The 57,671-nt window shown below is 59.6% G+C and carries 52 protein-coding genes and 1 pseudogene (1 of these 53 only partly in view); 5 read left to right on the plus strand and 48 right to left on the minus strand.

Annotated elements, in window-relative coordinates; translation table 11 throughout:
- Window positions 1-67: 67 nt before the first annotated feature.
- From AAA069_RS02345 to AAA069_RS02405, 13 genes are all read right to left on the minus strand, one after another.
- On the minus strand, window positions 68-652 hold the full coding sequence (locus AAA069_RS02345) for a DUF4230 domain-containing protein (RefSeq protein ID WP_349127449.1): 585 nt from the start codon (window positions 650-652) through the stop codon (window positions 68-70).
- Window positions 645-1,232, minus strand: coding sequence for a DUF4230 domain-containing protein (locus tag AAA069_RS02350; protein ID WP_349127490.1), 588 nt, complete (start codon window positions 1,230-1,232; stop codon window positions 645-647). Before AAA069_RS02350 ends, AAA069_RS02345 begins: the two co-directional genes overlap by 8 nt.
- On the minus strand, window positions 1,151-1,372 hold the full coding sequence (locus tag AAA069_RS02355; protein ID WP_349127450.1) for a hypothetical protein: 222 nt from the start codon (window positions 1,370-1,372) through the stop codon (window positions 1,151-1,153). The genes AAA069_RS02350 and AAA069_RS02355 overlap by 82 nt, the downstream gene beginning before the upstream one ends.
- A 678-nt stretch (window positions 1,373-2,050) precedes the next feature.
- The gene (locus AAA069_RS02360; RefSeq protein ID WP_349127451.1) at window positions 2,051-2,791 is read right to left on the minus strand and encodes a radical SAM protein; all 741 of its coding nucleotides are present in this window, start codon (window positions 2,789-2,791) and stop codon (window positions 2,051-2,053) included.
- 94 nt (window positions 2,792-2,885) lie between these two features.
- Window positions 2,886-4,112: a three-Cys-motif partner protein TcmP gene (tcmP, locus tag AAA069_RS02365; protein ID WP_349127452.1), complete on the minus strand. Its 1,227-nt coding sequence runs from the start codon at window positions 4,110-4,112 to the stop codon at window positions 2,886-2,888.
- A 32-nt stretch (window positions 4,113-4,144) separates the two neighbouring features.
- Window positions 4,145-7,237: a DEAD/DEAH box helicase family protein gene (locus AAA069_RS02370; RefSeq protein ID WP_349127453.1), complete on the minus strand. Its 3,093-nt coding sequence runs from the start codon at window positions 7,235-7,237 to the stop codon at window positions 4,145-4,147.
- Between the two features lies 1 nt (window position 7,238).
- Window positions 7,239-7,802, minus strand: coding sequence for a hypothetical protein (locus AAA069_RS02375; protein ID WP_349127454.1), 564 nt, complete (start codon window positions 7,800-7,802; stop codon window positions 7,239-7,241).
- 3 nt (window positions 7,803-7,805) lie between these two features.
- A complete protein-coding gene (locus AAA069_RS02380) occupies window positions 7,806-9,008 on the minus strand; it encodes a restriction endonuclease subunit S (protein ID WP_349127455.1) in 1,203 nt (400 codons plus the stop codon).
- A gap of 2 nt (window positions 9,009-9,010) precedes the next feature.
- Window positions 9,011-10,807, minus strand: a complete 1,797-nt coding sequence (locus tag AAA069_RS02385) for a class I SAM-dependent DNA methyltransferase (RefSeq protein WP_349127456.1) — start codon at window positions 10,805-10,807, stop codon at window positions 9,011-9,013.
- A 2-nt stretch (window positions 10,808-10,809) separates the two neighbouring features.
- The gene (locus AAA069_RS02390) at window positions 10,810-11,016 is read right to left on the minus strand and encodes a hypothetical protein (RefSeq protein WP_118259959.1); all 207 of its coding nucleotides are present in this window, start codon (window positions 11,014-11,016) and stop codon (window positions 10,810-10,812) included.
- A gap of 303 nt (window positions 11,017-11,319) precedes the next feature.
- Window positions 11,320-13,683 (minus strand): hypothetical protein, encoded by a 2,364-nt coding sequence (locus AAA069_RS02395; RefSeq protein WP_349127457.1) that lies wholly within the window; start codon window positions 13,681-13,683, stop codon window positions 11,320-11,322.
- A 448-nt stretch (window positions 13,684-14,131) separates the two neighbouring features.
- Window positions 14,132-14,791: a 3'-5' exonuclease gene (locus AAA069_RS02400; RefSeq protein ID WP_349127458.1), complete on the minus strand. Its 660-nt coding sequence runs from the start codon at window positions 14,789-14,791 to the stop codon at window positions 14,132-14,134.
- Window positions 14,792-15,779: 988 nt separating this feature from the next.
- Window positions 15,780-17,186, minus strand: a complete 1,407-nt coding sequence (locus AAA069_RS02405) for an ATP-binding protein (RefSeq protein ID WP_349127459.1) — start codon at window positions 17,184-17,186, stop codon at window positions 15,780-15,782.
- 714 nt (window positions 17,187-17,900) lie between these two features.
- On the opposite strand from AAA069_RS02405, the gene AAA069_RS02410 reads away from it, so the two are divergent.
- Window positions 17,901-18,899: a hypothetical protein gene (locus AAA069_RS02410; protein WP_349127460.1), complete on the plus strand. Its 999-nt coding sequence runs from the start codon at window positions 17,901-17,903 to the stop codon at window positions 18,897-18,899.
- A gap of 490 nt (window positions 18,900-19,389) precedes the next feature.
- Here the strand turns inward: AAA069_RS02410 and xdh are convergent, their stop codons facing one another.
- From xdh to AAA069_RS02435, 5 genes are all read right to left on the minus strand, one after another.
- On the minus strand, window positions 19,390-22,167 hold the full coding sequence (gene xdh, locus AAA069_RS02415; RefSeq protein WP_349127461.1) for a selenium-dependent xanthine dehydrogenase: 2,778 nt from the start codon (window positions 22,165-22,167) through the stop codon (window positions 19,390-19,392).
- Window positions 22,168-22,179: 12 nt separating this feature from the next.
- On the minus strand, window positions 22,180-22,659 hold the full coding sequence (locus AAA069_RS02420; RefSeq protein WP_006235055.1) for a 4Fe-4S binding protein: 480 nt from the start codon (window positions 22,657-22,659) through the stop codon (window positions 22,180-22,182).
- A gap of 11 nt (window positions 22,660-22,670) precedes the next feature.
- Window positions 22,671-25,670, minus strand: coding sequence for a putative selenate reductase subunit YgfK (gene ygfK / locus AAA069_RS02425; RefSeq protein ID WP_349127462.1), 3,000 nt, complete (start codon window positions 25,668-25,670; stop codon window positions 22,671-22,673).
- Window positions 25,671-25,819: 149 nt separating this feature from the next.
- Window positions 25,820-27,175, minus strand: a complete 1,356-nt coding sequence (gene ssnA / locus AAA069_RS02430; RefSeq protein WP_349127463.1) for a putative aminohydrolase SsnA — start codon at window positions 27,173-27,175, stop codon at window positions 25,820-25,822.
- A 195-nt stretch (window positions 27,176-27,370) separates the two neighbouring features.
- Entirely contained in the window at window positions 27,371-28,765 is a 1,395-nt protein-coding gene (locus tag AAA069_RS02435; protein WP_055285183.1) for a solute carrier family 23 protein, read from the minus strand.
- A gap of 352 nt (window positions 28,766-29,117) precedes the next feature.
- Here AAA069_RS02435 and AAA069_RS02440 point away from each other — a divergent pair, with 352 nt between their 5' ends.
- A complete protein-coding gene (locus AAA069_RS02440) occupies window positions 29,118-29,774 on the plus strand; it encodes a PAS domain-containing protein (RefSeq protein ID WP_233506175.1) in 657 nt (218 codons plus the stop codon).
- A 112-nt stretch (window positions 29,775-29,886) separates the two neighbouring features.
- Here the strand turns inward: AAA069_RS02440 and AAA069_RS02445 are convergent, their stop codons facing one another.
- Window positions 29,887-30,264, minus strand: coding sequence for a Rid family detoxifying hydrolase (locus tag AAA069_RS02445; protein ID WP_117769383.1), 378 nt, complete (start codon window positions 30,262-30,264; stop codon window positions 29,887-29,889).
- A 300-nt stretch (window positions 30,265-30,564) separates the two neighbouring features.
- On the opposite strand from AAA069_RS02445, the gene AAA069_RS02450 reads away from it, so the two are divergent.
- Window positions 30,565-33,057, plus strand: coding sequence for a U32 family peptidase (locus AAA069_RS02450; protein ID WP_349127464.1), 2,493 nt, complete (start codon window positions 30,565-30,567; stop codon window positions 33,055-33,057).
- Window positions 33,058-33,072: 15 nt separating this feature from the next.
- Window positions 33,073-33,732, plus strand: coding sequence for an RluA family pseudouridine synthase (locus AAA069_RS02455; protein ID WP_233508892.1), 660 nt, complete (start codon window positions 33,073-33,075; stop codon window positions 33,730-33,732).
- A 59-nt stretch (window positions 33,733-33,791) separates the two neighbouring features.
- Here AAA069_RS02455 and AAA069_RS02460 read toward each other — a convergent pair whose 3' ends face one another.
- The 27 genes and pseudogenes from AAA069_RS02460 to AAA069_RS02590 all read right to left on the minus strand — a co-directional run bounded on the left by AAA069_RS02460 (window position 33,792) and on the right by AAA069_RS02590 (window position 54,563).
- Window positions 33,792-34,538, minus strand: a complete 747-nt coding sequence (locus AAA069_RS02460) for a DeoR/GlpR family DNA-binding transcription regulator (RefSeq protein ID WP_349127465.1) — start codon at window positions 34,536-34,538, stop codon at window positions 33,792-33,794.
- Window positions 34,539-34,541: 3 nt separating this feature from the next.
- Window positions 34,542-35,621: a Gfo/Idh/MocA family oxidoreductase gene (locus tag AAA069_RS02465; protein WP_195544432.1), complete on the minus strand. Its 1,080-nt coding sequence runs from the start codon at window positions 35,619-35,621 to the stop codon at window positions 34,542-34,544.
- Between the two features lie 330 nt (window positions 35,622-35,951).
- Entirely contained in the window at window positions 35,952-36,257 is a 306-nt protein-coding gene (gene rplX / locus AAA069_RS02470) for a 50S ribosomal protein L24 (RefSeq protein WP_006235043.1), read from the minus strand.
- Window positions 36,258-36,270: 13 nt separating this feature from the next.
- The gene (gene rplN, locus AAA069_RS02475; protein WP_006235041.1) at window positions 36,271-36,639 is read right to left on the minus strand and encodes a 50S ribosomal protein L14; all 369 of its coding nucleotides are present in this window, start codon (window positions 36,637-36,639) and stop codon (window positions 36,271-36,273) included.
- Between the two features lie 118 nt (window positions 36,640-36,757).
- A complete protein-coding gene (gene rpsQ / locus AAA069_RS02480) occupies window positions 36,758-37,018 on the minus strand; it encodes a 30S ribosomal protein S17 (protein WP_349127466.1) in 261 nt (86 codons plus the stop codon).
- A gap of 16 nt (window positions 37,019-37,034) precedes the next feature.
- A complete protein-coding gene (rpmC, locus tag AAA069_RS02485) occupies window positions 37,035-37,250 on the minus strand; it encodes a 50S ribosomal protein L29 (protein WP_349127467.1) in 216 nt (71 codons plus the stop codon).
- Between the two features lie 107 nt (window positions 37,251-37,357).
- Window positions 37,358-37,753, minus strand: a pseudogene (rplP, locus tag AAA069_RS02490) (50S ribosomal protein L16); the annotation flags it as partial.
- Window positions 37,753-38,463: a 30S ribosomal protein S3 gene (rpsC, locus tag AAA069_RS02495; protein ID WP_006235037.1), complete on the minus strand. Its 711-nt coding sequence runs from the start codon at window positions 38,461-38,463 to the stop codon at window positions 37,753-37,755. The pseudogene rplP and the gene rpsC, both read right to left, overlap by 1 nt.
- Before the next feature lie 6 nt (window positions 38,464-38,469).
- Window positions 38,470-38,841, minus strand: coding sequence for a 50S ribosomal protein L22 (gene rplV / locus AAA069_RS02500; RefSeq protein WP_006235036.1), 372 nt, complete (start codon window positions 38,839-38,841; stop codon window positions 38,470-38,472).
- 14 nt (window positions 38,842-38,855) lie between these two features.
- The gene (gene rpsS, locus AAA069_RS02505; protein WP_006235035.1) at window positions 38,856-39,116 is read right to left on the minus strand and encodes a 30S ribosomal protein S19; all 261 of its coding nucleotides are present in this window, start codon (window positions 39,114-39,116) and stop codon (window positions 38,856-38,858) included.
- Between the two features lie 32 nt (window positions 39,117-39,148).
- Window positions 39,149-39,979, minus strand: coding sequence for a 50S ribosomal protein L2 (gene rplB / locus AAA069_RS02510; protein WP_022094198.1), 831 nt, complete (start codon window positions 39,977-39,979; stop codon window positions 39,149-39,151).
- A gap of 179 nt (window positions 39,980-40,158) precedes the next feature.
- Window positions 40,159-40,446: a 50S ribosomal protein L23 gene (gene rplW / locus AAA069_RS02515; RefSeq protein ID WP_022094197.1), complete on the minus strand. Its 288-nt coding sequence runs from the start codon at window positions 40,444-40,446 to the stop codon at window positions 40,159-40,161.
- On the minus strand, window positions 40,447-41,073 hold the full coding sequence (rplD, locus tag AAA069_RS02520) for a 50S ribosomal protein L4 (RefSeq protein WP_006235032.1): 627 nt from the start codon (window positions 41,071-41,073) through the stop codon (window positions 40,447-40,449).
- Between the two features lie 46 nt (window positions 41,074-41,119).
- Window positions 41,120-41,740 (minus strand): 50S ribosomal protein L3, encoded by a 621-nt coding sequence (rplC, locus tag AAA069_RS02525; RefSeq protein WP_035137484.1) that lies wholly within the window; start codon window positions 41,738-41,740, stop codon window positions 41,120-41,122.
- Between the two features lie 459 nt (window positions 41,741-42,199).
- Complete coding sequence (locus AAA069_RS02530; protein ID WP_055309390.1) at window positions 42,200-42,820, minus strand: histidine phosphatase family protein; 621 nt, start codon at window positions 42,818-42,820, stop codon at window positions 42,200-42,202.
- Window positions 42,821-42,859: 39 nt separating this feature from the next.
- The gene (locus AAA069_RS02535; protein WP_349127468.1) at window positions 42,860-44,014 is read right to left on the minus strand and encodes a cation diffusion facilitator family transporter; all 1,155 of its coding nucleotides are present in this window, start codon (window positions 44,012-44,014) and stop codon (window positions 42,860-42,862) included.
- Between the two features lie 150 nt (window positions 44,015-44,164).
- Window positions 44,165-45,379, minus strand: coding sequence for a hypothetical protein (locus tag AAA069_RS02540; RefSeq protein ID WP_349127469.1), 1,215 nt, complete (start codon window positions 45,377-45,379; stop codon window positions 44,165-44,167).
- A gap of 40 nt (window positions 45,380-45,419) precedes the next feature.
- Window positions 45,420-47,144, minus strand: coding sequence for an acetyl-CoA carboxylase, carboxyltransferase subunit beta (gene accD / locus AAA069_RS02545; protein WP_349127470.1), 1,725 nt, complete (start codon window positions 47,142-47,144; stop codon window positions 45,420-45,422).
- Window positions 47,131-48,474: an acetyl-CoA carboxylase biotin carboxylase subunit gene (locus AAA069_RS02550; RefSeq protein ID WP_349127471.1), complete on the minus strand. Its 1,344-nt coding sequence runs from the start codon at window positions 48,472-48,474 to the stop codon at window positions 47,131-47,133. Before AAA069_RS02550 ends, accD begins: the two co-directional genes overlap by 14 nt.
- A gap of 10 nt (window positions 48,475-48,484) precedes the next feature.
- Complete coding sequence (gene fabZ / locus AAA069_RS02555; RefSeq protein WP_349127472.1) at window positions 48,485-48,907, minus strand: 3-hydroxyacyl-ACP dehydratase FabZ; 423 nt, start codon at window positions 48,905-48,907, stop codon at window positions 48,485-48,487.
- 9 nt (window positions 48,908-48,916) lie between these two features.
- Window positions 48,917-49,360: an acetyl-CoA carboxylase biotin carboxyl carrier protein gene (gene accB / locus AAA069_RS02560; RefSeq protein WP_349127473.1), complete on the minus strand. Its 444-nt coding sequence runs from the start codon at window positions 49,358-49,360 to the stop codon at window positions 48,917-48,919.
- 3 nt (window positions 49,361-49,363) lie between these two features.
- Window positions 49,364-50,611: a beta-ketoacyl-ACP synthase II gene (gene fabF, locus AAA069_RS02565; protein ID WP_349127474.1), complete on the minus strand. Its 1,248-nt coding sequence runs from the start codon at window positions 50,609-50,611 to the stop codon at window positions 49,364-49,366.
- Window positions 50,612-50,650: 39 nt separating this feature from the next.
- A complete protein-coding gene (fabG, locus tag AAA069_RS02570) occupies window positions 50,651-51,424 on the minus strand; it encodes a 3-oxoacyl-[acyl-carrier-protein] reductase (RefSeq protein ID WP_349127475.1) in 774 nt (257 codons plus the stop codon).
- Between the two features lie 30 nt (window positions 51,425-51,454).
- A complete protein-coding gene (locus AAA069_RS02575; RefSeq protein ID WP_349127476.1) occupies window positions 51,455-52,381 on the minus strand; it encodes an ACP S-malonyltransferase in 927 nt (308 codons plus the stop codon).
- Complete coding sequence (fabK, locus tag AAA069_RS02580; protein ID WP_349127477.1) at window positions 52,369-53,313, minus strand: enoyl-[acyl-carrier-protein] reductase FabK; 945 nt, start codon at window positions 53,311-53,313, stop codon at window positions 52,369-52,371. Before fabK ends, AAA069_RS02575 begins: the two co-directional genes overlap by 13 nt.
- Before the next feature lie 2 nt (window positions 53,314-53,315).
- On the minus strand, window positions 53,316-53,552 hold the full coding sequence (locus AAA069_RS02585) for an acyl carrier protein (RefSeq protein ID WP_006235019.1): 237 nt from the start codon (window positions 53,550-53,552) through the stop codon (window positions 53,316-53,318).
- A gap of 51 nt (window positions 53,553-53,603) precedes the next feature.
- Window positions 53,604-54,563: a beta-ketoacyl-ACP synthase III gene (locus tag AAA069_RS02590; protein WP_349127478.1), complete on the minus strand. Its 960-nt coding sequence runs from the start codon at window positions 54,561-54,563 to the stop codon at window positions 53,604-53,606.
- A gap of 176 nt (window positions 54,564-54,739) precedes the next feature.
- Here AAA069_RS02590 and AAA069_RS02595 point away from each other — a divergent pair, with 176 nt between their 5' ends.
- Window positions 54,740-55,516 (plus strand): biotin--[acetyl-CoA-carboxylase] ligase, encoded by a 777-nt coding sequence (locus tag AAA069_RS02595; protein WP_117769351.1) that lies wholly within the window; start codon window positions 54,740-54,742, stop codon window positions 55,514-55,516.
- A gap of 115 nt (window positions 55,517-55,631) precedes the next feature.
- Here AAA069_RS02595 and rpsJ read toward each other — a convergent pair whose 3' ends face one another.
- Window positions 55,632-55,940: a 30S ribosomal protein S10 gene (rpsJ, locus tag AAA069_RS02600; protein WP_022094184.1), complete on the minus strand. Its 309-nt coding sequence runs from the start codon at window positions 55,938-55,940 to the stop codon at window positions 55,632-55,634.
- 60 nt (window positions 55,941-56,000) lie between these two features.
- Window positions 56,001-57,671, minus strand: partial view of an elongation factor G gene (gene fusA, locus AAA069_RS02605; RefSeq protein ID WP_022094183.1) — the 3' portion only. It continues 429 nt past the right edge of the window; the window shows 1,671 of its 2,100 coding nt (coding positions 430-2,100); its start codon lies off the right edge, out of view; its stop codon occupies window positions 56,001-56,003.

Below are 57,671 nucleotides of genomic sequence, written 5' to 3' on the forward strand. Positions count from 1 at the left end.
AAGACCCCCAAACAGAAGGGGGCTGCACATCTGCAGCCCCCTTTAATCCGACCGATTGCCAACCAGTCTATTCGGCATCCTTAAACTGAACTTCGTACTTCTCGCCCATCCGCTCACCAATTCCAGTGACGTACCGGCTCAAGAGAGTTTTAGCTCTTTCACGGGCGCTGCTCATCAATGCTGAATTGCCCTCGGCACTTTTTACCATTTCATTTTGGGCTTCTTCAAGCGCAGCAGACTGATCAACTGTCGTAATAGGAGTTAGCAGTCCGGTATCGCTATAGATATCAGAAAAGGTGCTCTCGTCGGCTTGGGGCTGACCAAGGACCTGCGCATTAGGGAGCGTGATAGTTACGACATTGTTCTCATCCGGCTTACTGACATCTACCTTGGAGACGTCAACGCCCAGTTGCACCGTTCCGTCATACTCGAACCACGCTTTCTTGTATCCCACGTTTATCCCAAACAACATATTGGTGCCGTCGTTATAGATTTCCGCGACGTTATGGAATCTGCACTCGACGGTAGCAAGCTCGGCAATCTTCGTATAACCCGAAAAATCAGGCTCTTCGTCTTTTTTGGCGCAACCCGAAAGCCCAGTAAGTGACAGCGCCGCCACGAGGGCAAAGCATACCAACCATGGTTTACGCATTGGAGTCAGCCTCCCCCTTGTAATCGGCCAACGGTTTGAAATCAAGCTTGTACTCATCCTCGATAAGCGGCAGCGTCAGCGCCTTTACGGTATCCCGCAAGCTCGCGTCCGCCTGTTTTTTGATCTCCTTTTTATCGACTTCATCTGCGGCATCTTTGCGACAAAGTGGCAGAACATCTTTCATATCTGCAGTTGCGTTTTCGGGAAGATAGCCAAACTTACTATTGTCGAGCTGTGGCTCGCTCACCTGCGCTTTGGGGAGATAGGCGGTAACGGTCTTATTCTCTTCGTCAATGTCAAACTGGATGTCGCTCATCGTATACGATGCACGAATGTGAGCCTCGTATTTAACGCGATAGTCCACGCGATCCATCCAGAGGAACCTGCCGTGCTTCTCGACGATGCCGTGGTAGGTGTAATCAACCGTAGAAAGACTGTCGATATCTACAGCAGACTTAAGATCCGATGTCGTGAGGTACTGAGTTTCGTGGTTATCGGTTATCCAAGGAAGGACACCGCCAAAAAACTGGCAAGGGCCACCACTATGACCACGACCAAAACAATCTTTACTTTGGTCGATAGCTTTCCAAAATGCTTGGCAACCTTCTTACCCCACTTGTCATTCGCCTCGACCGCTTCTTTTCGAGGCGCTTCCACACGCTCATCATGCCCGGAGGTACATTCGGACTGAATGCCCCTCTCATGTTTGCTATGTTCCAAAACAAGCCTCACTCATACCGTTGAGTAGTAATCTGCTGGTAGAATTCTATCAGCAGTTATTGAACTCATTTCTTCCAGTTCGGCAGGAGGCAAAATGAAGCGGTTGTATGCGGTTTTGGCAGTTGTAATCGCGTTGGTGGTCTTTATTCTTCTCGCCAGCAGCATCGGCATTATCAGCATCAGGCTTTAGCTCGCCATCAAATACCTCGCACCCATCCCTCGGCAGATTCAGTCTCAGCCTTCAAACTAGGCAACCACAACGGCATGCACAACGTCTGCGGGCTCACCGATCCCGATGAGCCCGCTTTCCGCAATCTGGTTGCCAAAAGCTCCACATTAATGATTGCCCGCATCGACATTGCAATCGATGTACGGTCAGGGAGTGTTGATAAAAAGTGACTAAACGCTTGACGTGTGAGGATGTAAAAGCCTGCATCCCAAATAAGGTGGGATCAAGCGTGTGCGTCGGCTTCTTGGCAAGCAGAGCAATGGGCGTACAAGATGTTATGCGAGAAATAGCGATGACAGAGGTGCGCAAATAAGGTCGTGGATAGCAGCTCTCAATGGTCCCAAATTGCAACTAGCTTAAGGACGCATTGAAAAACATAGCTGCACGGATGCAGTCAGGACCACAGTGAAACCCGATACCATGACTACCAAACCACAGCAGGCTCAGCACTAGTTGACAGTCCCCTTTTTAATGTGACACTCGATGCCGTGATCAAAACAAAAATCACGGACTTCCCTTGCACTATCACGATAGAAGCGGGCGCAGTCGTCGTAGGAGCTTGTTAGCCTGTCATAGTGCGTCCTGCCAAAAACAATTTTATCGACAAAAGAGATCTTGCGCAGCAGCGCATCCAAATCTTGCTCGCAGATATTTGGAGTCGGATATGGCTCCATGCTAACCCAAGTCTTACAGCCAGCCTTATGGAGAGACTCGAGAGCGGCAAGCCTGACTGAGTATGCCGCTGCACCGGGTTCCATCCTTTTCCGATTGTCCTCATCAAGTGACACCAAGGTAATTCCATAGGTGTTCAACGCCGCATTAGGCAACGCCGCAAGTTCAACGGGAAGCTCTCCTTTCGTTAGAATGCTGCACGGCTTACCGTACTCGTTAATGAGCTCAATTGCACCCAAGCTCATACTGCCAACTTCTGGATATCCGAGCATAAAAGGATCGGTTGTAAAGCACAGTTGAACCTGTTTTATCTCATCACAATAACGCGGCAACTCTTTGCGCAGCAGATCCAAAGTGTTGTCGACAAGGCTCGGCCGCCGCCATTCCTCGTATGTTTTGACACGCCCAAAACGTTTTGCCATTAAATATGCATAGCATGGAAAATTGCATCCATGCGAACAGCCTTGCACATGATTCATCGCCCAATCGCCATATTCAACTTTTGTACGGTAGAGCATACTTTTTCGATATATGTGCCCAAGTTGTTCCATTGTTCTTTAATTCTCTTCTCGCTAAACTTCCTCACACCAAAGATACGACCGACCTAAGCACTCATCTTGCTCGATAAACCTCGTCTTTGAGCGCAAAGCTCTTTTTTGGCTTTCCTTTCAAAGTGAACTTGACCGCACGCTCAAGAACACCTTCCTCAATCATTGGGCCCACATAGGTCTTCAAAATAGTATTGCTTCTGTCAAAGACTCCGCACTCGGAAATCAACGTGGCAGCAATATCGCCCATTTTCATGTTTTGGTGAACGGGCATATGCTGGACAAAATCACTGGCCTTGGCCGCAATTACGGCAGTCTCAACATTGCGACCATCAACATCCACCGCAAACAATCCCAACTGCTTGCATTGCCGGTCGAGGTTGCGCTTAATCATGTTATCGTTCATCAGAACGCAACCGTCTGGGCTATTGGTCATATGGATCATTCTATATTTGACGAGCCCACCGACATTAACGCGTTTACTCATATCTTTGATAGGCATATTCGTTACATACTTATAGTAAGAACGCGCGTTGTTGCAAAAGAGTTCCGAGAGCGCATGTTCAGCCTGCCAAGCGTCGATCTCTCCAGCCTTATAACGAACGACCACTTCTTTCCAGTTACCACTTCCGATGCAGGCATTCAGACGTTCAACCCAAACGCTGGCTTTCGTGAGCTCATTAAAGTCGTCTTCCGGCAGTTCAACTTCATTTGGAAGTGACAGTGGCACTTTCATGGCAGCGCAGGCAACGCGGAATAGACCAAAACTATTGAAGTTGACCAGGGCCTCCGTGTGAGCCATATTCGGCGAATTAGTTAGAAGATCGAGTCGTAGGTCTTTAACCCCGAATGGATCGATGTAATAGAAGACTGTTGAGGGCTTACCGCCCCCACAAACGCTAGTTTGTTGTGCCCGTCTTATAGCATCCTCGCAACTGGAAACGATAATTGGCGGCTTGATATAGCCGCTAGCTCCCTTTGCTTCGTTAAATGTCGATTCGAGATGCTTTCTAGATTCCGCGTTGGATTCACTAAGAATGAACTGGATGGGCGTCTTTGAACGATTTTTCTTTGCAATTGCAAAATACTTAGAAAGGGCAATCAAGGGAGATCCTTTACTGCCATCGGCAAATAAACCCGCACCAGCAAAAGCATCGATATAAAGAATGCCGTTCCGTGAAGGTCGATACACTTTAGTGAAAAAAGGCGTTAGATAGCATGCCAGAAGATCATCCTTAGTCTCAGACCACGGATGTTTTGCCTGAAAGTAATCTGACTGATTTTTTGCCATGCTAAGCCCACCTTGCTCTTAGTCCTCATCGTCTACTTGAACTTCTCCACCAGCAACTGCCCGATGGCGCTCATCATGGCGCGATACTTCTCACTGTCCTCAAAGAGGCTGGTAAAGGAGTCCGTGTTCTCCACATAGGCGCGGCGAGCCTCTTCATCGAACACCTTGGGCAGCAGGCTTGATTCGAAGACCTGTCTGCCGTCGCGACGGATGGTGTCGGCGACCTGCGGGTTTTCGGCGATACGCTTCCACAGCGTGTCGATAACCACACGATCTCCCTCGGTGAAGTTGCCAGCCCACTGCTCGTTGAACTTATCCACGAGCACCTGCAGCGGGTCGCGCTTCTTGTCGGGCGTCACGGTCTTGGCTGCGCCACCGGGATCGAGCACGCCGCCGCCAGGCTCAAGCGAAATGCTGCCCTCGAACTCTTGCTTGAGCTTGTAGAAGCGCATCTCGACCTTGTCGTCCACCGCCTCGACGGGGATCTTCTCGACCTTGAGGAGGTGGCGCAGATAGCTCAGATACACGTACTCCTTATGCAGGTCGCGATCGAACATGCGAACAATCTGGGTGATGTAGGTGTACCACTTGCAGAAGCTACGCACCTTACGACGCACCTGATAGCGCGAGTCGTCATCCAGCTCGTTGTAGCGCGAGACCGCAGGCTTCAAAACGGCAGCAAGCTTGCCCTGCACGTTGCCCTGCAGCTTACCCTTGTCATCCGTGAAGACAATCTCGGCCGCGGCCTCGATGTCGTCCTCGTCGTAGAGCTTGTAGCCGCGAATGTCGGTCTGCACCTGATAGAGGAGGTCGGTGTTGATCTGCTCGGAAAGCGACGTCTCGGCATAGAAGCGCTCGAACGCCTTCTGGATATCCTCGGGCTTGTTCACGAAGTCGAGGATGTAGGTGTCCTCCTTGTCCGGATGGATACGGTTGACGCGGCAGAGCGTCTGAACCGCCTTCACGTCCTTGAGCTTCTTGTCCACCACCAGCGTGTGAAGCAGAGGCTCATCGAAGCCCGTCTGGTACTTCTCGGCGACAACGAGCACGTCACCATAGTTGTGGAACTCGGCCTTCGTTTGGCTCTCGGCGACACGTTGCCCATCGTGGCCGACGTTGATAGACGGCTCGGTGTACTCGGGACCGTTGGGGCCATTCACGGGGTCGCTGATGGCACCCGAGAACGCCACCAGCACCTCGATGTCGTCGTAGCCCTTCTTCTGCATGTAGCGCTTGATCTCGTGGTAGTAGCGAACCGTCGCGAGGCGCGAGGCAGTGACCACCATCATCTTGCCCTTGCCGCGGATCTTGGTGCGCGTAACGTTGCGGAACGTCTCCACGATGAGCTCGGCCTTCTGACCGAGAGCGTAGGGATGCAGCTCCTTGTACTTGCGGAGCAGCTTGAGCGTGGGGCTGCTGGGCACATCGGGGTTGTCGGGGACCGTGCGCGCGAGCTCGACGGCCTCCGAATAACTCACGTAGTTGGCGAGGGGGTCCATAATGAAGCCCTCCTCTATCGCCTGGCGCATCGAGTAGACGTGGAACGGGTGGAAGGACCCGTCAGGCCACTCATCGCCGAAGATCTCGAGCGTCTGTTCCTTTGGCGTGGCGGTAAAGGCAACGAAGGTCAGGTTCTTGTGACGGCCGTGGCTCGCGAGCTCGTCGGCGAGCTGGTCCTCCCAATCGGCTGCGGCGTCCTCGGCTTCCGCCTCGATCTCAGCGTACTCCTCGAGCGCGTCGCGCTTGTCGGCAAGGGCGCTCTTGAGTTTGAGCGCGCTCGTTCCCGTCTGGGACGAGTGCGCCTCGTCGACGATGATGGCGAAGCGCTTGCCCTTGCTCTCGACCTGCTCGTAAATCACGGGGAACTTTTGCAGGGTCGAGACGATGAGACGAGCGCCGCCGTTGATGGCGTCCCGCAGGTCGGCCGAGGTCTTGTCCTTGCCGATGGTCACGACCGAGCCGATGGCGTGGTCGAAGCCCGAGATGGTCTCCTGCAGCTGGCTGTCGAGAACGCGACGGTCGGTGACGACGACCACGGAGTCGAACAGCGGGGTGTCATCCACAAAGAGGGATGCAAGGCGATAGGCCGTCCAGGCGATGCTGTTAGACTTGCCCGACCCCGCCGAATGCTGCACGAGGTAGTTCTTGCCCGTCCCGTTCGCGCGCACGTCGGCGATGACCTTACGCACGGAGTCGAGCTGGTGGTAACGGGGGAAGATGATGCGCTCCTTCTTACGCTTCACCTCGTTGCCGCGCGCATCGAGCTCTGTCTCTTCCTTGACCTCCAGGTGAAGGAACTTGTTGACGATATCGAGCAGGCTGTCCTTCTGCAGGGCGACCTCCCACAAGTGACTCGTGGCATAACCGTCGGGATTTGCGGGGTTGCCGGCGCCGCCGTCGTTTCCCGCCCCGGCGGAGCCCTGGTTGAACGGCAGGAAGAAGGTCTTCGCGCCCTCCAGCTTGGTGGTCATGTAGACATTTTCGAGATCGACGGCGAAAAATGCCAGCATGCGCGCGTTGAACTTGAGACAGCGACACCGTGGATCGCGGTCCTCGCGCCACTGGCGCATGGCGTTCTCGACGTCTTGGCCGGTGAACTGGTCCTTGAGCTCTATGCCCACCAGGGGGATGCCGTTCACGTCCAGGACCATGTCGATGGTCTGGTTGCCCGTCTCGGCGAAGTGGAACTGGCGGATGCAGCGGCAAACGTTCTTGGCATAGCGATCGGCGGCGCTTTCGTTAAGACCGCTCTCCGGCTTGAAGAATACAACTTTGAACGGAATTCCTCGGTGCTTGAAGCCGTGTTTGAGCACTGCAACCATGCCTAGGCGGTCGACGGCGTCGTTGAAGACTTTGGCGAACTTCGCCGTGGAATCGGAGTTGCACATGCGCTCGAAGCGCTCCCAAGCCTTGGGCTGCGTCGTCTGGATAAAGTTGACCAGAGTCGTAGCGTCGAGCGCGCGGTCGCGGTGTTCCATGTAGCCGCCGCCGACCATCTGATAGGTGCCGTCCTCGACGTAGAGGAGCGAATGTTTATCGTCGCACTTAAGGAAACCGCCCGCAGGCGAGCAGAGGAACGACTCTATGTCCTGCTCGAGGTTCTTTTCCTTTGTCTGCGCAGACATGCTACAGCCTCATCTCTCTCAGCTCACGACCGAAAAGAACGAGCCACGGAAATATGCTCTTGTTTAGCACCATGTACATCTTCGCGCGCTGCTTTTCTGTCGGTGCCGTCCTCTTGTTGAACATATCCACCATGAACTCGTAATCGTTTCGGCCGTCGTAACCGTTGTACCTGTTGGGCGGAAAAGCACCTTTCTCGTAAAGGAAGGCGTAGAGACATCGAGAGAACAGGTCCCTGTTCATGCCGTCGAGTCGTACGTCCGGCCTTCTTGCCTCGAGGGCCTCCAGCAACTTGATTGCCGCTCTCCAACCTTCAACCTCGTTCTTGAGCTCATCGTTTTCGAACTTCAGGATGCAGGTTGAGCCTATTGGTGAGAGCTCGTTCCCGTTGACAGAGTTTTTGATAGTGAACTCATACCTAATGCCCTCGTGTCCGCAAAGACAATCGCCAGAAGCGTCCCCATTGTCACGGCATCCCGTCACGTGCCATTCGGAGATAGCGGCATCCCACGTTTTTGACGATGACGCTTCCAACACGATGCGAGGGAGACGATAGGAATCACCCATTGGCTACACCTCCCGCTTTCCGGTGACGGCCTCGTAAATGAGCGACTGCTTGTATGCTTTGAGGTCGGCAATGATAGCCTGCTTGGCCCCTATCGACTCGGCAATGGAAGCATACAGGTCATCCAGTTCCGCCACGATACGCTGCTGCACCTCGATAGAAGGCACTGGCACCGCTATGTCAAACAGATCGCTTGTATACAAGCGCCTGAAACCATCCGCAACACCAGAGATGCGAATTATAAATTCATCAATCACTGCTGCTGTATGGAATACGTACTCAAGATATTTCAGTGAGGTTCTCTCCATATCGATGGCCTGATAAACGGCATATTCCGGGCTAATCAAGCCGTTGTAAGGCGACACGTACATCACGCCGTAATACGCCTTTAGCTTATTGAAGACCAGGTCGCCAGCATGGACAATTTTGGCACCAACAAGGCTTGATGTCGGATTCGGTATGGCCAGTTCAATAGAACGAAGCACTCCACGAGCGATCGTAATTGACAGCGGCTCTCCGATTCCGTCAGGAGATTTATCCTTAGACTCCTTCAGCACGTATTTGAGTTTCTCCCGCGGCGCTTCGTGCGAAACTCTGGTAATCATCTCTTCCAAACGTGCAGAGCGATACAGGTTCAGCTCCTCGATAGACCGCTCGGCGGCGAAGACGGCGCGGTCGATCTCGCCGCACCTCTCGTCCAGGAAGTCCGCGATACGGCGCTGCTCGTCGAGGGGCGGCAGAGGCACCATTTCCGACTTTAGCTCAACAAGTGAAATATTTCTTTGGATTGTGCCGACCCCTCGACTGCACAGTTCAAGCACCTGCACAAAAGGACCTCTAAATAGATAATTAGCGAAACGATCATCTATATTGCTTGTGTTTTTCTCGAGAACATAGTAAGCGGGGCTGACTATTCCGCGGTAAATAGATATCCCAACGGATCCACGCCATGCTTGTTGGTTGTTTAGAACAAAATTGCCCGGACGAACCAGCTGATACTTCAACAAAGATTTGCTTGGCTTATGCACCTGCACCCCATCAGAGTCCACATAGCGGATAACTCCACGATTCAAGTAGACCGAAAGGAGCTCTTCGCTCTCGCAATTTGTGATGGAGACCTGTGAGTACAGTCGTTTGAACGGTGCAAAAGTCCATCCCGCGGGCACCTCGCCGAGCCACTCGACACCATTAACCTTCATCTCCCGCATCGCTAGCGCACCTCGCCGAAGAGCGCCTCGAGGCTCTTCTCAAGCGTCTTCTCGTGCTCGAGGATGCGCTTGGCGATCTCGTCAGCAGGTTCGAGCTCGGCGTACTTGTAGAACACGCGCGTGAATGGAATGGTATAGCCCACCTTGGTCTTCTTCTTGTCCACCCAAGCGTATTTGTTGTACGGGCGCACCTCGCGCTCGATATAGGCGTCGATGTCCTGGTTAAGGGGAATGTCCTCAGTGTCGGCCTTTGCCTTGTCGGCTTGCATCTTCCCGTGCTTGTTGAGGACGGGCTCCCCGCTCTCATCGACGACGGGACTCTCCACGGTCACGCGGTTAAAGCCGAACTCGACCGTCTCCATCAGACGCGCCTCGACAGAGACCTCCTGTCCGTTGGACCCTTCGCCAGTCCAGGTACCGTCGCGGTACTCGGAATACGCCCGGACGATAAGATCGCGGCAGGATTTGGTGATGTCATTCTTCTTGTCGCCGATGCCCTTGCGGCGCTTCTCGAAGCACTGGGAGGCGTCGATGAGCAGCACGTGGTCACGATGCTCGGGCGCCTTCGCCTTGCTGAAGAGCCACACGTATGTAGCAATGCCGGTGTTGTAGAACGAGTCGCAGGGCAGCTGCACGATGGCGTCGAGCCAGTCGTTCTCCAGCACGTAGCGGCGGATGCCGTCCTCGCCGCTGCCGGGTTTGCCTTTGTAGAGCGGGCTGGCGTCTTGGATGATTGCCATCACACCATCGTCCTTGAGCTTCGACAGCCCGTTGAGCACGAAGAGCATCTGGCCGTCGCCCTTGGCTGGGAGTTTCTCAACCGGGAAGCGCCCGCCGCCGGCGGTCTTGAACTCCTTCTCCACCGCAGCGGCCTGTGGGTTCCACGGGTCTCCGAACGGAGGGTTGGAGATGCAGTAGTCGAACTTGAAGCCCTCGAACTTGTCGGCGGACAGGGTATCACCAAAGCGCATGTTAGCGTCGTCCTCACCGCGAATGAGCGCGCTCGCCTTCGCGATGCCGAAGGTGAACGGGTTGAACTCCTGGCCGTAGCAGGTCACATGAGCATCGGCGTCGAGCTGGCGTAGGCGTTCCTCGGTGCAACCGAGCATCTGCGAGGTGCCCATGGTCTGATCGTAGACCGTCTTGGTGATGCGATCGCCTTCAAAGACGTGCGAGTCCGCCTGGATGAGCAGGTCGGTCATAAGGTACACGATGTCGCGGCTCGTAAAGTGGGCGCCAGCATCCTCGTCGTAAGACTCAGAGAAGCGCTGGATGAGATTTTCGAAGATATAGCCCATATCCACCGCACGGATTTTATCGGGAGACATATCGGCCTGCGGCTTGCAGAAGTCGCAGATAATCTGGTAGAGCAGTGGGGCATCCGGGTCGGAGAGGCGTTCGATCTGGTCGGCGAACTTCATGCGCGCCAGGATGTCCTGCACGTTGTCCGAGAACCCGTTGATGTAGTCCTTGAAGTTATCCTCGATGTTCTCTGGGTCGGCCTTAAGTGTCTCGAAGGTGAACTTAGAGGTGTTGTAAAAGGGGTAACCAGAGGCTTCGCGCAGAAAGCCGTCCTTCACGGCAAGCGTCTTGTATTTCTCAGCAGCGGCGAGAACAGCATCGTGTGTGGGAGCGAGACAATCATGAAAGCGCTTGATGACGGTCATAGGAAGGATAACCAGGCCGTACTCATGCGGCTTGTAGGGACCGCGCAGGGTGTCGGCAGCGCTCCAGATAAGGGATGCCTTCTCCTGAATATTAGCGCCAACGGCCTTGATGAGATCGTCGCTGTCTGCCATCGTTACTTCTCCTTCTTGGACAGATACTCGATGAGGCTCGTCTTTACGAGAGACGTGAAGCTAACGCCATTGAGAGCAGCCGCCTCCCTGGCGGCGTCGCGCATGTTCTTGGGAATGCGGACGGTTACTGCCACGTTCTCGCCGTCCACGAGGAAGCTTCTGAGCTCGCTCGGGGTTGCTTCTCCGTCGATAAGGTCGGCGTACTTCATGGGAACCTCCGCGATTGCATGATGCAATACAAATGTGCCTATGATTCTAGCAAAGGACTGAAAACTAATTACCGTCTAGCACAGATGGATAGGCAAGTAATTAACGCCAATAAGAAGGGGAATAACACTCTGAACCGTCGTCTCTCCCGCCTGAAGGAGCTCGATGAGAACTAGTCGGCAACTCAAAAAGACACCGAGCAAGCCGCTAACACACTTATCACGTTCCACAAAGAGATGGGTAAGCATGACGCCAGCTTGAGCGAGGGCGCTAATGGCATAGAATTGCAGCCAGACTGCCCGAACCTATTCATCACTTGATGCCGGCAAGCTGTTGAGCGACTCACTCTCACCGGCGGCACCAAGGCGCTCCTGCATCTTCTCGATCAGCTTAAGGGTTGAAGACAAATACCCAAGCCCCTTCTTCAACTGCTTGAGCAACCTGCCATCCCTGCGATCCCCCTTTCCATTCTCCTTCTCGACATCCTCCTCAACACCAGCGACGCTGCGCTGCACGGCCTCGGCTGCCTTCCGCACCAAAACGGCCCCCTCATGCGGGCAGCGGTCAGTTGCCACATCAAGAAAAGCAAGAAGCCTCGAACATTCAACGAGCACGAACTGCGCATAGTTCTCCCCCATCGATGCCGCCAAAGCAACGCCGCCCGATCCCAAAAGACCAAGCGCGGCGCCGCTCCCCGTAATCAAAGCAGTCCCGCCGGCCATTCCCATGCCACCGGTGGCCAAGGCTCCGCCGCCAGCCGCGGCAAGGCTCGCATTGACAAGCGCTGCTCCGTGGAGGCCGACAAACGAGCCTCCGAAGATGCCGACAGCGATATCCGAAGCGAATGCCGCAGCCACCCCTCCTGCGCCTACGAACGCCGCCGCAGCAATGGCACCGCCCACCAAGAGCTTTGGTAATGTATCCGAAAGCTCACGAGCGCGCGTCCCGCGATGCTTCTCGAGGGAACGTATGGCATCCGAATCAACCGCGTCTTGTCTCCTGGGAAATTCATCTTTAACCCAAGCCCCGCTCCCCTTCAAACCTTTGTATTCCTTCTTCTCTTCATCTCCTATCTGGAAATAGGGGCGAAACTCAACCAGCTCCTGAGCGATCAGCAAAGCGCGCACCTTGCCGCCTCGCTGCCGCGAAATAGCCTCAAGGGCTCCGTACGCATCTTCCTCGCTCAAAAAATAGCCGCCTGCATCAATGCCTAGGCCATCCGTGACCGAATCCTGCCACGCGCGGGCCCAGCTCCTCTTTTGCCCTTTGCGCACTTCGTTCTTCTCGTTCCCGCAGTCGTAGTTGATGGCGGCAAGCTTCAGCGAGAAGGCAATCCTCGTCGTTTCTCTATCTAGGCTATAAAAGTGGAATCCATCGAAAATATCCTGGCGGCGCCTGGCACGCTCAGTCCAAGCCTCGGACATTTCCTCCGCCATATAGCCCCAGTCGGCATGGAGGGCAAACGCAAGGCGTCCAACTCCAACGTAGCTTATTCGCAAGAAGAACTTCTGGGCGAACACGACCTTGTTCCCCTCGCATTCGATACCCGCCCTGACCGCCGCCGTCGCCAGATTCGCCAGAACGAACGAAGTACTCGAAACCGTGACCATGCGAGTGAGGGCCCTGCTGTTGTAGGGCATGAAATGCGAAGCCTTGAGCTTGCGCAAGCCGGAGACATCACTCACTTCGCAACGTTCTAGCTCGGCCTTGAGCCTTGAAAGCATGTAGAGACAACGAACGATAACCTCGTTGGCCACGACTGCTGGCACCTGGCTTAAGGCTTGATCGAAAAGACCGACTTCCGTCCGAAGGTCGAAGCGAATGGGCTTGCCGTCCTCGGTTTTGAACGCCGTTCCGTTAAACAGCTTTGAGATCCATTGCTGAATGCGAATATCCTTGCCCTTATAGGCAATCTGCATGTCTTGAAAAACAGGCAGGGAGGAGAGCTCCTTTAGCAGGGACAGCACAACGCCGGGAATACCCGTCCCCTTACCGGGGTTTGAACTAGACCCCGCCATGTCGCTCACGAGATGCATCGCCCAGAACAGAGTGCCAAACGCGATCTTCTCTGGAACGTTCCTGCCTACAAGAGGGCAGTCGGGATCGAAGGCGGCGGCAGGCAGGTCAAAGGCGACAAACCGTCCGGCCGTATCGGTACCATAGCCTTTGCACGTGAATTGCGAGAGGATCGAACACGCAAGGCCAACCAAGCTCGGGTGGTGCGAGAAATCCCGCAGATGATGTTGGAGCCCGCCGCCAAACTCAGCGGTTAGCTTGTCCGTGGCAAGAGGAAACTCTTTCTCTAGAAAGCGAATAGCGTCTTCTAGAGTTGCATCCGCCTTTGTCATACCCGCAGACTTGGCAATCGTAAGAACGAATTTGCCAACCTTCTCGTCGCCCCACTCTTTGGCACCCTCTAGGTTGAAGTCTTTCTGCCAAAGGATATTCAACGCGCCCGTGAGGAGCCCGCTAACGGCTGCAAGTTCATAGTCGAGCTTCGTAGCCTTTTCAGCCTGAGGGTCAAAATCAAAGAGGACCTCCTCCCCATCGGGAGCGTCCTTAAAACCAACCAGCACGGCGCTACCGTTCAGCGGCACAGATGTAACTTTGGGCAGTTGAGGCATGGCGTAAACTATCTCGCCAGCACTAAAAACAAGTTCGTCTGCCATATCGGCTTCCTCCTGCAAACGCGTAAAATCAGATTGCTCTACGCCGCCAAATCCCTCTTCGTAGAAGTATTCGAAAATCTAGGTGATGCAGTTGCTCAGAACCTCGTCGGGATAGTTCGCCACTGGCAGCCTATACACCTCATTGTGCACGATGACGCACACAGCGTCACGGGTCTCTGCCTATCTGTTCAGCGAATCATGTTAGCAAGCCGCTCTTCAATAATGGAAGCCATCTCGATGTCCACGCTCTTGACCTGCTTGGTCCCAGCGAGTGTCAGCGCGTCCTTGAGTAGGATCCCAAACGCAGTCTTCTGCTGCTGATCCTAGAATCCTTCGCGCAACCATTCCGTCCGCTTGTCGCCAAATGAGCCTCCTACCTCCCCTCTGCCTTCAGCTTCAGCAGCAGGTCTCCCAGCTCGGGGCACTTGTTGGAAAGGCACGTCTGGGGTCACTCGCCCATCCCCCACCGCTGGCGGACTTCTTGGGCGTGCAGGCTCACACGGTAGTCCCCGTCCATCATCTGTTTGAGCAGCTTGGCGGTCACGCGCGCATCGGCAAGGGCGCTGTGAGCGTGTCCCGTCGACTCGTCGAACTCGATGCCGAACCACGTTGCCGCATCGCTCAAAGAGACGCGCCCGTGGCTGCCAACGTCCATGATCGAGGTGTAAAACGCCTGCAGGTCGGCCCAGTCCGTAGGAAATGCGGAAAGGTCGATGTGCTTTGCCTGGCACTCGGTCAAAAGCTGTCGACGGTCCGTCCCGCTCCAACAGACCACTTGGGCGGAGTAGCGACCGATCCAATCGCTGAGCCTTTTGATCACCACATAGAGCGGATCGGCCATCGCGGTGTCCACGGCCGATATCCCCGTGAGCTCGCGGACGGGCAACGCAACGCCTTCGGTAAATTCCGTCTGCACAAACTGCGAGAACTCGCCCATAACGTTGCCGTGGTAATCGAGCTTGACGGCGCCGACCTCGATAATCTCATTGCGCAGTCCACGGCGCTGGCGCTGCTTTGGCACCGGCGCAAACTCAAAGTCCAGCACAATCTGGCGCGCAAAGTTCGTCGTATCGATGGCCGAGATACACGGCATCTTTTCAGCTGACACGGTTAGGGCCTTTCTCCGTTGCCTGCCGCTTGCTACATAGGCGGCTACATTGCCGTAAGGATAGGCGCCCGTGCGGACATGAAAGCGGGGCGCAATGCCATGCACCGGTCGCACGCCATGCAGACGGCCCCAAGAGAGTCGCCCGCTCTATTCAAATGCATGAAAAAGATTGAGGCCCGGTGACTTGAATCAGAGGTCATCCCGGGCCCATCAGAGCTCACAGAGCTCTTGGTTGCTTTGGTCTCGCTCTTCACGGCGCTTATCGAACTATCCGAGGCACTCAAGCAGCATTCGAAGCATAACAAGTCGCTGCCATTAAGGCATTGACCTCTTGACCAAGCAACGGCGCTGCCCAGCTCTTCACCACTTGGGCTGCCGTCAACTTTATTCTATCCGCGAGCATCTGGTTTACCAAATGGATTTTCGGTAAAGGAAGCCCGACGCCCCGCAAAAACACTACGCCCCAAGTGCCGCCATGGGGATCGCCGCCACGCCGTCGTCGCGTGTGTAAGCGATGCCCCCCTTGCCCACCACAACCGCCAAAAACGCCGGCGCGGTATTCTAAGACGCGCTTTCCACTTGAAGCCATGTCGATTCTGGGACACAGTTTCCGCTTGAAGCCCATCCGGAAAGCACGTCCCATTCCGAGGCTTGAATCCGGGACGTAGTTTCCACTTGAGCTCCTGACGGGAAAGCACGTCCCACTCTGAAGCTCGATTCCGGGATACAGCTTCCGCCAGAGACCTCAACCGGAAACGGCATCCCACTCTGGAGCCAGAATCCGGGACGCAGCTTCCGCTTGAAGGCCGATCCGGAAAATGCGTCCCAGTCTGAGCGCTCATTCCGGGATGCAATTTCCGGTTGAGAGCCGATTCGGAAACGGCGTCCCACCCTGGAGCCAAAATCTGGGACATGCTTTCCGCCGGCATTCCGCTGGCAGCTAGCACGACAACAGAGGGGCCCCGTTTCAGCCATTCGAGGACAGGCTTTACCCCCGAGCAGCGTTATCCCGCTCGCACATCTCGACAAACGAAATCAGCTTGGTATCTCCCCTGCTCGCCGCGGCTTCCTGGCATCCTTGCGTAAAGCCACGCTTCGAGAAGATCACGTAGCTTTTATGCTGCCGCCTAAAGAGCTCGCTTCGGTACACGAGCTTTTCCAGAACATCCTCGCCCACTGGCTCATTGCGCCATTTGCACTCCGCATACAGCGCAGTGCCCTCGCCATCGTCAACAATCAAGTCGATTTCTTCCTGCGTATGCGTGCGATTATCCGTCCCCCACCAGCGCCCGACGCTCGCCGGAACCACATCGAGCTGGCCCGCGCGCGCGAGTTCGTACACGTATTGTCTGCATATAAGCTCAAAGACCGTACCCATGTAATCCGATACGTGCGGCTCAATGCGCTTATACGCCATCTCGGCCATATCGTTTTGAATCAGCCCGATGTTCTGCGGAACAAACTTGTACCAGAACCTAAACATCTGGTCGCTCAGCAGATACACGACTCGCTTATTGCTCGTCTCGTTTAGGGGCAGCTCGCGCTCGACAATCCCAAGCGACGCCAGCTTATCCACATAGCTCTTAACGTTGCTCGCAGGGATTCCCGTGGAGCTCGCAATCTCCGAGATCTTCGAGCGCCCCTGAGCAATTGCTTGCACGATCGCATCATATTGCTCGGGATTGCGGCACTCTTGCAATAGCAGGTTACTCGGCTCCTCAAAGAGATAGCCCGTAGGAGTAAGAAAAAGACGTTTGATGTTGTCCTTGAGCGGTGCGACGGGATCGACTTTCTCGATATATGCAGGAATGCCGCCCGTCATGCCATAACAAACCGCAGCGTCTTCGCGACCCATGCTCTGCCACAGGTCGAGGGTCGTCGTAAAATCGAGCGGCATGATCTTAAACTGGGCCGTACGCCTACCGTATAGTGGGCTCTCGTAGCCCAACACCTGCTCTTCCATAAACGAAAGCGACGACCCGCACAGGATAAGCATAAGCTTGGTCTCTTTGTACAAGTGATCGATCTTGTCTTGCAGCAACGAGCTGATCTCGGGATTCGATTGGGCGAGATAAGGATACTCGTCGATCACGACAATCAAACGTTCCGTGCGAGCCATGGTAGCCAATGCATCGAACGCCTCGTCAAAACTACGAAACGACACGCCAGCAACACCAACGGAGCCCGCAAGTATCGCCTGGCTAAAGCCACGCAGGTTTGCCTCTGCATTGGTACGACGAGCTTGAAAGTAAATAGCCTTCTTGCCTTGGATAAACTCTGTGATAAGACGCGTTTTGCCCACGCGACGGCGGCCGTAAATCACAGGCATCTCAAAGGAGCCCGTGCCATACAGTCGATTGAGCTCGAACATTTCCGCCGTTCTTCCGATAAACATAGGGCCATCCTTCCTTTGCGTTATAGCTAGCTATATTATACCTTCCTATAATATAGCTAGCTATAACGTAATTCGACAAGTGGCGCACTAAAGGGGGCGATACACCGCCGCACGTGGACCGTTCCGGAAAATGTATCCCGTTCTGGAGCCAAAAACTGGGCCGTAGTTTCCGCCAAGCATGCCATCCGGAAAGCGTGTCCCGTTCTGAGCCTGAATTCTGGGATGCACTTTCCGCTGAAGCTTCTACCGGAAAATGCATCCCATTCCGAGCGCTCATTCCGGGACACAGTTTCCGCATGCGGCCCCGTTGGGAAAGTTCATCCCGCTCTGAGGACTCGTTCCGAGATGCAATTTCCGCTTGAGGGCTGTTCCGGAAAGCGCGTCCCATTCCGAGTGGCAATTCCGGGACACAGTTTCCGCAGATACAAGGCGACAGTCCGCCGCCCTTATCACATACCTTCAAATATGCGATCCAGAAACACAAAACAGCAGATAGAATGCTCTTTTTCAAAAAGTACACGTCCCGAAACTTACCAAGGTTTCATATCTAGCTACCGTTCACGGTCGCCGATTACCGCCCACCGATTCAAACAAGAAATATGTCGCCAAAAGCAGGTCATCTACCTGCATGGTTAGATTTTGGTCAGCTTTTGGTCAGCTGAGCGGCAAGTTCCAGCTGATACGTTTTTGCTACCCAAAAGGAGGCGGTAGCTCATGACCCATTGCAATGACCAGCTCATCGACCAACTGCTCACTCAAGCCGAACAAGAGGGGCGCTGTCTGATTCCCCCGAGCACGGCGATCCGAAAAGCGCTCCTTCGGCGCACCAGCGGCACGGTTATCTCGCCTATGCCGGGGTTGTTTGCGCGAAAAACGCGCTGGGATGAACTCAACCGAGCGCAACGCCATTGCGAAATCCTCCGCGCCCTTGCGATCATCCATCCCGATTGGACGTTCTGCTCGTTTTCGGCAGCTTGCCTGCTGGGGCTCGAGGTCTCGTGGCGACACCTGAACGTCGTGCATGTTTGCAGCTCGACAAAGCCGTCGGCTCGTCCGGGCGCACATATTCAGCGGCGCCAGATTGAGCCGGCCGGAGCAATACGCAAAGCCGGCATATCGGTAACGCCGCCCATCCAAACGGCCACAGATTGCCTGCTGCAAACTGGTTTTGCCGACGGCATGCCCATTGCCGATTCGGCGATCTCAAAGCTCGGCCTTGCGCCGGAACAGCTGATGGAGGCCGTTGAGCAACGAGCGACTGCACGCAATGGTCGCGCGATTCGCACCGCCCTCACAACGCTTCGATATGCCGACGCCCGCGCCGAGAGCGGCGGGGAATCGGTCACCCGAGCCGTCATGATCGAGACGGGCTTTGCGCCCGACTGGCTTCAATACGAGTTGACGGACCCCTTCGATTCGGCCAAGCCCATACGAACGGACTTTGCCTGGGAGCGCCAGGCGCGGGAACTCACGCTGGGCGAGCTCGACGGGCTCATCAAATATACCGACCAGACCATGCTGGCCGGACGCACCACCGCCGAGGCGCTCGTTGCCGAACGACAGCGCGAGGCGCACCTATCGCTCTACGGCCACCCTCTGCTGCGCTTTACCATGAACGAGGTCCGCTCGGCAGGAATGCTCGCCAAAAAGCTGCAGACGGCAGGCATCCGGCAGACCGCTCTACCGACATGGCTCAACGAGGTGGACCTGTAGGAGCTGCTAGGCCGCGCATCGCCGGATCGCATCCCCCCCTATCTGGGCCGTGTTTTCCCAACGGCCACGCCAACGGAAAGCGCGTTCCATTCTGAGGCATGATTCCGGGACACAGCTTCCGGTTGAGGGGCGATCCGGAAAGCACGACCCGTTCCGAGACCGAATTCCGGGACGTAGTTTCCGCTTGAGGCTTCAACCGGAAAATGCATCCCAGGCTGGAGCCATATTCCGGGACACACTTTCCATTTGAGGCCTCTACCGGAAAACGCATCCCATTCTGAGCGTCGAATCCGGGATACAGTTTCCGTTTGAAGCCCCGTCCGGAAAGTACGTCCCATTCTGGAGCCGAAATCTGGGACGCAGCTTCCGCATGCGGAGGCGCTCCAAACAAAAGGCCCCGGCTCGCGATGGAGCTGGGGCCAAAGGTGCAGCATATGCAGTTGATGCTGAGCGCGAACAGCCCGTAAGCAATGACCGTCCGCGCTCTACCCTACCCGCGGTGACGGGCGCGGCTGTAGGGCGTATCCACCATGGGCAGATCCGGACGTAGTTTGCCGTCAAACGCGCGGTAGGCGTTCTGCACGGCGGGCGCCGTGGGGATCGTTGCGATCTCGCCGATGCCCTTGCCGCCGTATGCCACGGGCAACAGCTCGTCCTTCTCCACGTAGATAGCGTGGATATCCGGAATCTCGGGTGCACGGAACAGCCCGAGCGTACCGTACCTTGCCTGGGGCACGCAGTCCTTGAGCGGCCAGTCCTCGGTAAGTGCGTAACCCATACCCATGAGCACACCGCCTTCGATCTGACCCTGGATGGAGATGGGGTTGACCACCTTGCCGGAATCGTGCGCGGCATAGACCTCGCTCACGCGGCCGTCATCATCCAGAATGACCACATGCGTGGCAAACCCGTAGCAGATGTGGCTCTTGGGGTTGGGAACGTCGGCGCCCAGCTTGTCGGTCGGCTCCAGGTACACGTAGCCAAACTCGCATCCCTCGAGTGCCTTGATGGCAGCCGCGGGATCCTGAGGATGCATACCCTGGCCGGCGACGAGCTCCTGCGTGCGCAGCTGATAGGCGCGACCGTCGTCGTACTCAATCTTGACGCCGTCGCCATGCGCACTCACAGGAGCATCGGGTGCATGCTTGCCGGCCTCGATGTCAAGCATGGCATCGCGCAGCAGGAAGGCGGCACCGCGCACGGCCTCGCCGGTCACGACCGTCTGACGCGAGCCAGACGTGGTGCCGGAGTCGGGGGCGTTCTCGGTGGAGCACTCGCCGTTGGCAATGCAGCTCAGCGGCAGACCGCAGGCCTCGGCAACGTCCTGCAAAAAGACGGTGTTGCAGCCCTGGCCGATGTCGGACGTGGCGGCGTAGACCACGGCGCGGCCATCCTCGATGCGGATCTTGCAGCGGCCGGCATCGGGCAGGCCCACGCCCACGCCGGCGTTCTTCATGGCGCAGGCGATACCGGCGTGTCCGGGATGCGCGTAGTAGGCATCCTTGACCTCAAGCAGCGTCTCTTTAAGCGCCGTGGAGCAATCGGCAATCTGGCCGTTGGGCAGAACCTCGCCCGGCTCGATGGCGTTGCGGTAGCGAATCTCCCACGGATCCAGGCCGACCTTCTCTGCCAGCAGGTCGATTAGGCTCTCGAGCGCAAACTCGGACTGGCAGACGCCAAAGCCGCGGTACGCGCCGGCGGGCGGGTTGTTGGTGTAGTAGCCAAAGCCGCGAATGTCGGTGTTCTGGTACTTGTAGGGGCCGACGGCATGCGTACAGGCGCGCTCGAGCACCGGGCCGCACAGCGACGCGTAGGCGCCGGTATCGAAGTTGATCTCGCAATCCAGGCCGGTAAAGTTGCCCTCGGCGTCGCAGCCCAGTGTAAAGGTGCCGTCCATGGCGTGGCGCTTGGGATGAAACGCGAGCGACTCGGCGCGCGTGAGCTTGCACTTCACAGGACGCTGGAACTTATATGCGGCGAGCGCAGCCAGGTGCTGGATGGACACGTCCTCCTTGCCGCCAAAACCGCCGCCCACGAGCATAGTCTCGACGACCACACGCTCGGGTTCGCTATCCCAGCCAAACATGTGGGCACACTCTTTGCGCGTGTCGTAGGCGCCCTGGTCGGTCGACTGCACCTTGACGCCATTCTTGTACGGGAAGGCAACGGCGCACTCGGGCTCCAAGAAGGCATGCTCGGTAAAGGGCGTAGTAAAGCGCTGCGTCACGGTGAATGCGCTCTCCGCCAGCGCCTTGGCGGCGTCGCCGCGCGTCACGTGACGGCTCTGGCACACGTTGTCCTTGAGCTCCACCGTGTTGCCAAAGGCAAAGAAGCTGTCGTGCAGGCGCGGGGCGTCGGCAGACCTGGCCTCGGCGATGTTGCGCACGGGCTCCAGCGGCTCGTAATCAATCTTTACGAGCTTCTTGGCCTTCTCGAGCGTCGCCTCGTCCTCGGCAACCACCAGCACGATGGCATCGCCCACGCAGCGGGTGATGTCGCCCTGGGCGATCATGACGTCCCAGTCCTGGATAAGGTGGCCGACCTGGTTGACCGGCACGTCCTCGGCGCGCAGGACGCCAACCACACCGGGTAGGGCCTCGGCCTTGGAGGTATCGATGGAGAGCACGCGGGCACGCGGATACTTGGAGCGCACGGCGCTGGCGTAGGTCAGGCCCGGCTGGTCGATCTCGTCGATGTCGTCGGGGTACTTGCCCTCGCCGAGCACCTTCTTGCGCACGTCAATACGGAAGGCGCGCTTGCCCACGCCGTAGTCGTCGCCGCGCTCCAGATCCTCGTCGATCTGCTTTTCGCCGCGGAGCACCGCAGCGGCCAGCGCAATGCCCTCGATAATCTTTTTGTAGCCGGTGCAGCGGCAGACGTTACCGCGAATGGCGTACTTGATCTGTTCCTCGGTGGGCTCGGGGTCCTCGGCGATGAGCGCCGCACCCGCCATGACCATGCCTGGGATACAAAAACCGCACTGCACGGCGCCCACGGCGCCAAAGGCGTACACAAAGGCCTCGCGCACGTCCTCGGGCAGGCCCTCGACGGTCACGATGTTGCGGCCGGCGGCAAGAGCGGTGGTCAGCACGCACGCCTTGACGGCCGCACCGTCCACATGGATGGTGCAGGTACCGCAGGCGCCCTCGGAGCAGCCGTCCTTGGCGGAATGGATGTGCAGGTCGTCGCGCAGGTAGCGCAGCAGCGGCTTGTTCTGCGTCGTCGTGCGCTCGACGCCGTTAACGGTAAAAGTGAATTCCTGTGCCATGGTGATTCCCTTCTACACGCCGGCGGCGATGCCGGTGCGATCGTGGATGGCGCCATGAGGACAGACGACGGCGCACATGCCGCACGACAGGCAGTCCACGCCGTCGATATGGGCACAGTTGTCCTCGATGCGGATAGCGCCGGCGGGGCACTTTTTGGCGCACATGCCGCAACCGATGCAGCTCGTGTCGCAAATCTTGCGCGCAATGGCGCCCTTATCGGTGTTGTTGCAGCGCACCAGAATGTTCTGGTAGCCGGGAACGAAGGCAATCACGCGCTGCGGGCACGCCATGCCGCACAGGCCACAGCCCGTGCACTTGGAGCGATCCACGCGGGCGATGCCATCGACCAGCGCAATGGCGCCGTGGGGGCAGGCCGTGACGCAGGCGCCACAGCCAATGCAGCCTTCGCTGCAGCGGGCGTCGCCGCCTGCGGAGGCACAACCACTTCCGCAGGCAACGTAGGCCACGTTATGTTGAATGGATTTGGCCATAAGAGACTCGCCTATTTCTTAAGAAGGTACGAATAGTTGTCGCGCACAGCCCTGATGGTCAGGCGGACGGCCTCGGGAAGACCGGTGTTGACGGCATCGACCGAGACGGTGCGGACCGTGCCGGCGACGCGGACCTTAAAGTGGTCCTCGTCCACAGCCAGGAAGCCCTCGTTCTCGGAGTTCTCCATATCCTGCTCGCTCCAGAACAGGGTGAGCTTGTCCTTGTAGGGACGACCCTCCTGGTAGGGACAGAACACGGCGCAGTTGCCGCACTCGTTGCACATGCCATCGACGTGGACGACCTGATGCTTGGCCAGGCCCGGCACCTTAATGGCAACGTTGGCGCGATTGGGGCACACGTCGCAGCAGACCTCGCACACCGAGCCGCAGCCCAGGCAGCGGGTCTTGGTGCAGTTGCGCTTGTCGCGGCACAGCGACCCCTTGCGCTCGTAGCAGGCGTCCTCGCGATCGGCCTGAGCATTCTGGTCGGCGTACTTGTTAAAGTCCACACCGGCGATGGCACGGGCGACCTCGGCGGCATCGGCGATAGCCTCGACCACGGTGGCCGGACTGCGACGGCAGTCGCCGGCAGCCCAGACGCCCTCGACGCCGGTGGAGGTGGCGGCAAGGCGGCCGCGACGGTCGTGCTCGACGCCCGCGGCGTCGTACAGGCTGGCATCGATGCCCTCGCCCACGGCGCAGATCACCGTGGTGGCGGAAAGCTCGACGGTCTCGCCCGTGGCGACAGGGCTGCGACGGCCGCTTGAGTCCGGCTCGCCAAGCTCCATAACATCGCAGGTCAGCACGGCACCGTTGAGCGCCTTGGGCGCCAGCAGCTCGCAGAACTCAACGCCGTCGGCAAGAGCAAGATCGAGCTCTTCCTCGTCGGCGGGCATCTGCTTCTTGGTGCGGCGGTAGACCAAGCGCACGTTCTTCACGCCAGCCAGGCGCTTGGCCACGCGGGCCGCGTCCATGGCGGTATTGCCGGCGCCAATGACCACGACGTCCTCGCCCAGCTCGAGCTTCTCGCCCTTCTTGGCGGCCTCGAGGAACTCCAGCACGTCAAGCTCGGCACCCTCGCCCAGGCCCGCAGAGCCGGGCATCCAGGCACCGGTGGCCACGACCACGTCGGTAAAGCCCTGGGCCTTGAGCTCGTCAATAGAATCCACGCGAGCATTGAGCTGCACCTTGGCGCCAAAGGCCAGGCAGAGCTCGGCATCGTGGGAGATATCATCGCTGGCGATACGGAACTCGGGGATCACGTGACGGACCACGCCGCCGAGTGAATCGCGGGCCTCAAAGATGGTGACGGGCACGCCGGCGCGCGTCAGGAAGAACGCCGTCGCCAGGCCGGCCGGGCCGCCGCCGATAACGGCAACGTTGCGCTCACCGTCGTTGGCGATGGCCTGGGCGCGCAGCTTCGGCAGCACGGCGGTCATGGCCTCGCGGGCGGCCTTGAGCTTGCTGTCGCGGATCTGGGCGCCCTCGGGCTCGTAGAACGCACGCTCGCAGGCACGACCGCAGGGATGCGGGCAGATGGTGCCGGTAATGAACGGCAGGGCGTTGCGCTCGATGATAATGTTGAGTGCGTCCTCGTAGCGGCCCTCGTCAACAGCCGCCAGGTAGGCAGGAATATCCTGCTGGATGGGGCAGCTCGTGCGGCACGGCGTGGTAAAGCAGTCGGAAAGCGGGCTCTTGCCGGCAACCTTGCGGTCGGGCAGCGGGCGCAGCGGCTTCTTATAGAGCGGATTGGTGAGCGAGTCGGTCTGGATCGCGGTCACGGCCTCGAGAGAGACGCCCGCGAACGGCTTGCCGTCCAGGTCGGTAAACTCGCCGGCCATCTGGCTAAAGCGCTCGTAGCCACCGGGCTTGAGCACGTCGGTCGCCAGGGTAACGGGCCAAATGCCGGCATTGTACAGGGCGCGGATGTTGTAGACCGTGGCGCCGCCGGAGTAGCTGATGCGCAGCTTGCCATCGAACTGCTCGGTAATGCGGCGGGCGGCCTCGATGGTCAGCGAGAACAGCGAACGGCCGGACATGTACATCTCGGTGGAGGGCAGCTCGTTTCTCGTCACGTCGACGGGGAAGGTGTTGGTCAGCTTGACGCCAAACTCCAGGCCGCGCTCGGCGCACAGGGCAATCAGGCGCTCGAACATGGGCACGGCATCGGCCCACTGCAGGTCCTCGCGGAAGTGCGTGTCATCAAAGACGATGTAATCAAAGCCCAGCTCGTTGAGGCGCTGGCGGGCAAACTCATAGCCCAGCAGCGTGGGGTTGCACTTGATGTAAGTGTTGAGGCCCTTCTCGGTGATCAGATAGGTCGCGATGCGCTCGATCTCGGCGGGCGGGCAGCCGTGCAGCGTGGACTCGGTGATGGAGTTGGAGACGCGTGCCGGGATGGACTCGACAAACGCGGCGTCGACATGCTCAAACTTGTCCAGGTTGGCAAGCGCCCATGCGCGGCACTCATTCCAGGCGTCAGAGCCGCTGGCATCCTTCATGCCCTCGATGTAGGCATCGACCTTGGGGCTCTTAATACCCTCGAGGTCATAGCCCACGGACATGTTGAAGACAAAGCCGTCCGGGCTGCCCAGGCCGTACTCGCGAGCGATCAGGTGGCAGGCGAACCATGCCTTCACGTACTCGGCAAAGGCCTGCGGAACCTCGAGCTCGGTCGACCACTCGCAGTTGTAGCACTCGTCCTGTGCCACGATACAGGGCTTGTTAACGCACTTGGAGAGCTCCTCGCCGTCCATAACCTGAACGGTCTTAAGCTCAAAGAAGCGGGAACCGGCCACATAAGAGGCCACGATGTTCTGGGCAAGCTGCGTATTGGGGCCAGCGGCCGGACCAAACGGGGTCTCGATGCGCTCGTCAAAAATGGGGAGCGCGCCCTCCTGGTTGGTCGTGACCATCTTGCGCACGCCAAAGACGGCGCCCCGAGTCTTGTGCTCCTCGATGATCCAGTTCATCAGCTGCGAAAACGGGATCGGCCTCATGATGTCGCTCATAATGAGCTCCTCTCTGTAACGCCCGGCGAGACCGCGCGGCGGGCGCAAATACGGTGTAGCGCTAGCACAGCGCCGGCGACCCCGCGGAGGCCGCCTATACGCGTGTCGGATGCGGCGAAACACCCGACGCGCGTGAATCTACTTGTGAATTAGTAGGTGCGATCGTTGAGCGTGCTCCAGAGCTTCTTGGACTCAGCCATGGTCCACGCGTTGATCTTTTCCTCATCAATCCCAACGAACTCGCGATCCTTGTACAGGACGCGGCCGTTGATGATGGTGGTGCGGCAGTTTTTGCCCATCATGCCAAAGAGCATGTGGCCGTCGATGTTCTCCTCGCTCAGCGGCGTAAAGGGCTTGTAGTCCATAACGATAACGTCGGCGGCAGCGCCGGCCTCGAGCACACCGAGCTTGCGATCGAAGTACTTGCTCGCCATCTTGGCGTTGTTCTCGAACAGCATCGTCATGGCCTCGCACCAGCCCACGTTGGGCATGGCGGCGTTGTGGCGCTGAATAATCAGGAAGACCTTAAGGCTCTCGAGCATATCGTGGGTGTAGGCGTCGGTGCCCATGCACACGGGGATGCCGCGGCGGAAGAACTCGAGCACGGGGGCGCAGCCCACGGCGTTGCCCATATTGGATTCGGGGTTGTTGACCAGCCAAGTGCCGGACTCCTTGACGATATCCATCTCGGCAGGCGTCACGTGGATGCAGTGGCCCAGCATGGTGTCGGGACCCAGCAGGTTGTGCTGCAGCAGGCGCTCGACGGGGCTGATGCCACCGCGGTTGAGGCGGGAGTCCCACACGTCGTTCATGCCCTCGCACACATGGATGTGGAAGCCGGTCAGGCCGTTGTTGGCCTCGGCCATCTTATCCATGGTCTCGTCCGAAAGCGTAAAGGTAGCATGTCCGCCAAACATGGCGGCGATCATGTGGTTGTCGTTATCGCGACGCTCCTTGGCGGCCCACTGGGCAAATTCGGCGTTCTCGGCAATGGCCTGGTCGCACTTTTCCTGGCCGCGGCGATCGGAGACCTCGTAGCACAGGCACGAACGCATGCCCAGCTCCTGAGCTGCATCCTTAATGGTAAAGAGGCTTCCCGGAATCTCGCAGAAGCTCGCATGGTGATCGAAGATCGTGGTGACGCCATCGCGGATGGAGTCCAAAATCGTGGCATAGGCGCTGGCCTTGGTGCCGTCGAGCGTCAGGTTGTCGTCGATCTTCCACCACTGCTGCTCAAGATTCTCCAGGAAGTTGGTGGGGTTGCAGCCCTTAATGGCGAGGCCGCGGGCCAGACCCGAGTAGATGTGGGTGTGGCAGTTGATGAGTCCGGGCATGATGAGGTTGCCCCGGGCATCGACGTACTCGGCATCCGGGTACTTGGCCTTGAGCTCGCGCTCGGGGCCCACTTCGACGATCGTATCTCCGTCAATGGCGACCGCACCGTTTGGAATGAACGGGGCCTGAGCGTTGCGGGTAAAGACGGAACCGTTAGCGACCAGAAGCATGGATGCTCCCTTCAACATCAGAGGCGGGGTTTGACACCTCTGACATGGCGGAGTGCGAAGCGCCGGCCTACACCGGAAACGGGCCCTCTCCCGTCAACGCTTCACCAAAGGGACAAACCCTTTGAAGTGCGGCTTGGTGCCGCATGGCGTCGGCGGACGAGGCGATGCGTCCGCCGACGAATAGCACCGAATTGGTTACTTCTTGCTCTCGGGCAAGACCAGATCCACGGCAGCGTCCTTGGCAGCATCGATGTGCTGAGCCACGACCGGCGTCTGCGGAAGGATCAGGTTAAGGACAATGGCCATGATGGCGGTGGGGGTTACGGCATTGGAGCCGATGACGGTGGACACCCAGGCGGGCATACCCTCGCCGGCAAGGCAGCCGCTGGCCATCCAGATACCCAGGCCAAAGACGACGGAGGTGCCGACGATGGTGGTAGTGCGCTGCGTGAGGCCCTCGCGGGTGAACATGCGCACGCCGTTCATGGTGATGGTGCCAAAGACGCCGACGGTCGCGCCGCCGATGACGGGCTGCGGGATAGCGGAAAGGACGGCAGAGAGCTGCGGGAACAGACCGGCGATGGCAAAGACGGCCGCAATGATCACAAAGACCCACTTGTTGACGACCTTGTTGGAGCAGATGATGCCCACGTTCTGGCCAAGGGCGCTGGTGGGAAGACCGCCCAGCAGGCCGCCGACCATAGAGGTGAGGCCCTGGGACACAATAGCGCCGGAGAGCTCGCGCTCGGTGGGCATACGGTCGATGGAGCCCAGGCAGGCGGCGGAAACGTCACCGATAACCTGGATAGCAACCATGGGGAACACGACGGCGAGGGTAATGCAGACCTCGGGATCAAACTCGAGCGCGTAGGGCATGAGCTTGGGAAGGGCGAAGACCTGAGCGGTGGCGACGCTGGAGAAGTCGATCATGCCAAAGGGGATGGAGACGATCATGCCAACGATCATGCCAAAGAACACGGATCCCAGCTTGAGCGTGCCCTTGCCAAAGTTGGCGAGCGCAAAGACCACGGCGAAGGTGATAAGAGCGACGCACCAGGCCTGCGGGGTGCCCCACAGCGGCGTACCCATACCGCCGGCCATATACTTGACGGCCGTGGGATACAGCGAAACGCCGATGGAGAAGATGACCGTACCGGTCACGACGGGCGGGAACAGCCACTTGATCTTGCTGTAGGCCAGACCAAAGAGGACCGCGACGGCGCCGCCGACGATCTCGCCACCCAGCAGCGCACCAAAGCTAAAGCCCGAGGCACCCATGGCCTGCAGGGCCGGCAGGAACGCGAACGAAACGCCCATGACGATGGGCAGGCCGCCGCCGATGCGACGGAAGGGAGCGAAGGCCTGAAGGGCCGTGTCGATCGCCGAAAGAATGAGCGCGACCTGGATGATGTCGGTACTCTGCTGGCTATTAAAGCCGTAGACGCCGGCCATGATGACCGCCGGGGTAATGATGCCGGCAAACGATGCCAGTACGTGCTGAAGGGCACACGGGATCATTTCCTTAACGGGAGGCATGCCTTCGCGAGTGAACAGGGCTTCAGTGCCGTTCGTAACCGTCTCCTGGGTCATTTGACCACCAATCCTCGAAGTAGTTGTTTTCGCATCTAACGCTCTATTGTGACGCAGTGCGGGGTTGAGGTTGTGCCTTCATTGCATATCGTATTAAAGATGATTCTCATTCTCAATAATAATTTTTTGTTATCAGACTATTCTTCAGCTGAAATAACGCATTTCCGCAGGTCAGGAAAGTGTCTGGTCAAAATAACATCTAACTTTTCTTTTGGTCAACCGTTTACCGCTAAATTCCTACCGTTCGTCTGCATTACGCAATGTACCTGCGGATATACGAGATGATGGGCAGCGTGTTACCATGAGAAAAAATTGTTATGAACATTTCCGATTTTACCCAAAGGAGTTGCCCGTGAACGAGACCGTACGTCGCTTTTTGCCGATGGTCGATTTTCTGGAGCAGATACTCGGCAAAAACAGCGAAATCGTGCTGCACGATTTCTCGGATCCCGACCACGCCATCGTCGATATTCGCAACGGCATCGTAAGCGGCCGCAAGGTCGGCGGTCCCGCCACCGATCTGGCACTCAAGATCATGCACGACGCCAAGTATCGCGACCTGCCGTTTATTACGGGCTACGAGGGGCGCGGTGCCGGCGGCAAGACGTTGGAGTCAGCGACGTACTTTATCCGCGAGAATGATGAGATCGTCGGTATGCTCTGCGTCAACACCGACCTCTCGACCGTGCGCTCCATCAACGCCATGGCGCAGCAGCTCATGGCGTGCTTCGACGCGGCGCCGACGCGCACGGAGCCCGCCCCTATCGAGGTCGAAAGCCTTTCGGAGTCTACACAGGAGCTCATCGACCGCAGCATTGCCGAGTTGCTGAGCGCGCGCGGGCTGGATGTAGCGTCGCTTGGTCAGAGCGACCGCGTGGACGTCATTCGCCACCTCAACGGTAACGGGGTGTTCATGCTCAAGGGCGCCGTGGCCTGCGCCGCCGCCGCGCTGGGCATCTCAGAGCCCAGCGTCTACCGCTACCTGCAAAAAGTCCGCAAGGAAGGCTAACGAGCAAAATGGAGTGCGGCTCCACAAGCGATCCGTCACTTGATAAAAGACCCTGCAGCTCGCACGCGCTGCAGGGTCTTTTTGCATGTCATGTTTAGTTGTGGCCAACGCCTTAGAGAGCGGCAACGACCTCGATCTCGACCAGACCGCCAGCCGGAAGGGCGGCAACCTGGAAGGCGCTGCGCGCGGGGAACGGGGCCTCAAACTTGGAGGCGTAGATCTCGTTCACGGCGGCGAAGTCGACGATGTCGGCCAGGTAGACCGTGGTCTTGACGACATCGGCAAAGGTAGCGCCGGCAGCGGTCAGCAGGGCCTCGACGTTGGCGAGGGACTGCTTGGCCTGGGCCTCGACGCCCTCGGGCATCTTGCCGGTCGCGGGATCGATGCCCAGCTGGCCGGACAGGAACACCATGTTGCCGGCCTGGATACCGGGGGAATACGGGCCGATGGCTGCGGGTGCGTTATCGGAAGACACGACGGTCTTGCTCATGTTTTTCTCCTTACGATCAATTGAGAGAGCGTGAGCGCGGTGTTCGCACCGGGAGGCACAGTTCGGTCTGAACACCGCGCTTGATTGGGATAGTACTCAAGGTTTCTGTTTGATGCAAGAATATTATCAGCTTGCGAGAATATTTTATCGCCCAACGGTTTCCCCGAACCGCTGAACGGTTCTCATGTGGAGCAGCCAGTCCAAGCTGCTGAAGACTTTGTCCTGCTTAGGCTGCGGGCGTCGCCCACCGCAGCGACGCCACTATACTTTTGAGTATCTGAGCATTTTGAAAGGCAGGATATGACCGCAACCGCCAGTCGAACCACCAACCGCAGACCCGAGCTTTTGGCGCCCGCCGGAGGGCCCGAGCCTTTTACCGCCGCACTCGCCGCGGGGGCAGACGCCATCTATTGCGGCATGGGCAGCTTTAACGCCCGCCGCAAGGCAACCAACTTTACCGACGAGGCCTTTGAGCAAGCCTGCCGCGCCGCACATCTAGCCGGGTCGCGCGTCTACGTCACGGTCAACATCGTCATCAAGCAGTCCGAGATGGGCGATGCGCTGCAACTCATCCATCGCTGCTCCACGCTGGGCGCCGACGCCTTCATTATCCAGGACTGGGGTCTGTTCTTTGAGGTCAAGCGCACGATGCCCGGCATCGAGACGCACATCTCAACCCAGGCGAACATCCACGACGACCGCGGAACCCTTTGGTGCCGTGAGCAGGGCGCCGACCGCGTGACCCTCTCGCGCGAGCTCTCCATCGACGAGATTGCTGCCATCCACGACGCCGCGCCCGACGTTGACCTGGAGGTCTTTAGCCACGGTGCCATCTGCTTTTGCTACTCGGGCCTATGCCTGCTCTCGAGCTTTGCCATGGCGGGCCGCTCGGCCAACCGCGGCATGTGCGCCCAGCCCTGCCGCCTGCCCTACGAGCTGATCGACGAAAACGGTCGCGCTCTCTCCCCCGCCGGCCGCGAGCGTGCGCTATGCCCGCGTGACACCAACACATCGCAGCTTGTTCGCCGTCTGTATGACGCCGGCGCCGCATCGCTCAAGCTCGAGGGTCGCATGAAGGCTCCCGATTACGTGTACTCCATCGTTGATGTGTATCGTCACGAAATTGACGACATGCTATCCGGAGCCGCCGTTGCCAAGGACGAGGAAGCCGCCCGCCAGCGCCAGCTCAAGCGCTGCTTCAACCGCGACTTTACGCACGCCTATCAGGACGGCACCTCGGGCGACGAGATGATGAGCTATGAGCGTTCCAACAACCGCGGCCAGATCGTGGGCACGGTGCTGGGCAGCCGCCCGGCCAACCGCGATGTGCGCGGCCTCAAGCCCGACGACCGCCGTCGCCGCGCCGCCATCGCCCGCATTGAGCTGTTTGAGCCCGTGGGCAAAGGCGACCTGCTGGAGCTTCGCCACGACGATGAGTTCGACCAATTTCTGACCACCATCGCCGCCGATGATGCCGCCGCGGGCGACATCATCGAATGTCGCGTTCCCCGCAGCATGCCTGAGGGCTGCCGCGTCCGCGTGATTCGCAGTCAGCGTGCCATTGACGCCGCCGGCGCCGCGCTCAAGCGCGATGTGCTGCGCCGCCGAGCTGTTGACGTGTCCGTTGTGGCGCGTCTGGGCGAGCCGTTTGCCGTTACGCTCACCTGTTGCGACGATCCTTCGCTTACGGCCACGGCCACGGGCTTTACCGTCGAGGCTGCCAAGACCCGCGCCGTCGAGGCATCCGATCTGGTTGAGCACGTCGGGCGCATGGGCTCCTCTCCCTTTGAGGCCGCAAGCTTTGACGTTTCGCTCGACGCCGGCTGCGGTATGGGCTTTTCCGCCGTGCACAAGGTGCGCGCCGCCGCTTGTACGGCGCTGGAAGAGGCCATTCTGGCACCGTACGAGGAGCGCGCAAAAACGCTCGAGTTGCCGGTGCTCGACAAATGTACGCGCCCCATGCCCAAGCACTACCGCGACGAGCCGCAGATCTGCGCCACCGTCACCTCGCTCGAGGCCGCCGAGGCAGCCCGCGCGGAGGGTGCAACGCGCATCTATATGACCACCGACGCGCTCGAGGCTGTCGGACTCTCCCCTGCCGATGCATTTGAGCAGGGTATCGTGCCCGTACTCGACGAGGTCTGCCGCGCCGTCGACCACGAGCGCGTCGATCCTTGGATCAATGCCGGAGCCACCGTCGCCGTCGGCAATATCTCCGAGCTCGCCGTAGCCGCTCATGCCGGCGCCACGGCCGAGATTCGCTCTTGCCTGCCGGTGCATAACACGCCCTGCATGGAGGCACTTGCCGAGCGCGGAGCCGGTGCGTTTTGGCTCTCGCCCGAGATCACGCTCGACGAGATCGTCTCGCTTGCCACCGCCGCGCCCGCAGCCCTGGGCATCACTGTGTTCGGCCGCCCGCGCGTTATGACGAGTGAGCACTGCATCCTGCAGGTGGCCAATGGCTGCATCCACGATTGCGCTAACTGCCGCCTGCGCGCCCGCAAGCTGTCACTCAAGAATATCGACGGCAAGGTCATGCCCGTACGCACCGACATCCATGGCCGCTCTCGCCTGTACGACGCCTACCCCATCGACCTCACGCCGCAGGCTCCTCAGCTGCTCGATGCCGGCGTGCGTCGTCTCATGGTAGACGGAACGCTGCTCGAGACAGATGAGGTGGGCCGTGCCGTCGCCCGCGTCCGTCGTGCCGTCGAAGCAGCACAGGCCGGCCGCAAGCCCGCCGCCCGCCTGCGCGGCGCCACCTCGGGCTGCATGTTTGTGGGAATTAGCTAACCGAAAGGCTTACACGTGAACGAAGAACCTCAAGTCCTTTACTGCGACGCCTGGCTCATGGCCATCGACAAGCCCGCCGGCATGATCGTCCACGGCGACGGCACCGGCGAGCGCACGCTCACCGACTACGCCAGCGACCTGCTGCTGGCGATGGGTGACGGCTTTGCCGCGACCGACATGCAGCCGCTCAACCGCCTGGACCGCAACACCACCGGCGTGGTGTTGTTTTCGCTCGACAAACAGACGCAGCCCGCCTTTGACCAGATGGTCATCGACCACGCTTTCGAAAAGCACTACCTGGCGCTCGCCGAGGGCAAGATCGACTGGAACGAAAAGCTCATCGACAAGCCCATCGCCCGCGACCGTCACGACAGCCGCAAGATGCGCGTCGGCGCCAGCGGCAAGCCGTCTCAGACGCGCGTCAAGGTGCTCAAGCGCCTTAAGAGCCGTCGAGGCCTGCCCACGCGTTCGTATATCGATGTCGAGCTGCTCACCGGCCGCAAGCATCAGATTCGCGTCCATCTGGCCAGCGAGCACCATCCGCTGGTGGGCGACGACCTGTACGGAACGCCGCGCCCATGCGGATTGATGCTCCACGCCCACAGCGTGTCCTTTACGCATCCCGTTACCGGCGAGCACATCCACATCGAAGCCCCCTGCCCCTGGGAGCCCTAAACCACCACAATGGGGACAGGTACCTTCGCGGTGGTTTTGGCCTTAGCCTGCCCCTGCTTCTAGACCGTGATGACGTTGTCCATTGCCCGGTACTTGGCGGGGACCTCGCCCGCGGTGATAACCGTTGCGTCACGGAAGTCCGCGAATTTTACGGGAGCCACCATGCCAAACTTACTGGCGTCCGAGATTACGAAGCGTTTGGCTGTATGGCGCATCGAGATACGCTTGACCTGCGCTTCCTCGATATCGGGCGTCGTAAAGCCCTGCTCGGCGGCAATGCCGTTAGAACCCCAAAAGCCGCAGTTAAAGTTGTAGCGGTCTAGGGTTGCCAGAGCATCGGGGCCAACGAGCGCCTCGGTCTCGGGTTTAAGCTCGCCGCCCAGCACCACGGCGCGCATGCCGCGCACAGCGAGATGCTGAGCATGGAGCACGGAATCAGTCACATAGGTGACCGATTCGAGATGCGGAAGATGCTCGATGAGTCTGAGCGTTGTCGAACCCGAATCGATGTACACAAAGCTCTCGGGCTCCACGAGCGCCGCGGCGCGGGCGCAGATACGCTCCTTGTCGTCGTTATGGAGATCACTGCGCTCACTGATCGTTAGGTCGCGCGTCACGTGCGCGCGCTCAAGACTTGTCGCGCCACCGTGCACCTTGGCGATGCGGTGCGCTCGGTCGAGCGTCTGTAGGTCGCGTCGAATGGTAGAGGCCGTCACGCCCAGGGCATCGGCAAGCTCGGGCACCGTTACCGAGCCAGCCTGCTGCACCATCGACACGATCGTGTTGAGCCTATCTTCCGCAAGCATCGCTTACTCCTCCTCGGGGTAGACGACTCCCCAATCGGCGCGGAGCTTGGTCATGAGCTCCATCACATCAGAAGCATAATCCAGAAGCTCACGCTTGGAATCGTCGCCGGCGACGGCCTGCTCGAGGTCAGCCATCTCGTAGCACAGGGCATAAGCCTCGGTGCCCGCGGCGACCTCCTCGCGATGACCGTCCGCGGTCCACACGATCGTCGCGTGATCGGCGCGCGGATACTCGTTGACCTCGACATAGCAATTGTCAAAGCTGATAACCGAGCGCTTTGGCTGCTTGGAGTGGAGCGTAAGGCTCACGACGCCCAGCTGCTGCTCGGCATTGCGGCAGACGATGCCGCCTGCAACGTCCACGCCGGTCTCGCAGGTGTTACCCAGAGACACGACCTCGACGGGCTGGCTCGCCATAAACAGGCGCATGACGGACAGGGCGTATACGCCAATATCGAGCATGGCACCGCCGGCGAGGTTGCGATTGTAGAAACGGTTGGTCAGGTCGCCGTACTCCTTGTAGCTACCAAAGTTGAGCTGAGCGAGGTTCATGCGGCCAAACTCGCCGGCATCCATGCGGCGGCGCAGCTCTTGATACAAGGGCATGTGGAGCACCGTGGTAGCGTCCATAAGGACCACGTTGTGTTCGGCGGCAATGGCGCGGGCCTCGTCGAGCTCGGCGGAGTTGAGCGTGATGGCCTTCTCGCAGAGAACGTGCTTGCCGGCCGCCAGGGCGGCGCGCAGATAGGTGATATGGGTGTTGTGCGGGGTGGTGATGTAGACGGCGTCGATGTCAGGATCGGCGTAGAGATCCTCAACCGTGTCATAGACCTTCTCGACGCCGTACTGGTCGGCAAAAGTCTGAGCCTTGGTGAGCGTGCGGTTGGCAACGCCCGTAAGCTTGCGGCCGGCCAGGGCAAGGGACTGAGCCATCTGGTTGGCAATAACGCCGCAACCGATCACAGCCCAACGGAGCTCGGGAGCCGTAAAGATGTCGTTAGGGAACGGCTTGTCCTGGACCGAAGCAAATGCTGCTTTGGCGGCTGCTGCGGCGTCGAGTGGAGCCTGCTTGGAATCTGCCATTATGTGTCTCCTGTGTCATAGAACGTCTTGCATTTCTGACAGCTCTATATTCGCACAAACACGCGCGTCTGTGCGCGTTTTTGCGTATCTCACCGCTAAACGGTCATTATTGCCCCGTAAACGGCGCATATATACGCATAAGTGCGTAATTAAAAGCAATCTAACGCGCATAAACGCGCACACAAGCAATTTATACAGCACGACCCGCTCATTTATGCTTACCCAGTTAGGGTACTCATTTAAGTCTGTCCCCAATGAGTAGGAATAGAAAAAGGCCCGGGTGCCGTGGGGCATCCGGGCCTTTGCTAGCAACTTGATGTTGCGGGCAGCTTAGAACTTGTGGCCGCACTTCTTGCAGACGCGCAGCTTGTTCTTGCCGTCCTTCTCGTGACCGACGCGGGTAACCTTACCGCACTCGGGGCAAACGAGATTGACGTTGGAGGCGTCGATGGGAGCCTCCTGCGAAACGATGCCGCCCTGCTGGTTGGCAGCATTGGGCTTGACGGCCTTCTTGACGACCGAAACGCCCTCGACAACGACCTTGTTCTCGGCGGGGAGAGCACGCAGGACAACGCCCTGCTTGCCGCGATCCTTACCAGAGAGAACCTGGACCTTATCGCCCTTCTTGATATACATATATCTCCCCTAACTACAGGGTCTCGGGAGCGAGCGAGACGATCTTCATGTACTTCTTGTCACGAAGCTCGCGAGCGACGGGCCCGAAGATACGGGTGCCGACGGGCGAACCATCGTTGTTGATGACAACGCAAGCGTTCTCATCAAAGCGAATGTAGGAGCCATCCTTGCGGCGGATCTCCTTAACGGTGCGAACGACGACGCAACGGACAACGTCCTTCTTCTTGACGTTGGCGCCAGGGGTAGCCTCCTGGACAGCACCGATGAACACATCGCCGATGCCTGCATAACGACGCTTGGAACCGCCAAGCACCTTGATGCAGCGAATCTTGCGAGCGCCGGAGTTGTCGGCGACGTTCAGCATGGTTTGCATCTGAATCATGGTAGATGTTCCTCCGAACTAAGAACCGAAGAGAGGTGCGCAGCCTTTATACGGCCCGTGGTATGCAAGCCAGGCATACGCACATCTTCGGAAACGTACAAGTCGTAAGAGCGACTGCTTATTTAGCGCGCTCGACGACCTCGATGAGGCGCCAACGCTTCATCTTGGACATAGGACGGGTCTCCATAACGCGGACGATATCGCCCACGCCAGCCGTGCACTCCTCGTCGTGAGCGTGCAGCTTCTTGGAGCTGGTCATCATCTTGCCGTACTTGGGGTGACGCTTGCGCTCGGTGATGGTGACAACAATGGTCTTAGCACCGGAGACGGAGGTAACGACACCCGTACGGACCTTACGCGAGTTACGCGAATCAGTCATGTTCTCTCCTTAGGTCCTACTCGGCGACAGCGGACTTCTCCGCTGCGATCTCGCGGGCGCGCTGCTCCGTGAGGACGCGAGCGATGTCCTTCTTCACGGTGTTGACGCGAGCGGTGTTGTCCAGCTGGCTGGTGGCCATCTGGAAACGAAGGTTAAAGAGCTCGGCGCGCATTTCCTTCAGCTTCTCAACGAGCTGAGCGTCCGGGAGCTCACGAATCTCTGCGGGCTTCATTAGTTCTCCTCCTTGGCGGCGGCGGCGTCCTCAGCAGCCCACTTGGCCTCGAGAGCGGCCTCCTCAGCCATCTCCTTCTCGATGCGCTGCTCAGCGTTCTTGGCAGCAACAATCTTGGTCTTGATGGGAAGCTTGTGCTGTGCAAGACGCAGAGCCTCGCGAGCGACCTCCTCGGGCACGCCCTTGACCTCGAACATGATGCGGCCGGGCTTGACGACGGCCACCCACTCCTCGGGGTTACCCTTACCAGAACCCATGCGAGTCTCGGCAGGCTTCTTGGTGATGGGCTTATCGGGGAAGATCGTGATGTAGACACGACCGCCACGCTTCATGTAGCGGGTCATGGCAATACGAGCGGCCTCGATCTGACGGTTGGTGATCCAATGGGCCTCGAGAGCCTGGATACCAAACTCGCCGAAATGCAGCTCGGTATTACCCTTGGCCTGGCCCTTCATGGAGCCACGCTGCACCTTGCGGTGAAGAATACGCTTAGGGGCAAGCACTACTGACCCCTCCTCTCGGAGTTACGACGACGAGGACGGGAAGAGCCCTCGAGTGCAGGGTTGGGAACAGGCTGGCCCGGGAGCTTCTCGCCCAGGTAGATCCAGACCTTCACGCCGCAAGCGCCCATGGTGGTGCTGGCGACAGCCGTGCCGTAGTCGATCTTGGCACGGAGGGTGTGCAGAGGCACGCGACCCTCGCGGTACCACTCACGACGGCCCATCTCGGCGCCGCCGAGACGACCGGAGCACTGGATACGGATGCCCTTAGCGCCGGCCTTGCGGGCGGACTGGACAGCCTTGCGCATAGCGCGACGGAAGGCAACGCGGCCCTCGAGCTGCTCGGCGATAGACTGAGCAACGAGGTTGGCGTCGAGCTCGGGGCGCTTGATCTCGACAACGTCGACGGAGAGCTGGCCCTTGGAGACGCCAGCGACCTTCTCGAGCTCGGTGCGGAGGGTATCGATCTCGGCACCCTTCTTACCGATGACAACGCCGGGGCGAGCGGTGAGGATAATGACCTTCACCTTGTCGCCAGCGCGCTCGATCTCGACGCGGGAGACAGCTGCGCGGGAAAGACGCTTCTCGAGGTACTTGCGGATCTCGAGATCGTTACCGAGGGTCTTAGCGTAATCCTTCTCTGCGAACCAGCGGGAGCGCCAGTTCTCGGTGATGCCAAGACGGAAGCCGGTGGGGTAGACTTTCTGACCCATACAGCTTTACGCCTCCTTTCGAGGAGCAACGACGACGGTGATGTGGGAAGTACGCTTCAGAATGCGAGAAGCGGAACCCTTGGCGCGGGGACGGATGCGCTTAAGCGTCGGACCCTCGTCAACATAGGCAGCGGCGACAACCAGGTTGTCGGCACGAAGACCGTTGTTGTTCTCGGCGTTCGCAACGGCGGAACGGAGAACCTTCTCGACATCCACGGCGACGGCGCGGTCGCAGAAGTGGAGGATGTCGAAGGCCTGAGCGACAGGCTTGCGGCGGATCAGATCGACCACCAGGCGGGCCTTGCTGGGGGAAACACGCACGTACTTAGCGACGGCGCGAACCTCGGTGGCCTCAGTTTCAATAGACTTAGTTGCCATTTACGGTTAACCCCCTATTTGGCCTTGTGGCCACGGAACGTACGAGTCGGCGCGAACTCGCCGAGCTTGTGACCAACCATGGACTCGGTAACATACACGGGCACATGCTTGCGGCCGTCGTGGACGGCGATGGTGTGACCAACCATCTCGGGGAAGATGGTGGACGCGCGGGACCAGGTCTTCACGACGTCCTTCTTGCCAGCCTCGTTCATCGCGGTGATACGCGAGAGAAGGCGAGTCTCCACGAACGGGCCCTTTTTGAGACTTCTGCTCATAAGTGCTTTCTCCTAAAACTCGGTATCCGAAATTACTTCTTACGGCGACGAATGATGTGCTGGTTCGAGACCTTCTTCTTCTTGCGCGTACGAAGGCCCTTCGTCGGCTTACCCCAGGGGGTAACAGAGGGACGACCAGAGGTGTGGTTCTTGCCCTCGCCACCGCCGTGCGGGTGGTCGACAGGGTTCATGACGGTACCGCGGACGGTCGGGCGCACGTTCATGTGACGCTTACGGCCGGCCTTGCCGATGACGATGTTGGAGTGATCGGCGTTGCCGACCTCACCGACGGTGGCGCGGCAGGTAACGAGGATGCGGCGCATCTCGGAGGAAGGCATACGGACGATGGCGTACTTGCCCTCCTTACCCATCAGCTGGCAGGAGTTACCGGCGGAACGGGCGATAGCAGCGCCCTTGCCCGGCTGGAACTCGACGGCGTGGATGAGCGTACCGACGGGGATGTCGGCGAGGGGCAGAGCGTTGCCCGGCTTGATGTCGGCGTCAGAACCGGACATGATGGTCTGACCGACCTCGAGGCCCTTGGGGGCCAGGATGTAGCGCTTCTCACCGTCAGCGTAGTGCAGCAGAGCGATGCGAGCGGAACGGTTCGGATCGTACTCGATCGTGGCAACCTTGGCGGGCACGCCGTCCTTGTTGCGCTTGAAGTCGATCACGCGATAACGACGCTTCACGCCGCCGCCCTGGTGGCGGGTGGTGATGCGGCCGTTGTTGTTACGACCGGCCTTCTTGGGCAGGGGCTCGAGAAGAGACTTCTCGGGCTTGGTGCAGGTGATCTCGGAGAAGTCGGAGATCGTCTGCCAACGCCTACCAGCGGAGGTCGGCTTAAGGTGCTTTACAGCCATTACAATCCCTTTCAATAGGAATCCGTTAGCCATCGCAGACAGGGATTCGAGGTTCTGCCTCGGGTGCGATGACACCGGACGTATACACGGTTCCGGGCGTGTCCATTTTATACGCCCAAAACCTTGAGCTCCCGCCTCCCCTATTTGGGAGGCATGAGCTCACTCAACAGCAGCGAGTCTTAGGCCTGGTTGCCAAAGACCTCGATGGTGTCGCCCTCGGCCAGCGTGACGATGGCCTTCTTCCAAGAACGGGTCTTGCCGGCGACATAGCGCACGCGCTTGGTCTTGGGCTTGACCGTCAGGGTGTTCACGCGAACGACCTTGACGCCGAAGATCTCCTCGACAGCGTCCTTGATCTGATACTTGTTAGCATCCTTGGCGACCTCGAACGTGTACTTGTTCAGCTCCATGCCGGAGAAGGAACGCTCGGACACGATCGGACGGATGATGATCTCGTGGGCGGTCATTTATGCAAGCACCTCCCCGAAGTGAGCGGCGATGTCGGCGGGCATCAGCACAGCGTTGTTGTTGACGAGATCGTAGGTGTTGGCCTCGTCAGCGGTGATGATGAACGTCTTGGGAATGTTGCGGAACGACAGGTAGGCGTTGACGTCCTCATCGCGAACGATGATGGTCAGACGCTTGCCCTCAAGGCCGAGAGCCTTGAGCATGGCGACGGCAGCCTTGGTGGAAGGCTTCTCGAAGCCGTAGTCGTCGACGAGCACGAGCTCGCCATCGGCCAGCTTGGCGGACAGCGCGGAGCGCATAGCCAGCTTGACCTCCTTGTTGTTCATACGCTTGGCGTAGGAACGGGGCTTGGGGGCGAAGACAACGCCACCGTGACGCCACTGGGCAGCACGGATGGAACCCTGGCGGGCACGGCCGGTGCCCTTCTGACGCCAAGGCTTCTTGCCGCCACCGGAAACCTCAGAGCGGCCCTTAGCGGACTGGGTGCCCTGACGCCAAGAGGCCATCTGGCACTTGACGATGTGGTGCATAACGTGGATGTTCGGCTCGATGCCGTACACCTCAGCGGCGAGCTCGGCCTCGGCGACCTTCTTGCCCTCGCTGTTCTTAACTTCAAACTTTGCCATTTAAGTGTTCTCCTTGGTATGACGCTGGGCTAAATGGGCTGGGCCCTTAGGCCATACGGATGGCGACGAGACCATTCTTGGCACCCGGGACAGCGCCCTTGACCAAGATGAGGTTCTGCTCGGCATCGATGCGGACAACGGAAAGGTTCTTGACGGTAACGCGCTCGTTACCCATGTGACCGGCCATCTTGACGCCCTTGAGGACGCGCGCAGGATAGGCGCACTGACCGATAGAACCGGGGTGACGCTGGAAGTGAGAACCATGCGTCATAGGACCGCGGCGCTGACCCCAGCGCTTGATGCGACCCTGGAAGCCCTTACCCTTGGAGGTACCGATGACGTCGACCTTCTCGACATCAGCGAAATCAGCGACGGTGACGACCTCGCCGACCTTGTGCTCCTCGCCGTTCTCGACGCGGACCTCACGAAGGAAGCGGACAGGCTCGACGCCAGCCTTGGCGAAGTGACCAGCCATGGGCTTGTTCACGTTCTTGGCCTTGATGTCGCCGAAACCGATCTGGACGGCGTCATAGCCGTCGGTTGCCTGAGTTTTAACCTGCGAGACAGCGCAGGGGCCAGCCTGGATGACCGTGACGGGAACGACGTTGTCGTCCTCGTCCCAAACCTGGGTCATGCCAATCTTGCGGCCGAGAATCATGCTGATCAAGATATGATCCCAACTCTCGCGTGGTCTTGGGACAATGCGTACACCACCGAGCGTACGCCCCTAGAGGACCACTACTTACACGACGTGCTCCCCAGCCTTGTATTTCGCCCGGACTACCTGACAACCCTATTAAGCAGGCATTTTGTCCAGCCAGAATACTCCCCTGGTTTCACACAGTTGTTTAGTATACACGGCTGCGGGCGTATCCATCGAGATTCATATTTCACTCACATTGTTTACGCAGGTAAAGTGCGTGGCACGTTCCCAGTGTGCGGCGGAGGGGGCGGGCCTGAGACATATTAAGGTTGCTGCTCTACAGTCCTGCTCACGACGGAGAGCACATTAAGTGCTCTCCTGTTCGTGCGGAACTCGCGACAACCTTAATATGTCTCAGGCCCGCCCCCTCCGCCGCACACTGGGAACGCCACGTTGATGTCTGCTTAACTCTGCTCGCTCAGGCTAATGACTTTGTTGAGGGTCCACAATTTGTTGCAAGGTGAACTTGCATTGGGGCGTATCGTCCTCTTCTCGCGCATCGTCAAAACCGAAGATCATGATGGCGCAGTTGGGGAGTTTTGTTGGGAGCTCAAAGCCCTCTGGGGCTGCGGCCTTGATAAATTGGCGGCTGGCGCTGCCGTGGCTTACTGCTAGGAGGGTTTCGATGCCCTCGGAGCCCATGAGATTGGTGAGGGCGCCTACCATGCGTTCTTGCAGTGCGCGGCTTCCTTCTCCTCCGAAGGGGACCAGGTCCTCGCCCGGATCCCAAACGTCGGTGGGCAGGGCGTCGTGGGGGCCTTCTTCGAAGGTGCCGTAGCTGCGCTCGATAATGCCTTCACAGGGCTCGACTGCGGCGTCCGGACCGAGGAGTTCGCATGCGACAAGACTTGCCGTGTCCATGGCTCGGCCTAAGGGTGATGAGACCACTTTGTCGGGGACGACGCTGTGGGCTTTGAGCCATGCGGCCGCTGCCCGTGCCTGCTGACGGCCCAGATCGGTGAGCGGTGAATCACAGCGACCCTGGACGAGCTTTTTGACGTTGAATTCCGTCTGGCCGTGGCGGAGTAGGTATAGGCGCTTCATGCTCTCCTCTTCTGTATAACTTGCTTTGCCGGCACAGCCCTACTCGTGGGTATGCCCTACGTAGTCTTCGTCGATCGTAATCTTGGCAATCGACTTGGGATATTCCGATTCGACCCGTTGTGCCAGCGCGTGCTTTAAGTCTTCGGCACTCATCTGCAGATCCGAGGGACGCACGCAGTCAAAGATCACGTTGGTGTGCGTGGGGCCCGGCACACAGCGCAAATCATGAATCGAAAGGCGGCTATCGATCTCTTGAGCCATAGCGTTGATGCGCAAGCGCATGCTCGCCACCTTTGGATCGTCGGTCACGATGGGGTCGTAGTGAAGTGTGACAATCATGCCGTCTTCGTTCCTAAACGACTGCTCGATGTTATCGAGCGTGTCGTGACTTTCCAGCGGGCTGGCCTCGGCTGCCATCTCGGCGTGAGCGCTTGCGAACTTCCTGCCCGGGCCGTAGTCGTGAACCATCAAATCGTGAACTCCCAAAACGCCGGGATAGCTCATGATCTTGTCTCGAATGTGCTTGACCAGCTTAGGATCGGGCGACTGACCCAAAAGCGGGCTCACCGTATCTTGAATAAGTTCAAAGCCGCTCCAGCCAATATAGGCGCCAACGGCAAGGCCAACCCATGCGTCAAGATTGATGTGCGTCACCTGCGAAACAATTGCACATGCCAGCACGGCGCCTGTGGCAAGAACATCGTTCTTGGAATCCTGGGCAGTCGCATGCAGTGTCTCGGACTCGATACGGTCGCCGAGCTTTTGGTTGAGCGCCGCCATCCACAGCTTAACAACCATCGAAAGCGCCAGGACTGCCACCAGGGCAAGCGAGAACTCGACAGGTTCGGGGTGGATGATACGCTCAAACGAGGACTTCACCAGTTCAAGGCCAATGAGAAGCACGAGCGCCGCCACGACCAGACCCGAGAGATACTCGTAGCGACCGTGGCCGTAAGGATGCTCGGGGTCGGCCGGCTTGCTCGCCAGCTTAAAGCCCAGCACGCTCACGATATTCGAGCTGGCATCGGACAGGTTGTTCATTGCGTCCGCCACGATCGAAACCGATCCCGACAGCACGCCAATTGCGCCCTTTGCAGCGCATAGTGCCACATTGGCGAGAATACACACCACGCCCGTCAACGTGCCCACGCGCGCACGGTCGCCCTGCGCACGCTTAACAATCCACTCGACCATCTACATCCGCCCCCACGGTACTATCTATATATCTATTGCTCAAACGGATTGTAGTGTAGCCACTTTGCCCCCTAGATACAAAAAGGCCGCAACCCACACGGGCCACGGCCTTGGAATGTGGCAAAGGAATTGTCCTTGTGTCGCACAGGTTTACGCGCTTGCTTCGGCCACGCTCTTCGAGGTTTCGGGCGAATCGACTCCGTCCCCCGTCGTCTGCCCCTTCGCCGGCACCACGCCAAAGCAGTAGCTCAGCGCCGCAGACACCGCAAATGCCACACCGCCGGCAGCACAGCACCACAGCAGGTTCGAGATGCCGCCCGTGGCAAAGCCAATGACCATGAGGACATTCGTCATGCCGATGGTATAGGCCGTAACGTGGCCCACGGCCGCAACAAGGCCTCCGACGGCGCCGCCAATGGCCATGCACGTCAGGCACCTGCCATATTTAAAGCCGCAACCGTACAGCGCCGGCTCGCTTACGCCGCCAAGCACGCCCGAGATTGAATAGCCCAGCATGAGCGCCTTCTCGTCCTTATCCGCAACGCGGAGCGACGCGCCAAAGGGCATGCCCCAAACCGCGAACGTTGCCATCGTCGCGGCGATCAGAATGCACGAATCCGTTCCCACACTCATAAACTGCGCATAGGCGAGCGATAGGACGACGTTGCTGACGCCCGCGATCTTTAGGAACTCCCAGCCCGCGGCAAGTCCCATGAGCGTGAGCAGCGACACAATGCCACCGGAATTGCCAAGCATAAACATAAGCTGGCCCAACAGCATGCCCAGATAGCTGCCCGCCGGCGCCGTAATACACAGCGAAACCGGAACCATAACGAGCATGGTCGCAAACGGAACGAACGAGAATGCCACGGCCTTAGGGATAACGCGCTGAAAGAAACACTCCACTCGCCATAGCGCGGGCACCGAGATGAGAACCGGAATAACAGTCGTCGTGTAATCGTTGACCGGCGCGGGAAGCAGACCATACACGGAAGTCATCGATGCCCCCGTCGTCGATGCGGCATCGACGAGCTGAAGCAGATCGGGCGCAATCAATACGCCGCCCAGCATCATGCCCAGCTGCTCCGAGCAACCGAGCTGGCGGGCGGCCGCCCAACCAAGATAAATGGGCAAAAAGTAGTAGCCGGCGTTATAGAGCCAACTGTAGAACAGGCGATAGATTTCGGAATCGGCAGACCACAGGCCCAGCATACCTTCGCCCATAATGACGGCAACGGTGCGGAACAACGCCGCGCAGACAATAAACGGCAGCGCCGACATCATGCTTTTGGACAGATAGTCCACCACGGCCATGGCGTTTGATGAAACCGTCGTTGTAAACGAGGTGTTAGAAACTTGTGACATGGAACGCCTTTCCCAATGTGACATGCGGGCTTTCCCTTTGTCACATCGTGCGGTACTGACCGATTGCGCGGTACTTTTCGTAGCGGAGGTTTGTGAGGGTCGCGTCGTCGAGTTGCCCAAGCGTATCGAAGGCATCAAATGCCGAGGACATGACGGCACCGGCGATCTCCTCATGCGACAGGCCCCTATCGTCAACGATGCCGTCGATGATGCCGAGTGCCAACAGATCGGGGGCCGTGAGCTTAAGCGCCTCGGCGGCCTCATTCGCGCGCTCGGTATCCTTCCACAGGATCGACGCACAGGCCTCGGGGCTCACGACCGAATAGGCCGAGCTCGAGAGCATCAGGATGCGGTCGGCCACGGATAGCGCCAGCGCGCCACCAGAGCCGCCCTCGCCTGTCACCACCGAGACAATCGGCGTCTTAAGGCCGCTCATCTCCATGAGATTCTGGGCAATCGCCTCGCCCTGGCCGCGCTCCTCGGCACCGATGCCGCAAAACGCGCCCGAAGTATCGACCAGGCACAGAACCGGTCGACCAAACTTTTCGGCCTGGCGCATCAGGCGACGCGCTTTGCGGTAGCCCTCGGGATGCGCCATGCCAAAGTTGCGGCGCATACGCTCTTTGGTCGTGGTGCCGCGCTCGATGGCGATGACCGTTACGGGGCGTCCGTCTTTCCAGCCAATGCCAGCCACCACAGCAGCGTCGTCGCCAAAGTAACGGTCGCCGTGCAGCTCCACAAATCCGTCCAAGCTCAGCGAGATCATCTCGCCTGCCGTGGCGCGATCTGCCGAGCGGGTCTGCTTGACAATCTCGAGCGCGGTTTTTGGTGCGGCCGAGCGCTTAAACAGGCGACCGAGCTTTTTGCCGCGGCGACCCGTATGCACAATCTCATGCGGTGCCCCCAGGCCGGGCGCGTGCCCTTCGTGCAGCGCCAGCAGCTCGCCTACCGTGAGCGCAATCTCGCCACGCGGAACAACGGCATCGCAAAAGCCGTGCTCCAGCAAAAACTCGGAGCGCTGGAATCCCTTGGGCAGGCGCTTGTGCATGTTCTGCTCGATCACGCGCGGACCGGCAAACGCCGTCAGGGCATCGGGCTCAGCCAGGATAATATCGCCCTCCATGGCAAAGCTCGCGGTTACGCCTCCGGTCGTGGGGTCGGTGAGCACCGTGATATACAGGCCGCCCGCCTCGCTGTGGCGCCTAACCGCCGCAGAAATCTTGGCCATCTGCATAAGCGATGTCACGCCCTCTTGCATGCGCGCACCGCCCGAAACGGTAAAGCCGACAACCGGCAATCCCAGCTCGGTCGCATGCTCAAATGTGCGACAGATCTTCTCGCCCACCACGGAACCCATCGAGCCCATCATAAAGTTGGCGTCCATAAAGAAGAGCGCCGTATCGCAACCGCAGATTTTGCCTCTGCCGCACACAACGGCATCGCGCTCGCCCGAACGCTCGCTCACGCTCTTGAGCTTGTCGGCATAACCGGGAAACGAGAGGAAGTCCTCCGACGCCAGATTGGCATCCCATTCCTCAAACGTGCCCTCGTCGACCGTCATGCGCATGCGCGCGCGACCGCTCACGCGAAAGTGTTTGCCGCAACGAGGGCAGACCTCGAGGTTGTCGTGTAGGCGTGCCTCATCGATCACGCGGCGGCACTCCGGGCACTTGATAAACACGTGGCGCGCGGGAAACTCGGCGCACGACTCGGTCATCGGTCCCTCGAGGACGTTGACCGTCTTCGCTTTTCTATTCATCAGCATAGAGATGCCCCATCAGATCGGTGTGATACATGCCCGACAAGAACTCGTCGTTTGCCAGCACGTCGAGCTGAAGCTCGCTGTTTTCGCTCACGCCCTCAATCACGAGCTCGCCCAGGGCCGAGCGCATCTTGCGAATGGCGCCGTCACGCGTGGGCGCACACACGATGAGCTTGCCAAGCATGGAGTCGTAGTACGGCGGAACGTTCGCACCGGTAAACATGGCGGAATCCCAGCGCACGCGCGGACCACCCGGCACACGCAACGCGGTGACCGTTCCGCATGACGGCAGAAAGTCCGGCGTTTCGGCATTGATGCGGCACTCCATGGCGTGGTTGCGGACCGGCATATCCTCCTGCTCAAAGGGCAGAGGCTGGCCGGCTGCCACGCGCAGCTGCCACTTGACCAAGTCGGTATCGGTCACAAACTCCGTAACCGGATGCTCCACCTGCAAGCGCGTGTTCATTTCCATAAAGTAGAAATTGCCGTCGTCCGAATACAGAAACTCGATGGTACCGGCTCCTTCGTAGCCGACGGCACGAGCCAGGTCACGCGCTGCCTTGTGCATGCGAGCACGAATGTCGTCGTGTCCGTCGAGGCACGGCGCGGGGCTCTCCTCGATCAGCTTTTGGTTGCGACGCTGCACCGAGCACTCGCGCTCGCCAAGCGAAAACACATGGCCCTGCTTATCGGCCATAATCTGCACCTCAACGTGGTGCGCCGGCGCGACGAACTTCTCCATGTAGCACTCGCCGTCGCCAAAAACGGCCTCGCCCTCGGCGCGTGCTTCAGTAAAGGCCTTTGCCGCGTCTTCCACGCGCTCGACCTTGCGAATACCGCGACCGCCGCCACCTGCACGCGCCTTGATGAGCACGGGGCAGCCAATGCGCTCGGCCTCGGCCGTCGCCTCCTCGGGGCTTTTGAGCAAATCGCAGCCCGGCACGATGGGCACGCCCGCCGCGGCGGCCGTTCGACGCGCGGCGTCCTTGTCGCCCATGCTGTCGATCACCCCGGCCGAAGGACCGACAAACGCCAGGCCATACTTGTCGCAGTCGCGCACGAAGCTCGCCTTCTCGGAGAAAAAGCCATAGCCGGGATGAATTGCCTTAGCTCCCGACTTTACGGCACAGGTGAGCACGGCATCGTCGTTGAGGTAGCTCTCGGCAAGACGCGGGCCGCCGATGCAATATGCCTCGTCGGCAAGCTGCACGTGCAGCGCGTCCGCATCGGCCGTGGAATAAACGGCGACGGTCTTGATGCCCATATCGCGGCACGCGCGGATAACACGGACCGCGACTTCGCCGCGGTTGGCGATGAGCACTTTGTCGAACATGAAGCCTTCCTTAACTTTCGTGCATGAGTGCAAAAGACATATCGGCGCGACAGCAAACCTCACCGTTGACGCTCGCAGTACCCGTCGCAAAGCGGAACGGCCCGCGCGCACGCGTGATGGAGCACACCAGATCCACCGTGTCGCCCGGGCGCACCGGACGCTTAAAGCGCGCCTTGTCCAGACTCGTGTAGAACGGCGTCGCGCCGCGCGCCTCCTCATCGCCCATCAGTAGCACGCAACAGTTTTGGGCGAGCATCTCGCACTGAATCACGCCGGGGACGACCGGGTTTCCCGGAAAATGCCCCTGCAAAAAGTACTCGTCGCCCGTAATCGTGATCTTGCCGTGGGCCTCGTCGCCCACCAGCTCGGCTTCGTCGAGCAAAAGCATCGGTTCGCGATGCGGCAACAGCTTCTTGAGCTCTTCTTTGTTCATGGACATCACCTATCCGATCCTCATAAGGCAGCTGCCAAACTCCACGAGGTCGCCGTCGGCCACGCAGATCTCGAGCACCTCGCCGTCTGCCTCGGCCGTCACCTCGTTGAGAACCTTCATGGCCTCGATGATGCAGAGGGTCTCACCGGCCTTGACCTTGGAGCCCACGTGCACAAACGGCTCGTCGCCCGGCGCCGGGGCAGCATAGAAAACGCCGACCATGGGAGCGGTCACCTCGCTGCCCTTAGGCTCCGGTGCGGCGGCAGGCATGGCGACAGGAGCCACCGCCGGAGCAGTCACGGCACCCGGCATAGGCATGGGCACGGCAACCGGCTGCGCGGCGCTCGCGCGCTCGAGTTCGACCGCGGTGCCATCGGGCTCCTCAACGCGTACGCGCGTGAGGCCGCGGTCCTCCATAACATCGGCTATCTCGGCAAGTCTTTTGGAATCCATGCTCTAGCTCCTCGTATATCTACGCAGCGCGATGGCGGCGTTGTGTCCGCCAAAGCCCAGGTTGGTCGAAAGCGCCCAGGTAAGGTCGGCGCGAACCGCGCGATTGGGCGTGTAGTCAAGATCGCAGGCGGGATCGGGCGTGTGGTAGTTAATGGTCGGAGGCACCACGCCCTGCTCGAGCGCCATGGCACAGGCCATGACCTCGATGGCACCCGTGGCACCGATCATGTGGCCGGTCATCGACTTGGTCGACGAGACGTGCGCGGCGCGCGCCGCGTCCTCGCCGAGCGCTCGCTTGATGCCCGCCGTCTCGGACGAATCGTTGAGCTTGGTCGAGGTACCGTGGGCATTGATGTAGAGACCCTCGGAAGGCTTGACGTCACCCTCGGCAACCGCCAGCGATATCGCGCGGGCAATGCCGGCAGCCTCGGGATCGGGGCTCGTGATGTGATAGGCATCATCGGTGTTGCCGTAGCCCACGACCTCGGCATAAATGTGCGCACCGCGCGCCTGCGCATGTTCCATGCTCTCGAGCACGAGCACGCAGGCGCCCTCGCCCATCACAAAGCCGTCGCGGTCTGCATCGAACGGACGGCAGGCCGTCGCGGGATCGGGGTTGGTGGTCAATGCGCGGCAGGACGTAAAGCCCGCAACGGCATCGGGGATAATTGCGGCCTCGGCGCCGCCGGCGAGGATCGCGTCGGCATAGCCGTGCTTGATGGCGCGGAACGCCTCGCCCACCGCATGGGCCGAGGTTGCGCACGCGGTCACCACGGGCAGGGTCGGGCCCTTTGCCTTGTGGCGGATTGCGATATTGCCCGATGCCATGTTGGGGATCATCATCGCGATCATATAGGGCGATGCGCGGCGGGGCCCACGTTCGGCAATCGTATGGACGTTGTCGACGAGCGTCGTCATGCCGCCCACGCCCGAGCCCACGTAGACGCCCAGGCGCTCGCGATCGATGGCGCCTTCGACATCAAAGCCCGCATCGTGCATGGCTTCGTCCGAAGCCGCCATCGCAAACTGAACGCAGGGGTCGAGATGCTTGGCGTCACGCTTGCCAAAGTACTCGTTGCCGTCAAAGCCCTTGACCTCGGCTGCCACCTTGACGGCAAACGCATCGGTATCGAAGTGCGTGATCGGGCCGATGCCGCACGTGCCGGCGCACATGGCCGCCCAGGTGGCAAGCGCGGTGTTGCCGAGCGGCGACACGGCACCGATGCCGGTGATTGCAACTCTCTGTTCCATCATGGTCTCCTCATTCAAGCCGTTGTTCGGCCCTGGTTTCTACATCGCCATTCCGCCGTCGACGCGCACGACCTCGCCCGTAATGTAGGCAGCCGCATCACTCGCCAAAAAGCGCACCACGCCGGCCACTTCCTCGGGACGCGCCATGCGCCTCAGGGGAATCTGCTCCTCGCACGCCGCACGCACCTTATCCGATAGCTTTGCCGTCATATCGGTCTCGACAAACCCGGGTGCGACCGCGTTCACTCGTACGCCGCGGGGCGCAAGCTCGCGCGCCACCGCCTTGGTCAGGCCGATCACGCCCGCCTTGGAGGCAGCGTAGTTGGCCTGCCCGGCATTGCCCATCAGGCCCACAACCGAGCTCATGTTGACGACGCAGCCGCCGCGCTGGCGCATAAAGGTCTTGGTGAGCGCGCGCGTCGTGTTAAACGTTCCTTTAAGATTGACATCGAGCACGCGATCGAAGGCGTCATCGCCCATGCGCATGAGCAGGCCATCGCGGGTGATGCCAGCGTTGTTGACGAGCGCCCAAATGGAGCCAAAGTCGTTGAGGACCGCTTCCACGCACGCGTTGACGGCAGCGGGGTCGGCCACGTCACATTGATATGAGCGCGCCGTGGCGCCAGCCGCCTCGCAGGCGTCGCACGTCTCACGCGCCGCATCGACGCTGCCGACATAGACGACGGCGATATCGTAGCCATCCTCCGCCAGACCGATAGCGCAGGCGCGGCCGATACCCCGCGAGCCGCCCGTGACCAGTGCCACGCGACGTGAGTCGTTGCGCTCGAGCGCGCCATTGTTCAAGTTGCCCATGTCATTCCTTTCGGGTTACAGCCCTGTGGACTATGCGAGCTCGTCGGCAATAGCTGCGACCTGCTCGGCCGTCTCGCACGAATACACACGAACGTCGCTCAGCGTACGCTTGACCAGGCCCGACAGCGTTTTGCCAGGGCCGACCTCAATAAACGTGTCGATGCGCTGCTCCTGCAGAGTGTGCAGCGTGTCGACCCAGCGCACGGCATGGCTCACCTGGTTGGCCAAGACATCCGATGCCGCTCGCGGGTCCGCCGGATAGGGCGCCGCCGTCATGTTTGCCATGACCGGAATCAGCAGCGGAGACGGCGCGTGGCCGAATTGGATATACGTCGCCAGCCCCTCTGTCGCCTCGGCCATATAGGGGCTATGAAATGCACCCGACACCGCGACCTTCATGGCGCGGCCGCCAGCCTCTTTTACTAGGACGTCGAGGGTCTGCAGCGCATCGGGCGCTCCGGCCACAACCGTCTGCTGGGGACTGTTGTAGTTGACCGGCCAGCAGTCCTCGCCGGCCTGCGCAGCCAGGTTCTCGACTTGCGCAGCATCAAGTTTGATGACGGCGCGCATGCCGCCGGGGTGACGCTCGGCCGCCGTGGCCATCAATGCCGCGCGCTCACACACGAGCTCAAAACCCGCTCGCGTATCGAATGCCCCCGCAAAGGTGAGTGCAGCGACCTCGCCCAGCGAGAATCCCGCACAGGCGGCAGGCACCACGCCGCGCTCGCGCAGGGCGACGGCGACAGCCAAGTCGTGCACGAACACGCAAGGCTGCGTGTTCTCGGTCTGCGAGAGCTCCTCCTTGGAGGCACTCCGGCACTGCTCGCTGGTCCCCGGGCGCACCTCGTCGGCAATGGTGAACACCTCGGCGGCCGCCGGCGATGTCTCGATCAGGTCGACGCCCATCGCGGGGTGTTGGGCACCCTGGCCGGCAAACAGAAACGCTACGCTACCCATGCGCACGCACCCTTCAGGACGCGCTCGGCGCCATCGACCAGGTCGTCAACGATTTCGCGTGCGCTCTGGCGCTCGTTGACCATGCCGGCAATCTGTCCACACAAAAACGAACCCTCTTCGTAGTTGCCGTCCTTGGCGGCCTTACGCAGCGCACCGGTTCCCATAGCACCGAGCTCCTCGGCACTCGCGCCGGAACCCTCGCTCTTGGCGTAGGCGTTGGTGAAGGGGCTCTTGAGGGCGCGCACCGGATGTCCCGTCGAGCGACCAGTCGCACGCGTCGAAGTGTCGTTGGCCTTCAGGACCATCTCCTTGTACTGCTCCGATACGGTACACTCGTCTGCGACCAGAAAGCGCGTACCCACCTGCACGCCTGCGGCGCCCAGCATAAAGGCGGCCGCCACGCCGCGGCCGTCGGCAATACCGCCGGCGGCCACAACGGGAATGTCGACCGCATCGACGACCTGCGGCACCAGTGCCATCGTCGAGGTCTCGCCAATATGGCCGCCCGATTCGGTACCCTCGGCAACAACCGCCGTGGCTCCACGACGTGCCACGAGGCGCGCCAGCGCCACCGAGGCAACGACCGGGATGACCTTGATGCTCGCCTCGTTCCACGCCTTCATGTACTTGGCGGGATTGCCGGCGCCCGTCACGACGACCGGCACTCGCTCGTCAATCACGACCTGTGCAACCTCGTCGGCAAACGGGCTCATGAGCATGACGTTGACGCCAAAGGGCTTATCCGTCTTGGCGCGCAGCTCATGAATCTGGTCGCGAAGCCAGTTGGCGTCGGCGTTCATGGCCGCGATGATGCCTAAGCCACCCGCCTCGGACACTGCGGACGCCAGCGAGGCATCGGCAATCCAGGCCATACCGCCCTGGAACACGGGCTTTTCGATGCCGAGCAGATCGCAGAGAGGAGTCTTGAGCATCTCTACTTCTCCAATGCCGCCTCGACCGTATCGGCGAACTCGCCGACCGTCTTGGGGTTCTCCTCGGTATCGAGCTGGATGCCAAACTCGTCCTCGACGGCAACGAGGATCTCGACGGTGCCCAGGCTGTCGAGACCAATCTCCTCGAGCGTGGACTCGGGCTTCATCTCGACATCGTCAAGACCGGCGGTCTCGCGGATAACGTCGCAAACGCGCTCGAAGGTCTTCTGATCTGCCATGGTAGTTCTCCTTTGGTTGTGCCCTAGGGCGTTTTTATTTCCTATGTGCGACTACTTCCAACGAAGCAGATAGCCACCTATATCCAGACCGGCGCCAAATCCAACCAAGGCGATGGTGTCGCCTGTGTGAAGTGCACCGGCGTTTGCCAGCCGGTCGAGGGCAAGCGGAATGCATGCGCTCGAAATGTTGCCGGTCTCGCGCAACGTGCGAACCACGCGCTCGTCCGGCACGCCCAGGCGCTTGACCGCCTGGCTCAGGATTCGTTCGTTAGCCTGATGGAATACAAAATGATCGATGTCTTCGACCAAAATGCCCGCATCGATCGCAAGCTTATGGACCGTGTCGCAGATGGCATTGACGCCAAACTTGAAGACGCGACGGCCGTTCATGGACAGCACACTCTCGCCATCTGCGGAGGCCTTAAACGGCGAGGTGCCGACCAGTCCGGGAACGCGCAACGTCTCGACGTCGGGCGCCGTCGAAAGCTCAACAGCAAGGGGATTCTCTCCCCCAGCCTCTATGACCGCAGCACCCGCGCCATCGCCAAAGAGCACGCACGTGGCACGGTCGGTCCAATCGAGCGCGCGCGTCATCTGCTCGGCGGCAACGACCAGCACGTGCTTGGCGCGACCGCGGGCGATATAGCCCTCGGCGACATCGAGCGCAAATACGAAGCCGGCACAAGCCGCCGAAACGTCGAAGGCCTGACATGTGGCACCCAGGCGCTCAGCAACGGCGCACGCTTCGGCAGGAACGAGATGATCGCCCGTCGTCGTCGAGCAGACGATAAGATCCAGCTGGCTCGCATCGATTCCGGACGTCTGGAGCGCTTGCTCGCTCGCTGCCACGGCAAGGTCGTCGAGCGACTCGGTGGTGCACACATGGCGGCTCTTGATCCCCGTGCGGGTAAAAATCCACTCATCCGAGGTATCGAGGAACTCGGACAGCTCGTCATTGGAAACGCTGCGCTCGGGAAGCGCCGAGCCTGTTCCAAGAATCGTGAAACCCATCACTAACCTCCTTTGGATTGTTGACGTGTTTACATCGACCAAGAGAGGATAGCGCATTTCAGTCGTTGTTGACGTGTTAACATTAAATTGTCCAATTGCGACAAAGGCTTCACATTGTGTCTATCTCTCGACACCATTGCGCGATTGCCTTATTAACTTAGGAGGTAGCAGCTGTTATGGATTCTCGTTTAACGATAGTCGACGTAACCGGATCGACCAACGATGACCTGCTCGAAGCAGGAAAACAGGGAGAGCCGCACGGCACGGGACTTGCCGCCCGGACTCAGACGGCAGGACGCGGCCGGCGCGGCCACAAGTGGGATTCAACCGCCGGCAACCTATTGCTTTCGATTGTCCTGCGTCCATGCGTTAATCCTGCAAAGTACTCTGGTCTTGCCGCCATCAGCGGCTTAGCGGTGCTCGAGGCGCTCGAAAAGCAGGGTCTTGCAAACGAGATTGGCCTCAAATGGCCCAACGACCTGGTCGCGCGAGGACGCAAGCTCGGCGGCATTCTGGTCGAGGCCGCACGCGATAACGAAGGCAAACCTTTCGCCGTCTGCGGCATTGGCGTCAACGTAAACTACACGCCCCAAGAGGTGCCCGATGGCGGCCTGGCGGCAATTGGCCTCTCGGATCTCAACGAGAACGTTCCCGCCGTCGACATGCTCCTCGATGAGGTCTATCACGCAGTTATAGACGCTGTAGATGCCTGGGCAGAGCGCCTCACCGCCAAGGAAGAAGACGCCGGTCCGCTCGCGCCCGTCCACGATGAATATATCGCTCACCTCAATTGGATCGGGGAGCACGTTATCGCCCGCTCCCCCGCTGGGGACGAGCTGGCGCGTGGCATCTTTCAAACGGTCGATGGCTTTGGTCGCGCGTGCATCGAAACGGAAGACGGCTTTCGATCCTTCCATTTTGAGGAGGCATCGCTGCGTCCCTTGAGCGAATAGGGCGCCGCAACCACCTACTCGGCAGCATTACCCCACAGTCCAAACCATCATTCAAAACAAAAGGGCCCCGCTGCCGTAGCGGCAGCGGGGCCCTTTGAGCTATGAGCGATATCGCTTAGAGCTTGATGTCGATGTCGACGCCAGCGGGGAGGTCGAGACGCATGAGCGAATCAACGGTGCCCGAGGTGGGGTCGAGGATGTCGATGAGGCGCTTGTGGGTGCGCATCTCGAACTGCTCACGGGAGTCCTTGTTCACGTGCGGCGAGCGGATAACCGTGTACAGGTTGCGCTCGGTGGGCAGGGGGACAGGACCGGAAACGCGAGCGCCGGTCTTCTGAGCGGTCTCGACGATGAGCTTCGCGGACTGATCGACGACCTCGTGATCATAGCCCTTGAGGCGAATGCGGATCTTCTGGGTAGCCAACTTAAACCTCCAAAGAGTGCGAGAGATGTTCTCGCGGATTACGTAACAGGGAGCTCGAACTTAGGCGTTCTTGCTCATGACCTCGTCCACGATGGACTTGGGCGCGGGCTCATAAGAGTCGAACTGCATCGTGTAGGATGCACGGCCCTGGGTCTGGGAGCGAAGGTCGGTAGCGTAACCGAACATCTCGCCCAGCGGCACCTTGGCACGGATGAGCTTGCTGTTCTTGCGATCCTCCATGCCCTCGATCTTGCCGCGGCGACCGGAGAGGTTGCCCATAACGTCGCCCATGTACTGCTCGGGGGTCTCGACCTCGACAGCCATGATCGGCTCGAGCAGCTGCGGATCGGACTTCTTGAGGGCGTCCTTGATAGCCATGGAACCGGCGATCTTGAAGGCGGCCTCGGAGGAGTCGACCTCGTGGTAAGAACCGTCGAACAGGGTGACCTTAACGTCGAGGACCGGGAAGCCGGCGATAACACCGGTGTTCAGGGCCTCCTGGATGCCCTTGTCGATGGACGGGATGTACTCCTTGGGCACGACGCCGCCGACGATAGCGTTGACGAACTCGTAGCCGAAGCCCTCCTCCATCTTCTCGAGCTTGATGACGGCGTGGCCGTACTGACCGCGACCGCCGGACTGACGGACGAACTTGCCCTCAGCCTTCTCGACGTCGTGACCAGCGGTCTCGCGGTAGGCAACCTGGGGCTTACCAACGTTAGCGTCAACCTTGAACTCGCGGAGCAGACGGTCGACGATGATCTCGAGGTGCAGCTCGCCCATGCCGGCGATGATGGTCTGGCCGGTCTCGTGGTTGGTGGACACCTGGAAGGTCGGGTCCTCTTCGGCGAGCTTGGTCAGAGCCAGGGACATCTTGTCCTGCTCGGCCTTGGTCTTGGGCTCGATGGCAACGTCGATAACGGGCTTAGCGAACTCGATCTTCTCGAGGACGATCTCCTTGCCCTCGGCGCACAGGGTGTCACCGGTGGTGGAGTTCTTGAAGCCGACGCAAGCGACGATGTCGCCAGCGGCAGCGTCGTCACGGTCGATACGCTCGGCAGCGTTCATCTCGAGGATGCGGCCGAGGCGCTCGCGCTGACCGTTGGAAGCGTTGACCACGTAGGAGCCGGACTCGGCGCGGCCGGAGTAAACGCGGACATAGGTGAGCTTACCGACGAACGGGTCGGTCATGATCTTGAAGACCAGGCCGGAGAAGGGCTCGTCGAAGGAAGGATGACGCTGAATCTCCTCGCCGGTGTCCGGATCGGTACCGGTGACGGCCTCGACGTCGAGCGGGCTGGGCAGGTAGTCGACGACAGCGTCGAGCAGCTCCTGAACGCCCTTGTTCTTGTAGGCGGAACCCACGAAGACGAGGTTGAGCTCGTTGGCCAGAACGCCCTTGCGCAGAGCAGCCTTGAGCTCCTCGACGGTGAAGTCCTCCTCCATGAGAATCTTCTCCATGAGCTCGTCGTCAAAGCTGGCAGCAGCGTCGAGGAGCTCCTCGCGCTTGGTGGCAGCGATGTCGGCAAACTCAGCCGGGATCTCGTCCATCGGCTCGGGGTAGGTCATGCCCTTCTCGTCGGCCTTGAAGTCCCATGCAGTCATGGTGACCAGGTCGATGACGCCCCAGAAGTTGTCCTCGGCGCCCATCGGGACCTGAGCGGCCACGGCGTTAGCGTCGAGACGATCCTTCATGGTCTCGATAGCGTTGAAGAAGTCAGCGCCCACGCG

It is taken from the genome of Collinsella sp. CLA-SR-H006 (assembly GCF_040097075.1).
In the GTDB taxonomy this organism is placed as follows: Bacteria; Actinomycetota; Coriobacteriia; order Coriobacteriales; family Coriobacteriaceae; genus Collinsella.

What these genes read in the sequence shown, in the direction of transcription:
- AAA069_RS02345 (WP_349127449.1), bottom strand. Translation starts at nt 652, where the DNA reads ATGCGTAAACCATGGTTGGTATGCTTTGCCCTCGTGGCGGCGCTGTCA.
- AAA069_RS02360 (WP_349127451.1), bottom strand. Translation starts at nt 2,791, where the DNA reads ATGCTCTACCGTACAAAAGTTGAATATGGCGATTGGGCGATGAATCAT.
- tcmP (WP_349127452.1), bottom strand. Translation starts at nt 4,112, where the DNA reads ATGGCAAAAAATCAGTCAGATTACTTTCAGGCAAAACATCCGTGGTCT.
- AAA069_RS02370 (WP_349127453.1), bottom strand. Translation starts at nt 7,237, where the DNA reads ATGTCTGCGCAGACAAAGGAAAAGAACCTCGAGCAGGACATAGAGTCG.
- AAA069_RS02375 (WP_349127454.1), bottom strand. Translation starts at nt 7,802, where the DNA reads ATGGGTGATTCCTATCGTCTCCCTCGCATCGTGTTGGAAGCGTCATCG.
- AAA069_RS02380 (WP_349127455.1), bottom strand. Translation starts at nt 9,008, where the DNA reads ATGCGGGAGATGAAGGTTAATGGTGTCGAGTGGCTCGGCGAGGTGCCC.
- AAA069_RS02385 (WP_349127456.1), bottom strand. Translation starts at nt 10,807, where the DNA reads ATGGCAGACAGCGACGATCTCATCAAGGCCGTTGGCGCTAATATTCAG.
- AAA069_RS02390 (WP_118259959.1), bottom strand. Translation starts at nt 11,016, where the DNA reads ATGAAGTACGCCGACCTTATCGACGGAGAAGCAACCCCGAGCGAGCTC.
- AAA069_RS02395 (WP_349127457.1), bottom strand. Translation starts at nt 13,683, where the DNA reads ATGGCAGACGAACTTGTTTTTAGTGCTGGCGAGATAGTTTACGCCATG.
- AAA069_RS02405 (WP_349127459.1), bottom strand. Translation starts at nt 17,186, where the DNA reads ATGTTTATCGGAAGAACGGCGGAAATGTTCGAGCTCAATCGACTGTAT.
- AAA069_RS02410 (WP_349127460.1), top strand. Translation starts at nt 17,901, where the DNA reads ATGACCCATTGCAATGACCAGCTCATCGACCAACTGCTCACTCAAGCC.
- xdh (WP_349127461.1), bottom strand. Translation starts at nt 22,167, where the DNA reads ATGGCACAGGAATTCACTTTTACCGTTAACGGCGTCGAGCGCACGACG.
- AAA069_RS02420 (WP_006235055.1), bottom strand. Translation starts at nt 22,659, where the DNA reads ATGGCCAAATCCATTCAACATAACGTGGCCTACGTTGCCTGCGGAAGT.
- ygfK (WP_349127462.1), bottom strand. Translation starts at nt 25,670, where the DNA reads ATGAGCGACATCATGAGGCCGATCCCGTTTTCGCAGCTGATGAACTGG.
- ssnA (WP_349127463.1), bottom strand. Translation starts at nt 27,175, where the DNA reads ATGCTTCTGGTCGCTAACGGTTCCGTCTTTACCCGCAACGCTCAGGCC.
- AAA069_RS02435 (WP_055285183.1), bottom strand. Translation starts at nt 28,765, where the DNA reads ATGACCCAGGAGACGGTTACGAACGGCACTGAAGCCCTGTTCACTCGC.
- AAA069_RS02445 (WP_117769383.1), bottom strand. Translation starts at nt 30,264, where the DNA reads ATGAGCAAGACCGTCGTGTCTTCCGATAACGCACCCGCAGCCATCGGC.
- AAA069_RS02450 (WP_349127464.1), top strand. Translation starts at nt 30,565, where the DNA reads ATGACCGCAACCGCCAGTCGAACCACCAACCGCAGACCCGAGCTTTTG.
- AAA069_RS02460 (WP_349127465.1), bottom strand. Translation starts at nt 34,538, where the DNA reads ATGCTTGCGGAAGATAGGCTCAACACGATCGTGTCGATGGTGCAGCAG.
- AAA069_RS02465 (WP_195544432.1), bottom strand. Translation starts at nt 35,621, where the DNA reads ATGGCAGATTCCAAGCAGGCTCCACTCGACGCCGCAGCAGCCGCCAAA.
- rplX (WP_006235043.1), bottom strand. Translation starts at nt 36,257, where the DNA reads ATGTATATCAAGAAGGGCGATAAGGTCCAGGTTCTCTCTGGTAAGGAT.
- rplN (WP_006235041.1), bottom strand. Translation starts at nt 36,639, where the DNA reads ATGATTCAGATGCAAACCATGCTGAACGTCGCCGACAACTCCGGCGCT.
- rpsQ (WP_349127466.1), bottom strand. Translation starts at nt 37,018, where the DNA reads ATGACTGATTCGCGTAACTCGCGTAAGGTCCGTACGGGTGTCGTTACC.
- rpmC (WP_349127467.1), bottom strand. Translation starts at nt 37,250, where the DNA reads ATGAAGCCCGCAGAGATTCGTGAGCTCCCGGACGCTCAGCTCGTTGAG.
- rpsC (WP_006235037.1), bottom strand. Translation starts at nt 38,463, where the DNA reads ATGGGTCAGAAAGTCTACCCCACCGGCTTCCGTCTTGGCATCACCGAG.
- rplV (WP_006235036.1), bottom strand. Translation starts at nt 38,841, where the DNA reads ATGGCAACTAAGTCTATTGAAACTGAGGCCACCGAGGTTCGCGCCGTC.
- rpsS (WP_006235035.1), bottom strand. Translation starts at nt 39,116, where the DNA reads ATGAGCAGAAGTCTCAAAAAGGGCCCGTTCGTGGAGACTCGCCTTCTC.
- rplB (WP_022094198.1), bottom strand. Translation starts at nt 39,979, where the DNA reads ATGGCTGTAAAGCACCTTAAGCCGACCTCCGCTGGTAGGCGTTGGCAG.
- rplW (WP_022094197.1), bottom strand. Translation starts at nt 40,446, where the DNA reads ATGACCGCCCACGAGATCATCATCCGTCCGATCGTGTCCGAGCGTTCC.
- rplD (WP_006235032.1), bottom strand. Translation starts at nt 41,073, where the DNA reads ATGGCAAAGTTTGAAGTTAAGAACAGCGAGGGCAAGAAGGTCGCCGAG.
- AAA069_RS02530 (WP_055309390.1), bottom strand. Translation starts at nt 42,820, where the DNA reads ATGAAGCGCCTATACCTACTCCGCCACGGCCAGACGGAATTCAACGTC.
- AAA069_RS02535 (WP_349127468.1), bottom strand. Translation starts at nt 44,014, where the DNA reads ATGGTCGAGTGGATTGTTAAGCGTGCGCAGGGCGACCGTGCGCGCGTG.
- AAA069_RS02540 (WP_349127469.1), bottom strand. Translation starts at nt 45,379, where the DNA reads ATGTCACAAGTTTCTAACACCTCGTTTACAACGACGGTTTCATCAAAC.
- accD (WP_349127470.1), bottom strand. Translation starts at nt 47,144, where the DNA reads ATGCTGATGAATAGAAAAGCGAAGACGGTCAACGTCCTCGAGGGACCG.
- AAA069_RS02550 (WP_349127471.1), bottom strand. Translation starts at nt 48,474, where the DNA reads ATGTTCGACAAAGTGCTCATCGCCAACCGCGGCGAAGTCGCGGTCCGT.
- fabZ (WP_349127472.1), bottom strand. Translation starts at nt 48,907, where the DNA reads ATGAACAAAGAAGAGCTCAAGAAGCTGTTGCCGCATCGCGAACCGATG.
- accB (WP_349127473.1), bottom strand. Translation starts at nt 49,360, where the DNA reads ATGGATTCCAAAAGACTTGCCGAGATAGCCGATGTTATGGAGGACCGC.
- fabF (WP_349127474.1), bottom strand. Translation starts at nt 50,611, where the DNA reads ATGGAACAGAGAGTTGCAATCACCGGCATCGGTGCCGTGTCGCCGCTC.
- fabG (WP_349127475.1), bottom strand. Translation starts at nt 51,424, where the DNA reads ATGGGCAACTTGAACAATGGCGCGCTCGAGCGCAACGACTCACGTCGC.
- AAA069_RS02575 (WP_349127476.1), bottom strand. Translation starts at nt 52,381, where the DNA reads ATGGGTAGCGTAGCGTTTCTGTTTGCCGGCCAGGGTGCCCAACACCCC.
- fabK (WP_349127477.1), bottom strand. Translation starts at nt 53,313, where the DNA reads ATGCTCAAGACTCCTCTCTGCGATCTGCTCGGCATCGAAAAGCCCGTG.
- AAA069_RS02585 (WP_006235019.1), bottom strand. Translation starts at nt 53,552, where the DNA reads ATGGCAGATCAGAAGACCTTCGAGCGCGTTTGCGACGTTATCCGCGAG.
- AAA069_RS02590 (WP_349127478.1), bottom strand. Translation starts at nt 54,563, where the DNA reads ATGGGTTTCACGATTCTTGGAACAGGCTCGGCGCTTCCCGAGCGCAGC.
- AAA069_RS02595 (WP_117769351.1), top strand. Translation starts at nt 54,740, where the DNA reads ATGGATTCTCGTTTAACGATAGTCGACGTAACCGGATCGACCAACGAT.